54 protein-coding genes (2 of these 54 only partly in view) are annotated in these 57,671 nt (G+C 55.2%); 19 read left to right on the top strand and 35 right to left on the bottom strand.

Translation table 11 applies throughout. The features are described from left to right. Positions 1-87, top strand: the final stretch of a protein-coding gene (locus tag M9H61_RS10365) for a branched-chain amino acid ABC transporter ATP-binding protein/permease (RefSeq protein WP_250284956.1). Its footprint begins 2,463 nt before the window's first position; the window shows 87 of its 2,550 coding nt (coding positions 2,464-2,550); the start codon falls outside the window, past its left edge; it ends in the stop codon at positions 85-87. Then, on the top strand, positions 80-1,300 hold the full coding sequence (locus M9H61_RS10360) for an amidohydrolase family protein (protein ID WP_250284954.1): 1,221 nt from the start codon (positions 80-82) through the stop codon (positions 1,298-1,300). The genes M9H61_RS10365 and M9H61_RS10360 overlap by 8 nt, the downstream gene beginning before the upstream one ends. A 63-nt stretch (positions 1,301-1,363) precedes the next feature. Here M9H61_RS10360 and M9H61_RS10355 read toward each other — a convergent pair whose 3' ends face one another. The 13 genes from M9H61_RS10355 to M9H61_RS10295 form a co-directional block, all read right to left on the bottom strand. Further along, entirely contained in the window at positions 1,364-2,791 is a 1,428-nt protein-coding gene (locus tag M9H61_RS10355; RefSeq protein WP_068516963.1) for a gamma-aminobutyraldehyde dehydrogenase, read from the bottom strand. Between the two features lie 34 nt (positions 2,792-2,825). Continuing rightward, positions 2,826-3,641: an ABC transporter permease gene (locus M9H61_RS10350; protein ID WP_228194455.1), complete on the bottom strand. Its 816-nt coding sequence runs from the start codon at positions 3,639-3,641 to the stop codon at positions 2,826-2,828. Next, positions 3,631-4,602 (bottom strand): ABC transporter permease, encoded by a 972-nt coding sequence (locus tag M9H61_RS10345; RefSeq protein WP_068516961.1) that lies wholly within the window; start codon positions 4,600-4,602, stop codon positions 3,631-3,633. The genes M9H61_RS10350 and M9H61_RS10345 overlap by 11 nt, the downstream gene beginning before the upstream one ends. Continuing rightward, complete coding sequence (locus tag M9H61_RS10340; protein ID WP_250284952.1) at positions 4,599-5,588, bottom strand: ABC transporter ATP-binding protein; 990 nt, start codon at positions 5,586-5,588, stop codon at positions 4,599-4,601. The genes M9H61_RS10345 and M9H61_RS10340 overlap by 4 nt, the downstream gene beginning before the upstream one ends. A gap of 220 nt (positions 5,589-5,808) precedes the next feature. Beyond that, positions 5,809-6,969, bottom strand: coding sequence for an ABC transporter substrate-binding protein (locus tag M9H61_RS10335; protein ID WP_250284950.1), 1,161 nt, complete (start codon positions 6,967-6,969; stop codon positions 5,809-5,811). Positions 6,970-7,130: 161 nt separating this feature from the next. Continuing rightward, on the bottom strand, positions 7,131-8,039 hold the full coding sequence (locus M9H61_RS10330) for a LysR substrate-binding domain-containing protein (protein ID WP_068517017.1): 909 nt from the start codon (positions 8,037-8,039) through the stop codon (positions 7,131-7,133). Between the two features lie 75 nt (positions 8,040-8,114). Then, positions 8,115-9,455, bottom strand: coding sequence for a histidine kinase dimerization/phospho-acceptor domain-containing protein (locus tag M9H61_RS10325; RefSeq protein WP_250284948.1), 1,341 nt, complete (start codon positions 9,453-9,455; stop codon positions 8,115-8,117). Positions 9,456-9,460: 5 nt separating this feature from the next. Beyond that, complete coding sequence (locus M9H61_RS10320; protein WP_068516957.1) at positions 9,461-10,141, bottom strand: response regulator transcription factor; 681 nt, start codon at positions 10,139-10,141, stop codon at positions 9,461-9,463. Between the two features lie 56 nt (positions 10,142-10,197). Beyond that, the gene (locus M9H61_RS10315) at positions 10,198-10,842 is read right to left on the bottom strand and encodes an NTP transferase domain-containing protein (protein WP_250284947.1); all 645 of its coding nucleotides are present in this window, start codon (positions 10,840-10,842) and stop codon (positions 10,198-10,200) included. A 13-nt stretch (positions 10,843-10,855) separates the two neighbouring features. After that, positions 10,856-11,851, bottom strand: coding sequence for an XdhC family protein (locus M9H61_RS10310; RefSeq protein ID WP_250284942.1), 996 nt, complete (start codon positions 11,849-11,851; stop codon positions 10,856-10,858). Between the two features lie 102 nt (positions 11,852-11,953). Next, complete coding sequence (locus tag M9H61_RS10305) at positions 11,954-14,122, bottom strand: xanthine dehydrogenase family protein molybdopterin-binding subunit (protein WP_250284939.1); 2,169 nt, start codon at positions 14,120-14,122, stop codon at positions 11,954-11,956. A gap of 3 nt (positions 14,123-14,125) precedes the next feature. Beyond that, positions 14,126-14,587 (bottom strand): (2Fe-2S)-binding protein, encoded by a 462-nt coding sequence (locus M9H61_RS10300; protein WP_114113029.1) that lies wholly within the window; start codon positions 14,585-14,587, stop codon positions 14,126-14,128. 332 nt (positions 14,588-14,919) lie between these two features. Next, a complete protein-coding gene (locus M9H61_RS10295) occupies positions 14,920-15,153 on the bottom strand; it encodes a hypothetical protein (RefSeq protein WP_068516953.1) in 234 nt (77 codons plus the stop codon). 245 nt (positions 15,154-15,398) lie between these two features. Here M9H61_RS10295 and M9H61_RS10290 point away from each other — a divergent pair, with 245 nt between their 5' ends. After that, positions 15,399-15,836: an Lrp/AsnC family transcriptional regulator gene (locus tag M9H61_RS10290; RefSeq protein ID WP_068516952.1), complete on the top strand. Its 438-nt coding sequence runs from the start codon at positions 15,399-15,401 to the stop codon at positions 15,834-15,836. A 54-nt stretch (positions 15,837-15,890) separates the two neighbouring features. Here M9H61_RS10290 and M9H61_RS10285 read toward each other — a convergent pair whose 3' ends face one another. Both M9H61_RS10285 and nspC read right to left on the bottom strand, forming a co-directional pair. Then, the gene (locus M9H61_RS10285; RefSeq protein ID WP_068516951.1) at positions 15,891-17,132 is read right to left on the bottom strand and encodes a saccharopine dehydrogenase family protein; all 1,242 of its coding nucleotides are present in this window, start codon (positions 17,130-17,132) and stop codon (positions 15,891-15,893) included. A 76-nt stretch (positions 17,133-17,208) separates the two neighbouring features. Further along, the gene (nspC, locus tag M9H61_RS10280) at positions 17,209-18,306 is read right to left on the bottom strand and encodes a carboxynorspermidine decarboxylase (protein WP_068516950.1); all 1,098 of its coding nucleotides are present in this window, start codon (positions 18,304-18,306) and stop codon (positions 17,209-17,211) included. A gap of 811 nt (positions 18,307-19,117) precedes the next feature. Here nspC and M9H61_RS10275 point away from each other — a divergent pair. After that, positions 19,118-19,606 carry a VOC family protein gene (locus M9H61_RS10275; protein ID WP_068516949.1) on the top strand — a complete coding sequence of 163 codons (489 nt, stop codon included), beginning with the start codon at positions 19,118-19,120 and terminating at the stop codon, positions 19,604-19,606. A 60-nt stretch (positions 19,607-19,666) separates the two neighbouring features. Here M9H61_RS10275 and M9H61_RS10270 read toward each other — a convergent pair whose 3' ends face one another. Next, the gene (locus M9H61_RS10270; RefSeq protein WP_068517016.1) at positions 19,667-20,701 is read right to left on the bottom strand and encodes a LacI family DNA-binding transcriptional regulator; all 1,035 of its coding nucleotides are present in this window, start codon (positions 20,699-20,701) and stop codon (positions 19,667-19,669) included. A gap of 253 nt (positions 20,702-20,954) precedes the next feature. On the opposite strand from M9H61_RS10270, the gene M9H61_RS10265 reads away from it, so the two are divergent. The 11 genes from M9H61_RS10265 (at position 20,955) to M9H61_RS10215 (ending at position 33,452) form a co-directional block, all read left to right on the top strand. Beyond that, positions 20,955-22,508, top strand: a complete 1,554-nt coding sequence (locus M9H61_RS10265; RefSeq protein ID WP_250284938.1) for a sugar ABC transporter ATP-binding protein — start codon at positions 20,955-20,957, stop codon at positions 22,506-22,508. After that, positions 22,501-23,514, top strand: a complete 1,014-nt coding sequence (locus M9H61_RS10260) for an ABC transporter permease (protein ID WP_068516947.1) — start codon at positions 22,501-22,503, stop codon at positions 23,512-23,514. Before M9H61_RS10265 ends, M9H61_RS10260 begins: the two co-directional genes overlap by 8 nt. A gap of 63 nt (positions 23,515-23,577) precedes the next feature. Beyond that, on the top strand, positions 23,578-24,534 hold the full coding sequence (locus M9H61_RS10255; RefSeq protein WP_068516946.1) for an ABC transporter substrate-binding protein: 957 nt from the start codon (positions 23,578-23,580) through the stop codon (positions 24,532-24,534). A 104-nt stretch (positions 24,535-24,638) separates the two neighbouring features. After that, a complete protein-coding gene (locus M9H61_RS10250; protein ID WP_250284936.1) occupies positions 24,639-25,694 on the top strand; it encodes a sugar phosphate isomerase/epimerase in 1,056 nt (351 codons plus the stop codon). A 56-nt stretch (positions 25,695-25,750) separates the two neighbouring features. Further along, positions 25,751-26,914: a Gfo/Idh/MocA family protein gene (locus M9H61_RS10245; protein ID WP_250284934.1), complete on the top strand. Its 1,164-nt coding sequence runs from the start codon at positions 25,751-25,753 to the stop codon at positions 26,912-26,914. 505 nt (positions 26,915-27,419) lie between these two features. Next, a complete protein-coding gene (locus M9H61_RS10240) occupies positions 27,420-28,385 on the top strand; it encodes a D-glycerate dehydrogenase (protein ID WP_250284932.1) in 966 nt (321 codons plus the stop codon). A 208-nt stretch (positions 28,386-28,593) separates the two neighbouring features. Further along, positions 28,594-29,751 (top strand): TRAP transporter substrate-binding protein, encoded by a 1,158-nt coding sequence (locus M9H61_RS10235; RefSeq protein WP_068517015.1) that lies wholly within the window; start codon positions 28,594-28,596, stop codon positions 29,749-29,751. 98 nt (positions 29,752-29,849) lie between these two features. Continuing rightward, the gene (locus M9H61_RS10230; RefSeq protein ID WP_068517014.1) at positions 29,850-30,422 is read left to right on the top strand and encodes a TRAP transporter small permease subunit; all 573 of its coding nucleotides are present in this window, start codon (positions 29,850-29,852) and stop codon (positions 30,420-30,422) included. Positions 30,423-30,479: 57 nt separating this feature from the next. Beyond that, on the top strand, positions 30,480-31,901 hold the full coding sequence (locus M9H61_RS10225; protein WP_114113022.1) for a TRAP transporter large permease subunit: 1,422 nt from the start codon (positions 30,480-30,482) through the stop codon (positions 31,899-31,901). 13 nt (positions 31,902-31,914) lie between these two features. Next, the gene (locus M9H61_RS10220) at positions 31,915-33,267 is read left to right on the top strand and encodes an amidase (protein WP_250284930.1); all 1,353 of its coding nucleotides are present in this window, start codon (positions 31,915-31,917) and stop codon (positions 33,265-33,267) included. Beyond that, positions 33,267-33,452: a hypothetical protein gene (locus M9H61_RS10215; RefSeq protein WP_068516941.1), complete on the top strand. Its 186-nt coding sequence runs from the start codon at positions 33,267-33,269 to the stop codon at positions 33,450-33,452. The genes M9H61_RS10220 and M9H61_RS10215 overlap by 1 nt, the downstream gene beginning before the upstream one ends. Before the next feature lie 136 nt (positions 33,453-33,588). On the opposite strand, the gene M9H61_RS10210 is transcribed toward M9H61_RS10215, so the two are convergent. From M9H61_RS10210 to M9H61_RS10165, 10 genes are all read right to left on the bottom strand, one after another. Continuing rightward, positions 33,589-34,026: an EamA family transporter gene (locus M9H61_RS10210; RefSeq protein WP_250284927.1), complete on the bottom strand. Its 438-nt coding sequence runs from the start codon at positions 34,024-34,026 to the stop codon at positions 33,589-33,591. Between the two features lie 117 nt (positions 34,027-34,143). Beyond that, positions 34,144-34,635, bottom strand: a complete 492-nt coding sequence (locus M9H61_RS10205; protein WP_250284925.1) for an Lrp/AsnC family transcriptional regulator — start codon at positions 34,633-34,635, stop codon at positions 34,144-34,146. 1 nt (position 34,636) lies between these two features. Then, complete coding sequence (gene doeB / locus M9H61_RS10200) at positions 34,637-35,635, bottom strand: N(2)-acetyl-L-2,4-diaminobutanoate deacetylase DoeB (protein WP_250284923.1); 999 nt, start codon at positions 35,633-35,635, stop codon at positions 34,637-34,639. Positions 35,636-35,736: 101 nt separating this feature from the next. Continuing rightward, positions 35,737-36,918, bottom strand: a complete 1,182-nt coding sequence (doeA, locus tag M9H61_RS10195; protein ID WP_068516937.1) for an ectoine hydrolase DoeA — start codon at positions 36,916-36,918, stop codon at positions 35,737-35,739. A 57-nt stretch (positions 36,919-36,975) separates the two neighbouring features. Beyond that, a complete protein-coding gene (locus M9H61_RS10190; protein ID WP_250284917.1) occupies positions 36,976-37,968 on the bottom strand; it encodes a cyclodeaminase in 993 nt (330 codons plus the stop codon). A 5-nt stretch (positions 37,969-37,973) separates the two neighbouring features. Beyond that, positions 37,974-38,963 (bottom strand): hydroxyectoine utilization dehydratase EutB, encoded by a 990-nt coding sequence (eutB, locus tag M9H61_RS10185; protein WP_250284915.1) that lies wholly within the window; start codon positions 38,961-38,963, stop codon positions 37,974-37,976. Positions 38,964-38,975: 12 nt separating this feature from the next. Next, positions 38,976-39,761: an Asp/Glu racemase gene (locus M9H61_RS10180; RefSeq protein WP_250284913.1), complete on the bottom strand. Its 786-nt coding sequence runs from the start codon at positions 39,759-39,761 to the stop codon at positions 38,976-38,978. 117 nt (positions 39,762-39,878) lie between these two features. Further along, positions 39,879-41,162 carry a TRAP transporter large permease gene (locus M9H61_RS10175; protein ID WP_068516934.1) on the bottom strand — a complete coding sequence of 428 codons (1,284 nt, stop codon included), beginning with the start codon at positions 41,160-41,162 and terminating at the stop codon, positions 39,879-39,881. A 13-nt stretch (positions 41,163-41,175) separates the two neighbouring features. After that, positions 41,176-41,757: a TRAP transporter small permease gene (locus tag M9H61_RS10170; RefSeq protein WP_228194436.1), complete on the bottom strand. Its 582-nt coding sequence runs from the start codon at positions 41,755-41,757 to the stop codon at positions 41,176-41,178. Positions 41,758-41,913: 156 nt separating this feature from the next. Beyond that, on the bottom strand, positions 41,914-43,311 hold the full coding sequence (locus M9H61_RS10165; RefSeq protein ID WP_068516932.1) for a PLP-dependent aminotransferase family protein: 1,398 nt from the start codon (positions 43,309-43,311) through the stop codon (positions 41,914-41,916). Between the two features lie 219 nt (positions 43,312-43,530). Between M9H61_RS10165 and dctP the strand changes: the two genes are divergently transcribed. Together dctP and M9H61_RS10155 are read left to right on the top strand one after the other, a co-directional pair. Continuing rightward, positions 43,531-44,550, top strand: a complete 1,020-nt coding sequence (dctP, locus tag M9H61_RS10160; RefSeq protein WP_068516931.1) for a TRAP transporter substrate-binding protein DctP — start codon at positions 43,531-43,533, stop codon at positions 44,548-44,550. Between the two features lie 320 nt (positions 44,551-44,870). Next, positions 44,871-45,296 (top strand): hypothetical protein, encoded by a 426-nt coding sequence (locus tag M9H61_RS10155; protein ID WP_250284911.1) that lies wholly within the window; start codon positions 44,871-44,873, stop codon positions 45,294-45,296. A gap of 135 nt (positions 45,297-45,431) precedes the next feature. On the opposite strand, the gene M9H61_RS10150 is transcribed toward M9H61_RS10155, so the two are convergent. From M9H61_RS10150 to M9H61_RS10120, 7 genes are all read right to left on the bottom strand, one after another. After that, a complete protein-coding gene (locus tag M9H61_RS10150) occupies positions 45,432-46,832 on the bottom strand; it encodes an aspartate aminotransferase family protein (protein ID WP_250284909.1) in 1,401 nt (466 codons plus the stop codon). Positions 46,833-46,872: 40 nt separating this feature from the next. Beyond that, positions 46,873-48,360 (bottom strand): NAD-dependent succinate-semialdehyde dehydrogenase, encoded by a 1,488-nt coding sequence (locus tag M9H61_RS10145; RefSeq protein ID WP_250284907.1) that lies wholly within the window; start codon positions 48,358-48,360, stop codon positions 46,873-46,875. 179 nt (positions 48,361-48,539) lie between these two features. Further along, positions 48,540-48,785 carry a hypothetical protein gene (locus M9H61_RS10140; protein WP_250284906.1) on the bottom strand — a complete coding sequence of 82 codons (246 nt, stop codon included), beginning with the start codon at positions 48,783-48,785 and terminating at the stop codon, positions 48,540-48,542. A gap of 30 nt (positions 48,786-48,815) precedes the next feature. After that, positions 48,816-52,052, bottom strand: coding sequence for an ABC transporter transmembrane domain-containing protein (locus M9H61_RS10135; protein ID WP_250284904.1), 3,237 nt, complete (start codon positions 52,050-52,052; stop codon positions 48,816-48,818). Positions 52,053-52,140: 88 nt separating this feature from the next. Next, positions 52,141-52,920 (bottom strand): MBL fold metallo-hydrolase, encoded by a 780-nt coding sequence (locus M9H61_RS10130; RefSeq protein ID WP_250284901.1) that lies wholly within the window; start codon positions 52,918-52,920, stop codon positions 52,141-52,143. Positions 52,921-53,037: 117 nt separating this feature from the next. Continuing rightward, positions 53,038-53,871, bottom strand: coding sequence for an ion transporter (locus M9H61_RS10125; protein ID WP_068516924.1), 834 nt, complete (start codon positions 53,869-53,871; stop codon positions 53,038-53,040). A 159-nt stretch (positions 53,872-54,030) separates the two neighbouring features. Next, entirely contained in the window at positions 54,031-54,987 is a 957-nt protein-coding gene (locus M9H61_RS10120; protein WP_068517011.1) for an acetyl-CoA carboxylase carboxyltransferase subunit alpha, read from the bottom strand. Between the two features lie 148 nt (positions 54,988-55,135). Here M9H61_RS10120 and M9H61_RS10115 point away from each other — a divergent pair, with 148 nt between their 5' ends. Next, positions 55,136-55,627, top strand: coding sequence for an N-acetyltransferase (locus tag M9H61_RS10115; RefSeq protein WP_250284899.1), 492 nt, complete (start codon positions 55,136-55,138; stop codon positions 55,625-55,627). Here the strand turns inward: M9H61_RS10115 and M9H61_RS10110 are convergent. After that, positions 55,624-55,992, bottom strand: coding sequence for a helix-turn-helix domain-containing protein (locus M9H61_RS10110; protein ID WP_068516922.1), 369 nt, complete (start codon positions 55,990-55,992; stop codon positions 55,624-55,626). The two genes, M9H61_RS10115 and M9H61_RS10110, sit on opposite strands and share 4 nt — an antisense overlap. Before the next feature lie 178 nt (positions 55,993-56,170). Here M9H61_RS10110 and M9H61_RS10105 point away from each other — a divergent pair, with 178 nt between their 5' ends. Continuing rightward, the gene (locus M9H61_RS10105; protein WP_250284897.1) at positions 56,171-57,193 is read left to right on the top strand and encodes a zinc-binding alcohol dehydrogenase family protein; all 1,023 of its coding nucleotides are present in this window, start codon (positions 56,171-56,173) and stop codon (positions 57,191-57,193) included. Between the two features lie 87 nt (positions 57,194-57,280). Here M9H61_RS10105 and M9H61_RS10100 read toward each other — a convergent pair whose 3' ends face one another. Further along, a protein-coding gene (locus M9H61_RS10100) for a CoA ester lyase (protein WP_250284895.1) crosses the window boundary here: on the bottom strand, positions 57,281-57,671 show its end. The gene runs 596 nt beyond the window's last position; only the last 391 of its 987 coding nucleotides appear in the window; its start codon lies off the right edge, out of view; its stop codon occupies positions 57,281-57,283.

Below are 57,671 nucleotides of genomic sequence, written 5' to 3'. Positions count from 1 at the left end.
CAGGATGAACGTCTGATTGCCGCCTATCTTGGCGGCAGTGAACAGGGCGATAAAAATCAAGAAAAGGTGGCGGTAGGAGATGTTTGATTATCTGGTAAAGAATGCCTGTCTGCATGGCGAAAAGGCGCTTCTTGATCTTGGGATTGCAAATGGCAGGATCGTTGAAATCGCTCAGTCGATAACCGGGGATGGGCCGGTTTTTGATGCGGCCGGGCAACTGGTAACGGCGGGCTTTGTTGAAAGCCACCTGCATCTTGATAAGGCCTGCATTCTCGATCGTGCCAAGAATGAAACCGGCACACTTGCCGGTGCGATCAGTGCGGTTGCCAATGCCAAAAGCGGCTTTACCGAAGATGACGTCTATGCCCGCGGGGCCAAGGTGATTGAAAAGGCAATCACCCAGGGCACCAATGCCATTCGCACCCATGTGGAAATTGATCCGGGCATCGGGCTTGCGGGCTTTGACGCCATCAAGCGGCTTAAGGCCGATTACGCATGGGCGATGGATATCGAAATTTGCGTCTTCCCGCAGGAAGGGTTGCTGAATTATCCGGGGACCGAGGAATTGCTGCGCGAGGCCCTTGAAAACGGCGCGGATCTTTTGGGGGGCTGCCCCTATATGGATACCGATCCCGACGGTCAGATCCTGCGCCTGTTTGAAATGGCGCAGGAATATGATGTCGATCTTGATTTCCATCTGGATTTTGATCTGGACGGTTCATGGCGTCATCTTGATGAAGTGGCCCGCCAATCCATTGCCTTTGGCTGGCAGGGTCGGGTGATGATTGGCCATGTCACCAAACTGTCGGTCCTGCCCAAACCGCAACTTGAAGACACGATTGCGATTATGCGTGATGCCGGGATCGGATTGACCGTCTTGCCCGCAACCGACCTTTTCCTGACCGGGCGCGATCATGAACATTCAGTCCCGCGGGGTGTGGCCCCGGCGCATAAACTTGCCGCGCACGGGGTTTGCTGCACGATTGCGACCAACAATGTGCTTAATCCGTTTACGCCTTATGGCGATTGTTCACTGTCACGCATGGCCAACCTTTATGCCAATGTCAGTCAGCTTTCGACAGAAGCCGAACTTGAAAACTGCTTTGCCATGATCGCTGATGCCCCGGCCAAACTTCTGAGGCGATCCAACCGGATTGCGGTAGGCGAAGCTGCAAGCTTCATCATCCTGCCGGCCCAAAGTCGCGCACAGGTGGTTTCCGAAATCAGCCGCCCGGTATGGGGCATGAAAGACGGGCGGGTCACGTTCGAACATCCCGCCGCCAGGCTGTTTCACCCATAAGTCATACAAATGAAAAAAGGGCAGCGGATCGGCTGCCCTTTTGTCTGATGATTGGGTTTGGGGTTAGCCGTGCGCGATCATGATGTGACGGGCAGCGGTGTAATCTTCGAGTGCGTAATGTGACATGTCCTTGCCATAGCCGGACTGTTTCAAACCACCATGGGGCATTTCATTGACCAGCATGAAGTGGGTGTTGATCCAGGTACAGCCATAACGCAGCCGCGCACTTGTTTGCATGGCGCGCGAGATATCCTTGGTCCAGATTGACGATGCCAGACCGTAATCGGAATCATTGGCCCATGCGACGGCCTCGTCCACATCGGTAAAGCGGGTGATGGAGGCCACGGGGCCAAAGACCTCGCGACGGACGATTTCATCGCTTTGCAGGGCACCTGCAATCACGGTCGGCTGATAGAAGAAGCCCGGCCCGTCATGCAGTTTGCCACCCGTGGTGATTTCGATGTGCTTTTGTTCTGAGGCCCGGGCGACAAAGCTTGCCACCCGGTCGCGCTGACGTTCGGAAATCAGCGGGCCGATTTCGTTTTCAGCATCATCGGGGCGGGCATAAGCAATGCTTGAAACCGCCGATGAAAGATCCGCCACCAGCTTGTCATGGATTTTCGGACCGGCATAGATGCGACATGCCGCCGTGCAATCCTGTCCGGCGTTATAGTAGCTGAAGGCGCGAAGGCCTTCGACGACGGCATCGACATCCGCGTCATCAAATACAATCACCGGCGCCTTGCCACCGAGTTCAAGATGGGTGCGCTTGACCGATTTGGCGGCGGCCTGAAGGACCTTTTTGCCGGTCGCAACATCGCCGGTGATCGAAACCATATCGACCTTGGGATGGTTGATCAGGGCATTGCCAACAGTGGCCCCACGGCCCAGAACGATGTTGACCACGCCTTCGGGCAGGATATCGGCCAGAATGGTCGCAAGCTTAAGCGCGGTCAGCGGGGTTTGTTCAGACGGCTTGAAAACAACCGTGTTGCCCCCGGCAATGGCGGGGGCCAGTTTCCAGGCCATCATCATCATCGGATAGTTCCACGGCGCGATGGAACCAACAACCCCGATCGGATCGCGGCGGATCATTGATGTATGACCGGGCATATATTCACCGGCAAGCGATCCCTGCATGCAGCGTACAGCACCGGCAAAGAAGCGATAGCAATCGACAATGGCCGGGATTTCGTCATCGCGTACCGCATTGATCGGTTTGCCACAATTAAGCGATTCCAGTTTGACGAATTCTTCGGCCTCGGCCTCGATCCGGTCGGCAATTTTCAGAAGGTAATTCGACCGTTCTGCCGGTGTGGTGCGCGACCATGACTGGAATGCATGTTCGGCGGCATTTACGGCCCGGTCGATCTGTTCCATCGATGCTTCGGGCAGCATCATGATGGTTTCGCCGGTTTTGGGATTGATGATGTTTTCTTCGGCTTCGACGCCTGTTTCAAGGCTGCTGCCGATCAGCATCTTGGTGTCCATGATAAGCTCTCCCGTTTCTATCGTTATTACGTTGTTACTTCCCGGATCCGGCCACCTGATCGCCATCACGGGTCAGGTAATAGGCCGCAAGGATCGGCAGGACCGTGACCAGAACCACAACCATCGCCACTACATTGGTGACCGGTCGCTGGCGCGGTCGGACAAGTTCTTCGAGCATCCAGATCGGCAATGTTGATTGCTGACCGGCGGTAAAGGTCGTGACAATCACCTCGTCAAAGGACAGGGCAAAGGCCAGCATGCCGCCCGCCAGCAAGGCGGTTCCGATATTGGGCAGGATGACATGGCGGAATGTCTGGAAACTGTTGGCCCCCAGATCCATCGATGCTTCGACAAGCGACCCCGATGTCCGCCGGAACCGTGCGACGGCGTTGTTATAGACAACGACAACACAGAACGTCGCGTGACCCAGAATGATCGTCCAGATCGAGAACGGGATGTCAGCAATGCTGAAGGCGGATCGAAGCGCGATACCGGTGATAATGCCGGGCAAGGCAATCGGCAGGATCACCAGAAGCGATATGGTTTCCCGGCCAAAGAACTTGGTGCGTGATACCGCCGCAGCACACAGCGTTCCCAAAACCATGGCAATCACGGTCGAAATGGTTGCGACCTGAAGCGACAATTTCAGCGCATCCCAGACGTCCGGGCGGTTCCAGGTAACTTCCAGCCACTTCAGGGTGAAACCGGGGGGCGGCCACTGATAGGATTTATCCTCGGTCGTGAAGGCATAGACAAAAATCAGGGCAATGGGCAGATGCATGAAGGCAAGACCAAGCCCGGCAGCTGCCTTAAGCGCAAAGGGTGCGCGTTGCTTTCCATCAGATCGCATCGAAAGCCCCCATGCGTTTGGCACCCCAAAGATAGAAGCCCATGATGACAATCGGCACGACCGTAAAGGCCGCGGCCAGCGGAATGTTGCCCGCCGTGCCCTGCTGGGCATAAACGGCCTGACCGATAAACAGGCGCGATGACCCGACAATTTGCGGAATGATGTAATCGCCAAGGGTCAGCGAGAAGGTAAAGATCGACCCCGCGACAATACCGGGCAAGGCCAGCGGGAAAATCACATGGCGGAATGTCTGGCCCGGCGTGGCACCAAGATCACCCGATGCCTCGATATAGCTTCCCGGGACACGTTCAAGGGCAGCCTGAACCGGCAAAACCATGAAGGGCAACCAGACATAAAGGAACACAAGGAAAGTCCCGGTATAGCTGACCGACAGGGAATAACCGCCAATGATCGGGATCGCCAGCCACGCTTCAAGCAGCCAGGTCAGATGCAGCTTGGCAAAAATCCATGTCAGGATGCCTTCCTTGGCAAGGATCAGTTTCCAGGCATAGACCTTGACCAGATAGCTTGACCAAAGCGGCAGCATCACACCGATGTAAAACAGTGCCTTCCATTTGCCGCGTGCATAACGCGCGGCGAAATAGGCAATCGGAAAGGCCACACAGGCCGCGGCAACCGTGACGATGGCTGCCATGGAAACGGTGCGGATGATGATATCAAGATTGGCCGGACGGAACAGTTCGCCATAGGTTTTAAGCGTCAGTTCGTACTGAACCATCCCGGAAAATTCATCGATGGAAAAGAAACTTTGCGCCAGCAACGCAAACAGCGATCCAAGATAGATGATGCCAAGCCACAGAACCGGCGGGGTCAGCATCAGGATCAAAAGCAGTTTGGGATTGCGCCAGAACCGGTCTGACAGCGATCCGGTCCATCCGCCCTGACCGGGCAGAATGGCCGTACCTTGCGCGGGTTCTGTGACGGGGGATGCGGCCGTCATTGGGCATCCTCCATCAAATGCAATTCGCTTTCCTGCCAACTTATCTGAACAGCGGCACCATTTTGCGGCACGACCTGATCGGCAGCGATCAGGGCATTAATGCGCATATCGCCAAGCGCCAACCCGACCCGGGTGGTGCCGCCCAAATAGCTGCTTCCGGTCACGGTTGCTGCGTGGCCATCAGACTGAACAAAGCGGATGGCTTCGGGGCGCAGGCTGGCATAGGCGGCCTTGCCGGTCAGTTGTTTGACAAAGGCCGGTTCAAGTACGTTTGATGATCCGACAAAATCGGCGACAAAGCGGCTTTGCGGACGTTGATAGATATCCTGCGGACTTCCGATCTGCTGGATTTTACCGTCATTGAAAACAGCAACCCGATCGGCCATCGACAGGGCTTCGCCCTGATCATGGGTGACAAAGACGAACGTGATGCCAAGTTTGCGTTGCAGGGTTTTAAGTTCGTCCTGCATCTGTTCACGCAATTTCAGATCAAGCGCGCCCAGCGGTTCATCCAGAAGCAAGACCCTGGGTTTGTTGACCAAGGCACGGGCAAGCGCAACGCGCTGACGCTGCCCACCGGAAAGCTGCCCCGGGCGACGGTCGCCATAACCGGGCAAAGCGACAAGTTCGAGGGCCTCGTTGGCGGCCTTATGACGTTCGGCCTTTCCCATTCCCTGGATCATCAGGCCATAGGCCACATTGTCGATGATGTTCATATGCGGGAACAGGGCATAATCCTGAAACACGGTATTTACGTTGCGCCGATAGGGCGGCACGTTTTCGACCTTGGTGCCGAAAATTTCAATATGGCCGCTTGTCGGTTGCTCAAAGCCGGCAATCAGACGCAGGCAGGTGGTTTTGCCCGATCCTGACGGGCCGAGCATGGCGAAAAATTCGCCTTCGGCAATTGACAGATCCACATCATCAACGGCGCGAACCGCGCCGAAATGGCGTGAAACTCTGGAAAAGGAAACTGCAGTCGTCATTGGTAAACCAGTTGTTTGAAGCCCGCCCGCGCAGGGCGGGCTTCGGGTCGCAAGGGAGGTGGCGGGTGGCGCCCAATCGGGTGATGTGTGACCGTGGCCGATGCCCATCGCACGGCCAAGCCCCCCGGATTGGCAGCGATTGCACATTTCAGCAGGCAGGCATCAGATGCCGGGTGTACGAGACACCTGACGCCCTACCATGTCTGGTCACAAGGAGGTCTTAGCGACCGCCAATCACACCGATATAGTCAGATACCCAACGGTAATAGGGGACGCATTCACCCTGACTTTCACATTTCGAAACCGGGGTCTGCCAGAAGCTTACGCGGTCGAAATCATCAAAGCCGTTGGTTGCACAACCCTCGTCACCCAAAAGAGTATTGCCCTTACAAGCAGCCGGAACTGCCGGGTTTGAACCGAACCATGCGGCAAGGTCGCCCTGAACTTTCGGGGACAGGGAATGTTCCATCCACAGATAGGCACAGGTCGGGTTTTCGGCATCGGCATGCAGCATGGTGGTATCGGCCCAGCCGGTCACACCTTCTTCGGGGATGGTCGATGCAATCGGAAGGCCTTCGGATTTCAGAAGGTTGACCTGGAACGGCCATGAACCCGATGCAACAACGCCTTCGTTTTTGAAGTCATCCATCTGGATGAAGGCATCATGCCAGTACCGCGAAACCAGTTCGCGCTGTCCGCGCAAAAGATCAAGGGCGGCGGCATATTGATCGGCATTGAGCTCATACGGGCTTTTGATGCCGAGTTCCGGGTTATGCGCCATCAGATATTGCGCCGCATCGGCAATATGGATCGGGCCGTCATAGGCCTGAACGCGGCCCTTGTTGGATTTGCCGTCGGCCAGCGTCATTTCCTTGAAAACAACATCCCAGCTTTTCGGCGCTTCCTTGAAGGCTTCGGTATTATACATCAAAACGTTCGGCCCCCACTGATAGGGCGTGCCGTAATGTTTGCCGTCAACCGTGTGCCAGGGGGCACTTTTCAGACGGTCATCAACCGTGTTCCAGCTTGGAATAAGGTCGGTATTGATTGGCTGAACGCGTTTGCCGGCAATCATGCGAAGCGATGCATCGCCCGATGCGGTGACAAGATCAAAGCCGCCCTCGTTCATCAGGGCGACCATTTCATCGGATGTGTTGGCGGTTTTGACATTCACCTTGCATCCGGTTTCTTTTTCAAACGATGTCACCCAGTCAAAATTGGCATCGGTTTCACCGCGTTCGATATAGCCCGGCCAGGCAACGATATTCACGTTGCCTTCGGGGGTGCCAAGTTCGGTCATCATGTCGGCGGCTGCGGCCTGGCTGGCCGCAAAGGCAAGCACGACCATGACGGACGTGCCCGATTTCAGTAACGATTTCATTGTGATGTCTCCCAGTTGCAGGGCGTCAATTCGTGTGACTTTTATTTCCCGCAGCCAAGGGTACGCCGATCCTGAGCATTCACAATTTCATTTATCAGAAATACGTTATCGGTTTTTCCGATATCATACTGAAGCGTATGGTGGCAAAGCGATTGGTAGATTTAACGCAGACGTGTCGCGCGGTGGGCCTGGGCCAATCCGATGAAATCGCGCGCGGCTTGTGAAAGCGGTGACCCTTTGCGCCAGACTACGCCGACCTGAACCATCGGAAGGGTGCCCGATACATCGCGGCTTTCAATCCGGTCACCTTCCAGCGACCAGGGGCGATAAACCAGATCGGGCAGCAACGACAATCCCGCCCCGGTGGCGACCAGACTGCGTACTGCCTCGACCGATCTGGTGCGAAATGCCACCCGCGGACGGGTGCCAAGCGCGCCGAGAAGCTTGCCGGTGGCTTCTTCGATTTCATCAACGGTCAGCATGATCAGGGGTTCGGATGTCACATCATCAAGGGTGATGCTTTGCGCGGTGGCCAACCGATGACCAAGTGGCAGCCACAGGCGATAGGGGGAAACTTCAAGAATTTCCGATTGCAGGGCAAGGCGATCGCGCAGGTTGGAAATCACCATGACCGCGGCATCAATTTCCCCGCCAATCAGAAGATGTTCCAGATAATCACCGTTATCTTCAATCGCACTGACCGTCACATGCGGATAGGCGCGGCGATAACGGGCCAGAATGTCAGACAGAACATAACCGGCAACAAGCGATGTAACGCCCAGATGCAATTCGCCCTGTTCGGCCTTGGCGGTGTCTTCGAAGGCCTGTTTGGCGTCCGATACGCTGGCGAGGATCGTGGTGGCATGGCGCAGGAACTGATGCCCGTTATGGGTGATGTTAAGGCCCCGCGAATGCCGGTCAAACAGGGTGACGCCAAGATCGGCTTCGAGTTCCTTGATTGCCTCGGTCACGGCAGATTGCGAAATCGACAGAATATGGGCCGCCCCCGATACAGTTCCCTGTTCGGCAACGGCGACGAAATATTGAAGCTGTCGAATGGTAAATGCCATGATGACATCACGATAGGCGATGGCAGTTACCTTGTCGCGGTTTTTTCGATACCGTGACAAGGAATGCAGATGGACTTAGCTTTCCAACAGTTCGGGCGTCGGTTTGACCAGTGTTCTGGCACCGGGATCGAAGCTGACCGACATGCCGCCATTGGGCAGATGTGTCGATGTGCAATGCCAGTCCAGCCGTTGGCAAATGCGCCGGACAAGCTGCAAGCCGATGCCTTCGCCCTGCGGGGTGGTGCATTGGCCGTTACAGGTCGAAATGGTGTTTTCAACGGTCAGTTCGGTGCCGGTCAGGGTGATGGTGACCTGGCCTTTTGGGGTGTGCTGGAACGCATTGCGGATCAGGTTGGACACCACAATCATCAGGGCCGCACGCGATGTCGCAATTTCGGTTTCCCGGCTATCGGGGACGAAGTGGCATGTGACGTGTTTGCCCTCGGTCAGATAGGAAAGATCGCTGATTTCCTGTTCGATAAAGCTTGAAAAATGGATATGTTCGGTTTCGCCCAGCGGCGCGTTTTCCCGACCCAGCCACAAAAGCGTTTCAAGCAATTGCTGCATGTTGCGGTTTGCGCGTTTGATGCGTGCCATCACCCGTGACTGGGTAGTGTTCAGCGGGCTTTTTTCCAGAAGTTCGACATTGCCCGAAACGATGGTGACAGGCGTGCGCAATTCGTGGCTGGCCTGACGCAGGAATTCGCGTTCGCGGGCAACGAATTTGTCGATCTGGTCAACGGACCGATGCAGTTCGTGGGCAACGTCATTCAGTTCCTCGAACCCGAAATCGGGGATCGGCGCACCAAGGTTGTCAGCGGTCAGGTTATTGGCCCAGCTTTGCAAATCTTCGGACGGTTTGGTCAGGCGTTTGCCAATGATCCACAGGAACCAGGCAAAGATGCAGATCACGATCAGGGCAAAGGGAACAGACAGCCATGCCAGATTATGCAGGCGTTCGAAAAACACACTGTCACCGTCACCCACGTGATAGGTCTGCAAAATCAGGATGTTGCGCCCATCGACAAGCTGATGGGGAAAGACCAGAAAGATCGGATTTTCCGGGGTTTTCTGATCGGTATATTGATCGGTATTGATGTAGAAAAGCTCGCCGGTTTCCAGATCGTCGGGTGTGACATGGGCGCGCAATTCCGCGGGCAACTGATCAAAATTTTCAAAGGATTCAATATTGAACCCCTTGGGCAGGGGCGCATTCGGGTCACGAAGAAGCTGATCGTCATATTGTTCGGCAATCAGCTGAAGCTGAAAGGCTGCGACCATCCACTTGCCATAGAGCATGTAGAAATTAAGCACGGCGGTATACAGAACCAGCGTGATGATCAGACCCAGCAACACGTAATTGCGCACAAAGCGCGAAAAGGAGCGGGTCTTGGGGGCACAGCAGGGTGACGACATAACAGTTACTCGCGCAGGGCCACGCCCTGGCCCGGAATGGTGTGAATAAGATTTTGCTCGAACGGTTTGTCGATCCGATGGCGCAATTTGTAAAGATGCGTTTTCAGCGCATTGGTATCAGGCGGATCGCCCTGCCACAATGCCATTGAAAGGCGCGACCGGGTGACAACGCGCGGGCTGTTTTGCGCAAGAACTTCCAATATCGTCCAACCGGTTGGCGATACGTTGATATTTTGCCCGGCCCGCACGACCGAACGGTTTTCAAAATCAATCCGAAGGTCCCCAAGCGAGAAACGCTTTACCTCGCCACTGCGCCGACGTGACAAAACGCGGGTCCGCAGCAAAAGTTCTTCAAGCGCAAACGGTTTGACCAGATAGTCATCGGCACCGGCGTGGAAACCTTCGATCTTGTCATCAAGGGTATCGCGCGCGGTCAGCATCAAGACCGGGGTATCAACCCCTTCATCGCGCAGCGCCTTGCAAATGCTGATGCCGTCGCGAAATGGCAACATCAGATCAAGCAAGATAACGTCATATTCCCCGGTCAGGGCCATTTTGAACGCGGTTTCGCCATCATAGGCATGGTCGCATTCGACCCCCTCAATCGTCAGATAGTCACTGACGGTTGCGGCGATATCCATATTGTCCTCGACCAGAAGGACCATGATGTTGGCGGTTGCTTTCATTCACGTCATCTCGTTAACAGCGCGCAGGGTTACCATGGCGCATTTCCACCCGCAGGTCAGCCGGAAATACCCGGCTTGCCAGATACGGTCGAGCCAGCGGGCATGCTTAGAACGGCGTTCAGATCGTCACGGGTATCGATATCAAAACGCGCGGCTTCAAGTTCAAGACCGATCACGTCATGATCCGCCCCGTTCAGGGTTGCGCGCGCCCCCGATGGCCCGGACAGGGTGGCAAGTTCGGAAAACAGACGCGCCGGAAACAGGGCCGGAACACCAAAGCCGCCGGAATAGCGCGTGGCAATGATGTGTTCGCCGTCAAAGAATCCGATCAGTTTTCGATAATCGCCATGGCCTAACCTGACCTGATCACACAGCGCGATCAGAACGGCGTCATAATCCCCGTTTTTTGCAATGGCCTTAATGCCAGCAGCGATCGAGCTTCCCATCCCCGATGCCCAGTCCGGATTGTCAACGATATGGCAATCTGTACCAATGACCGGGCGAATTTCATCGGCAAAAGCACCCAGTACGACAAAGCGATCAAGCCCTGGCAAACTGGCAAGCGCATCGATTGTGTGGCGGATCATCGGAACGCCATGAATGTCAGCCAACTGTTTGCGGCCGCCAAAACGCGCACTTTCGCCCGCAGCCAGAATAAGGCCAGCGCATTTGGGCACGGGATGATTTGTCTGCGGGGTCATGAATGCATCAGTCTTATTCCGCAGCCTGCGCCATGGCCGGTGCGGCGCGTTGCTTGAACAGGGCGTGATGGATGCCCGACAACATCGAAAGCGCAATGCTTTCGGGCAATTGGCCACCAATATCAAGGCCCGCCGGGCTTGAAATGTCAAAACCCAGATCACGGCGTTCAAGTCCGGCCCGTTCAAGCACATCGGCAAAACGATGGCGCGGGCCAAGGGCCGAAAGATGCCGGATCGGGGTGTCGCACAAAACGCCAAGTGCATTGGCATCAATGCCGACACTATGCGCCATCAGGATAACGGCATCGACCCGCTGATCGCGGACATAGGCCGTAAGGTCCCGGTCAATAGTGCGCAGGATCATATCGGCCTGCGGGAAATGCTCGGGCCGCGCATTGGCGGGGCGCGGGTCAACCAGTGTGGTTTTCCAGCCCATGGTACGGGCAATCCCGATCACCGGGCGGGCATCAATGCCGCCCCCCACCACAAGGATGTGGGGTTCGGGCGAAATCGGCGTAACCAGCCAGTCGCCATCGATACGATTTTCGATATGGGCGGGCGGGTTGGCGTGAATTTCACCGGTCTGGAAATAGCCTTCGACTGCGTTGATTTTCTGAAAATAAAGGCCGCCTTGGCGTCGGGTCAGGGCGCGGTGCAAATCCGACAGGCCAAGATCGTTTTCGGCACTGACCGGTTGCAGCATGATATGGACCGTGCCACCACATCCAACACCAAGCTTGAAGGACAGGTCGTCTTCGTCATTGCCGTCATAGGTCAGCATGACCGGGCGACCGGTCAGCATGGCCTTGCGGGCATTGCGGATAATGTCGGCCTCAAGACAACCGCCACTCAGCAGGCCGAACTGCTGTCCGTGCCCGTTAATCAGCATCATGGCCCCGGCCTTGCGATAGGCCGATCCTTCGGTGCGGTAAACCGTGCCCAGCACCCATTCGGTGCTGTTGCGGTTTTCCTGCCAGGCCGACAGCATGGCGGAAAGTTGGTTATTCATCAGTCACACGCCCTTTCAATAAAAGGGGAGCTGCCCGGAGAGCCGGGGAAGGGGAAGAAATTTGGTCCCCCGGGCAGCGATGCCGGCAATGCCGACGATACCTTAGACGAAATCGAAACCGGCCTTGGTCATGGGAAGATCAAGGATCCGTTTGCCGGTTTGGGCAAAGATGGCGTTGGCAACAGCCGGACCGGTCGGGGGAACGCCCGGTTCGCCAACACCGGTTGGTGCATTGTTCGATGAAACAATGGCGACTTCGATTTCCGGCATTTCCGGATTGCGCAGCAATTCATAGTCCGGGAAGTTGTACTGATCGACTTCGCCGTCGGTCAGGGTGACTTCGTTGCGGAAGATGGCTGAAAGGGCATAGCCCGCCCCGCCTTCCATCTGGGCACGGATGACATCGGGATTGATGGCAACCCCGCATTCGACCGCCATGAACAGCTTGTTGACGTGAACAGTGGTGTCTTCGACCGTGACATCGGCAACCACTGCCACACAGGTATTGAACGAGAAGTGGGCCGCAAAGCCGCGCTTGTCGCCTTTTTGCCAACCGGAAATCTCGCGGACCAGTTTGATCGCCTCGATCATGCGGGCCTGATTGGCACCCGCCGGATCAAGCATGGCAAGACGCATGTCAATCGGGTCCTGACCGGTTTCGGTCGCGACCATATCCATCAGGCTTTCCATGACAAAGCCGGTATGGGTATGACCGACTGACCGCCACCAGTTGATCGGAACCGCGGTGGTAAAGTCACTTAGGCCGATCCCCATATTGGGAAGGGTATAAAGACTTTCGGCGACCCCTTCGACCGAGGTCGGGTCAACGCCGTTCTGAACCATCATTTCGAACGGGCCACCCTTGGCGATCGATTTGGTTGCCAGACGATGATCCCAGCCGACAATCTTGCCATCGGCATCAAGGCCGATTTTGGCACGATGGGCCGACATTGGTCGGTAATAGCCGCCCTTGATATCGTCTTCGCGGCTCCAGATCAGTTTGACCGGAACCTTGCGTCCGGAAACGGCAAAGGCCATGGCGGCTTCGACATTGTAATCCGACGCCGCATTGGCACGACGGCCAAATGATCCGCCAGCATAAAGCGTTCTGATCTCGACCTTGGACGGATCAATGCCAAGGGTTGCGGCGACCATCGGACGGGTCAGGGTCGGGAACTGGCAGCCGTCATGGACGCGTACACCATCCCCAACCGGCTCAATCGTGCAGTTTTCCGGTTCCAGCGGCGCATGGGCCAGGAACGGGAAAGTGAATTGTGCATCAATCGTTTTGGCAGCCCCTTCAAGGATCGGCGTAACCGAGGCCAGCGGCACTTCGTGATTGGCATCAAATTGCGGGGCGTCAAGCAATGCCACATGATCGGCAATCATGGCATCGGTGCTGCGTGTTTCCGCCGCACTGAAATCCCATTCGACCGACAGGGCATCACGGGCCTGAAACGCCGCCCAGGTATTTTTGCCAAAGGCAACCACGCCGGCCTTGTTGGGCAGAACCTGTGCAGCGATAAAACCACCGACATCCTTGGCCGCACTGTCATCAAATGACACCACCGTGCCCCCGAATTTCGGGCTGCGCATGATGGCGGCATAGATCATGCCAGGCAGATTGACATCCATGGCAAACATCGCGGTGCCATTGGTTTTGCCGGTATTGTCCTTGCGGTGCAGTTTGTCACTGCCGATCAGCTTGAACTGATCAGGGGTTTTGACCGCGGGCTTTTCGACAGGGGAAAGCGTTGCGGCGATGGCAACGAATTCGCCGAAATGACCGGATTTTCCACCCGATGACAGCATGCCGTTTTCAACCGTGATGGTTGCTGCATCCACCCCCCAGCTTTGGGCGGCAGCACGTACCAGAAGGTCGCGGGCAGCCGCACCGGCTTCGCGATACTGCATGAAGGAGTTGGCGATCGAGGTCGATCCACCCGTGCCCTGCGCACCAAAGAACAGGTTCTTGTAGCGTTCAACATCGGCCGGGGCGAATTCGGGAACAACCGTATCCCAATTGGCATCGAGTTCTTCGGCGACCAGTGTGGTCAGGCCGGTTGTCGTGCCTTGGCCCATTTCGAAATGCTTGATGATGACGGTAACGGTGCCATCGGCATCGATTTTGACAAACGGGTTGAGATCGGTTGCGGCAGCCGCTGTTGAACCGGCGGCCAGAACACCCTTGGCATTGATCCCGACCAGAAGTGCGGTGGTGCCCGCAGCAGATGCCTTAAGGAAACCGCGACGTGAAACATTGATGTTCATGACTTAGGCCTCCAGCTTTTGGGATGCGAGCTTGATGGCTTCATTGATGCGGACATAGGTTACGCAACGACACGCATTGCCATTCATGTAATCCTTGATGTCCTCATCGGTTGGTTTCGGGTTTTCGGTCAAAAGACCGATGGCCGACATGATCTGACCGGACTGACACCAGCCACACTGCACGACGTCTTTTTCACGCCATGCTTCCTGGACGGCTTGGGCAACCTTGTCGGTTGCGCCTTCGATGGTGGTGATTTCGCTATCTACCGCGTCTTCGACAAAGGTCTGGCAGGAACGGGTCGGGTAACCGTCCACATGCACGGTGCAGGCACCGCAATAGGCAACGCCGCAACCGAACTTGGTCCCGGTCAGTTGAAGTTCATCGCGCAAAACCCAAAGCAACGGTGTGCCGGGTTCGGCATCAACGGTGCGGGTCTCGCCATTGATTTTAAGCTGATATTGCATGACCGCCTCATCTCTCTCTTTTGGCTTGTTATGGGCGATCATCACGCAGGCGCAGGTAACCAAGCGGTAAACGGGTATTTGACCTATTTCCCGTCGGCTGCGAACAGGGTGATCAACTTCTCCAAATGGCCAAAAACAGGCTGGTCGCGACGGGTGTTTCGGGCAGGAATTTCCGCGTTCCGACAGCAAGGAGAGCGGCGGTTTTACTGTTTTGGCAGTTCGCGCATTGCCAGAAAAAAAAAGCCTGTCGATGCTGTGTGCATGGACAGGCTTTTTTAGTTGGTCAGACTGTGTGGGGCACGTGTCTGCCATCTTTTTTGGGGGGATGTGAATTACCGCGGGGCGTGGCCGTGTTCGCAGGCAAAGTCAATGTCGCTGCGGGCAATGCCGATATCTTCAAGGCGTTCACGCGGGGCATGGCGAAGCATTTCGGTGTCGCGCGCGACCTTGTGGGCATGGGCCCATTTGCGGGGCAAAAGGACGAGCCAGCGCCAGATGGATGCGCCCGAAACCGGCGCTACATTGGTGGTGGCGACGAGGGAGTCATTCGTAAACTGTGCTGGCATGATGCTGGCTCGCTAGTTTGTTTGCTAATAAGGGGCAGAGTTTCCTCTGAACCCGAAAACAATTTACGCCTGACTTATGTGAATTGGCGCGCAAACTTCGCAAATTCGTGCGAGATTTTCGCAAAAATTCTGTAAAAACGATTTTCTTTCGTTTGCGGCCTGCGCCATGTTTGGTTACAGGGTGTTAGGGGCCGAACCCGATTGATGGGTTAACATGGCATCATCACGAGCCGGGAATTCGAAACGTGGCGGAACTCGATAAATTCGACTATCGCCTGCTGGAGCTGTTGCAGGAAAACAGCCGCATGACAGGCAATGAACTGGCGGGGAAAGTTGGGCTTTCGTCGGCGGCATGCCTGCGCCGTGTTCAGCGTTTGCGTGAAACCGGCGTGATTGAACGTGATGTTGCGGTGGTATCGCCCAAGGTATTTGGCAAGCGCATGACCGTGATCGTGCTGCTGACCATGGAACGTGATCGCCCGGACCGGTACATGCTGATGCGCGAAGAATTCGCCAAAATGCCCGAAGTCGTGCAGTGCCATCACGTCACCGGTGCCCATGACTTTGTGCTGCGCATTCAGGTCGGTGACATGGAAGAATACAGTGCCTTTGTCGATCGGGTGTTTCATGAACCCTATATCAAGCGATATGAAAGTCTTGCGGTTCTCGGATCGCTGAAATGAAAAATGGCGGGCCAAAACCCGCCATTTTCTTTGTATTTCTGATGTCACCCGGACTTAGGAAAAGTCGAGTGCCCGGTCGCCATTGGCGTCCTTGATGCGGGTCGGAAGACCCATGCCATTAAGCAAGTTGAGGAACGGCTTGGCCGGAAGTTCTTCGACATTGGCCATTTTCTTCACATCCCATTCGCCCGTTGCGATCAGCATCGCGGCAGCAACCGGCGGAACACCGGCGGTATAGGAAATGCCCTGGCTTCCGACTTCGTTATAGGCGTCCTTGTGATCGGCCACGTTATAGATCAGGACCTCGGTTTCCTTGCCATCCTTGGTACCCTTGACCAGATCACCGATGCAGGTTTTACCGGTGTAATCAGGTGCAAGCGAGCTCGGGTCCGGCAGGCAGGCCTTTACGACCTTAAGCGGTACAACTTCAAGGCCCTCGGCGGTTTTGACCGGCTGTTCGGACAGAAGGCCGATATTTTTCAGAACCGTGAACACATTGACGTAGTGATCGCCAAAGCCCATCCAGAAACGAACGTTCGGAACGTCAAGATTCTGGGACAGGGAATGGACTTCGTCATGGCCGGTCATGAAGGTCTGGCTTTCGCCAACCACCGGCATGTCCCAGATCTTTTTGATCTCGAACATCTTATTCGATTTCCACTCGTTATCCTGCCAGGAATAGACCGTGCCGGTGAATTCGCGGAAGTTGATTTCCGGGTCGAAGTTGGTGGCAAAATATTTGCCGTGGCTGCCGGCATTGATGTCGATGATGTCAATCGAGTCAATTTTGTCGAAATAGTCTTCGACGGCCAGTTTGGCATAGGCATTCACAACGCCCGGATCAAAGCCGACACCGAGGATCGCGGTGGTACCGGCCTTTTCGCATTCTTCGCGGCGCTTCCATTCATAGTTGGCATACCATGGCGGGGTTTCGCAGATTTTGTCCTGCTCTTCATGGATGGCGGTATCGAGATAGGCGACACCGGTTTTGATGCAGGCCGACATGACCGGCATATTGATGAAAGCAGACCCGACATTGATGACGATCTGGCTGCCGGTTTTTTCGATCAGGGCGGCGGTTGCATCGACATCCGTGGCATCAAGTGCATGACCTTCAAGAACGCCAGGGTTCTTGAGGTTTTTCTTTTCATGGATGCTGTCGATGATTGCCTGGCACTTCGCAGCAGTACGCGAAGCGATATGAATATCGCCAAGCACGTCATTATGCTGCGCACATTTATGTGCTACGACCTGTGCGACGCCACCTGCGCCGATAATCAGAACATTCTTTTTCATGTCGGGCCAAAAACTCCCTTGTTTTGAGAGGTGGAGCACCCGTGCTCCGGTTCGCTATGAAAAGTGCGCTTTCGATTTACGAAAGGCTCGATACGTAGTCATCAAAAGTGAACTCGCGAATAACGCGTTCAGTTCCGTCCAGTTCCCGGATCACGATGGACGGCATGCCGACCCCGTTGAACCAGTTCTTTTTGACCATGGTGTAACCGGCCGCATCCTGAATGGAGATACGGTCGCCTACCTTGATCTCGTTTTCAAAATCAAATTCGCCAAAGACATCACCGGCAAGGCAGGACTTGCCGCAGATCATGTAATGATGGTCGCCCTTGTTGGGCAGGACCTTTGCACTTTCGCGATAGATCAGAAGATCGAGCATATGGGCCTCGATCGAGCTGTCGACGATGGCCAGGTTCTTGCCGTTAAACAGGGTATCAAGCACGGTGACTTCAAGGGTCGTGCTTTTGGTGATCGATGCTTCGCCCGGCTCCAGATAGACCTGCACGCCGAATTTTTCGGAAAAGGCCTTAAGACGCGCACAGAATTTATCGAGCGGGTAGTCATCACCGGTGAAATGAATGCCGCCACCAAGACTGACCCATTCAACACGCGACAGAAGGGATCCGAATTTTTCCTCGATATTGCCAAGCATCCGGTCAAACAGATCAAAGTCGGCATTTTCACAGTTATTGTGAATCATGAAGCCGGAAATCTGATCCATCACCGCTTCGACCTTGGTGACATCCCATTCGCCCAGGCGCGAAAACGGGCGCGCCGGATCGGCCAGATCAAAGCTTGATGTCGATACCTGCGGATTAAGGCGAAGGCCGCGCACAATGCCCGATGCCTGAGCACTGAACCGGGTCAGCTGACTGATCGAATTGAAAATGATCTTGTCGGCATTTTCGATGACTTCGGCGATTTCGCTGTCGGAATAGGCCACGCTATAGGCATGGGTTTCCTTGCCGAATTTCTGACGACCCAGTTTGACTTCATGAAGCGACGAAGACGTCGTGCCATCCATATAATCGGACATGAAATCAAAAACCGACCAGGTCGCAAAACATTTGAGCGCCAAAAGCGCCTTTGCACCGGAATGTTCGCGCACATAGGCGATCTTTTCCATGTTGCGCAGCAGCTTGGATTTGTCGATCAGATAATAGGGCGTTGCGGGCATAGGCGGCTCTCTACAACTATGTCACGGGAAAATGCGGATGAAACGCGATACGTGGCGGTTTGCGCCAGTTTCCGGGTTTCGGGCAGTCACCAATCTGGTGGAAAACAACCGGATCAACTAGTGATCAGCAAGACGATGCGTGATCCAATAGACAGAGACAGATAAACTGTATTCATTCATCACTTCGTCCCCGTCATTTGAGTTGTTGCCAAAGTCAGCCGATAAGGGCTGCGCGTGTTTCTGCGTATCTGCCGCGACCCAATAGCAGCGGGGGGCAGGGTGGTCAATACCGCATTCCAAAGTCCGAACTGTTTAACATGATTGTAACGGCACTGCCGGGATTTGCAAAACACCCCGGACCGATGTGTATTCGCCAAAATAACCAAGTGCTTAGCCGTGATGCGATGCGGTGATCCTGGGGGCGATGTTATTGTTTTGATGTGCATTTCGTTGGCGGCCCCACCGGACTTTCGCGATGCAGGGCGGCTTTGCGCGGGGTATCGCGCATCGGGATATGTCATGCGTGCGCGCGGGCATCTGGTATTTGGTCGCATTGATTTCGGTTTGCCATTGCCTATCTGATAGTTATGGGCGGTGCGCATGGGTTGATCGATCATGACCCGCCCGCCAACGGAGCGGCCCCGCAATGTGACGCCGGTAAAGGTGATGGTGGAATAATGTTCGTGGACGGGTGTGCCTGCACCCCCGCCAGACCGGAACCCGATGCACCGGCAAAACGCAAACCCCGTGACGGATCATTTTCCGATCACGGGCGTTGGGGCGGTAGGGACCCACAAAGACGGAGGAAACCATGCAACCTGCAGCAGTCAGTGTAGACCATCTTGCGTTTCCAACCCGCGACCTTGAAGCAACCGACCACTTTTATTCCAAGGTGCTGGCGGCCAAGCTTGTCCATGCCGAAAGCGGTTACAGCCCGTCCTGGAAAAGCGATTATCTGCTGATTACCTATGCGCTGCCTGACGGGACCAGATTGTCCTTTTATGACTGGCCGGCTGATACCGGGCCTTATCCCGATGATCCGCATATGCCAGATGACGTTTTTCATATCGGGTTGCGCTGTGCCGCACCACGCGATGTGATTGCCTGGCAAAACCATCTGTTCCAGCACAAGGTCGTCTATCACAACGAAGATGACGGACAGTCGCGGCGTCTTTTCATTCGCGATCCCAATGGCATCCGGTTCGAGATTTTTGCATCCGAAAGTGCCAAGTCCGGACATGATCACGAAGGCAATGCCCGTGCGGTCATTGGTGAATGGAAAAAGATTTCCGGTGACTGATCGGGCGTTCTGCCGATGAAAGATCGCTGACCGGTTCGGGCAGTGATCCGTTTTGATATGTCAGGATGCCGGGCAAGGGCCGCTGCTTTGGCGGATGATCAGTTCGGTCGGGATAATGACCGGACCGGGTTCGCGATGTTCAAACATCCCCTTTGATCCCAGACGGTCAAGAAGCAGGCTGATTGCCTGTTCGCCAAGGCGGCGGCGCGGCTGGCGAACGGTGGTGATGGGCGGATCATAGGCCGCGGCATGGGGAATGTCGTCAAAGCCGACCACCGATACATCTTCGGGGATTCTAAGGCCATATTCCTTGGCAGCAACAATCACGCCGATGGCCATGCCATCACTGGCACAAGAAACGGCGGTCGGCCGGGTTTCAGGATCGGCCAGAAGCGCCCGACCTGCTGCAATACCCGAATCAATCGAGAAATCCCCGCGATAAATCAGGGCCGGGTCATGGGCAATGCCGGCGGTTTCGAGCGCGCGGCGATATCCGGCAACGCGGTCCGTGGTCAGGATATTGGTGGATGGGCCGCTGACATGGGCGATGCGGGTATGGCCAAGCTCTGTCAGGTGACGGTTGGCGATAAAGGATGCCTCGTCATTGTCAATGATCACGGTTGGCAAGGCGCAGCCCGGAATCCGTTCGCAGGCAACCACCACCGGCGGCGTGGCATTGGCCGGTGCATTGGCAAGCGATGCCGGAAGACGCCCGTTCAGCAGGATCATGGCATCGGCCTGATTGCTGCGCAGATAGGCGGCATAGGTGGCTTCGCGTTCGGGATCGTTTTGTGTATCACCGATCAGGACATTATAGCCCGCCTGGCTTGCACCTTTTTCGATCCCGGACAGAATCGCCGAAAAGAACGGATTTCCGATGTCAGGCACCAGCAAAAGGATCATGCCCGAACGGTTCAGGCGCAGGTTTCTGGCCATGACATTGGCGGTATAGCCGGTCGCGGCGATCGCAGTTTGCACTTTTTCACGTGTGGTTTCGGAAACCACATCAGGTTTGTGCAAGGCCCGGCTGACAGTGGCAATAGATACCCCTGCATGGCGGGCAACATCTTCAATCGTCGCGATTTTTTCACTCATGCTTCTTCCTACTCCGCCCGATAAAACCTGTCCAGCGGCATTCGATACATCGTTGTCGGTGGTGATTTTGGTCACAATCATGAAAATGTAAAGGTTTACATTTAAAATGAAAACGTTTACACAGTGATAAATACCGCCAGTTCAGGTGAATGGCCGGTCTGTTGGCGCCCAATGCGCCCGGCCGGGGCATTTATCGCGGCACGCGGTGCCAAAAGCTGATCGCAAAAAATGCGACGCCAGGGAGGATACATTCATGACGGATGCGGCCGTTCACGCCGTTAATCCCGATCAACAGGTGCGCACACGCCTGTCCGGTCGGCAGATTTGCAAGTCATTTGGATCGGCACAGGTCCTTTTTGATGTTTCCATCGACCTGATGGCCGGTGAAGTTCATGCGCTGTTGGGGGAAAACGGTGCTGGCAAATCGACACTTGTGAAAATCCTGTCCGGTTATCATCAGCCCAGCAGCGGCGAACTTGTTCTTGATGGGGCGCCAGTCACCTTTCATGACAGCGAGGCCGGTGAAAATCATGGTGTGATCCTGATCCATCAGGAACTCAATCTTGCCGAACAGCTGACCGTTGAAGAAAACATCTTTCTGGGGCGCGAGATCAAGCGTGGCTGGTTCCTGGATAAAGCCACGATGCGACAGGAAGCGGCAAAGCTTCTGAGCCAGTTGCAATGTGATGTTGATCCCAAAACCCGTATCCGCGATCTGTCGGTTTCTGATCGCCAGATGGTCGAAATCGCCAAGGCGCTTTCGAAAAAGGCCGATATCCTGATCCTCGATGAACCGACCGCGGTTCTGACCGGGCGCGAGGTCGATATCCTGTTTGACCAGATCAGGCGCCTGCGCGATCAGGGTGTCGCGATCCTGTATATTTCCCACAAACTTGATGAAATCAAAGCCATTGCTGACCGGGTAACGGTCCTGCGCGATGGCCGCCATATCACGACCGAACCGGTCGCTGGTCTTGAGAAGGATGATATGGCGCGCCTGATGGTCGGTCGTGACATCAAACAGATGTTCCCCGATCGCACGCCCGGACATGCGGGCGATGTTGCGCTTTCGGTGCGCAATCTGTCGGTGGACGGGCAAGTCCGTGACGCCAGTTTTGATCTTAGACGTGGTGAGGTTCTTGGTTTTGCCGGGATCGTCGGTGCCGGGCGTACCGCCCTTATGGAAGCGATCATCGGGCTTCGCGAACGCAGTTCAGGCCAAATCGAACGCAATGGCAATCGGGTCGCGATCAACAGTCTTCAGGATGCCAAGACGTGCGGGATTGCCTATCTGACCAAGGATCGAAAAGGCAGCGGACTTCTTTTGAATATGGAAATGCGCCCGAACCTGACCCTTTTGGCGTTGGAGAAATTCGGGCGGGTGATCATTGACCGCAAGGCCGAGGAAGCCGCCCTTGAAACCGCGATTGAAGCATTCGACATCCGGGCCGCCGATCGCAAATCCAAGGTCGGTGATTTTTCCGGCGGTAATCAGCAAAAGCTGTTGCTGGCCAAGGTCATGGAAACCGACCCGGAAATCGTGATTATCGACGAGCCGACGCGCGGCATCGATATCGGCACCAAAAGCCAGATTTATCATTTCATCGGCGATCTGACCAATCGCGGAAAATCCGTCATCCTCCTGTCGTCTGAAATGCCCGAGATGCTTGGCCTGTCTGACCGTATTGCGGTGATGGCAGCCGGATGCATTACCGGCATTCTTGAAGGAAGCGACCGCAACGAACATGAAATCATGCGGCATGCGACAGGAATTTCAGGCAAGCAGGGAGTGTCTGTTCATGAATAGCCTTGAGCGAACCGAAAGATCGGCTTCAAGCGGGTTCACTATTGATTTCAAGGCATTGGGGCCGTTTCTGGCCCTTGTCGGCCTGTTCATTCTGGGAACCGCGATCAACGAGGCGTTCCTGAGTGGTGGCAACCTTGCCAATATCTTTACCCGTGCGGCCTTTATCGGGATCATCGCGGTCGGGGCGACCTTTGTGATTACCGCTGGTGGAATTGATCTTTCGGTCGGGTCGATGGCGGCCTTTATATCGGGTGCGATGATTGTTGTGATGAACACGCTGGTCGCAACCCTTGGCGCCGGGATTGAAACGGTTCTGATCGGTGTTGTGCTCAGCATTGTTCTGGGTGTCGGGGCCGGTGCGATCAACGGGCTTGTCAGTACCAAGGGCAAGATCGAAGCTTTCATCGTCACCCTTGGCACCATGGGGATTTACCGGTCGCTTGTGACCTATATGGCTGATGGCGGGACGCTGTCGCTTGATTTCGAAGTACGCGGTGTCTATCGCCCGGTCTATTACGGCGATGTTCTGGGCATTCCTGTGCCGGTTCTGGTGTTCTTTGCAGTCGCGGTTGCCGGCTATGTGTTGCTGAACATGACGCCGTTTGGCCGCAAATGCTTTGCCATCGGATCAAACGAGCAGGTCGCACGGTATTCGGCAATCCATGTCGACCGGGTCAAGACCATGACCTATGTGATCCAGGGGCTTTGCGTGTCGCTTGCCACCATCATCTATGTGCCGCGCTTGGGATCGGCATCCAGTTCCACGGGCGTTCTTTGGGAACTCGAAGCGATTGCCGCAGTGATCATTGGTGGCACGATGCTTAAGGGTGGCTATGGCCGGATCTGGGGCACGGTTGTTGGTGCAATCATGCTGACCACCATTGGCAATATCCTGAATTTGACGGATGCGATCAGTAACTATCTGAACGGAGCGGTTCAGGGGCTGATCATTATCGTGGCTGTGTTCCTGCAACGCGGGGACTGGCGACGCAAAAAGAGCAAATAACCGGCGATCAACGTCCGGGAAGAATGTGAAAACGCATCATTTTTTGATCAGGAGGAAGCGTTGATGAAAACGTTTACAAAATATCTGGGGGCTGCTTGTGTGCTGGGTCTTGGCCTTGCATCCACGACGGCCTTGGCGGCTGATAAAATCAAGATCGGGGTTTCCATTCCTGCGGCAACCCATGGCTGGGCCGGTGGTCTGAACTGGCATGCCGAACAGGCTGAAAAGCGGATCGAGGCAACCTATCCGAATATCGACATCATCGTGGTCAGCGCGAATGGCGCATCCGAACAGGCCAACGATCTTGAAGATCTGGTATCGGTTCAGAATATCGACGCGCTTGTGGTTCTGCCCTTTGAATCCGATCCGCTGACCGTTCCGGTCCAGCAGGTCAAACAGGCCGGCAAGTTTGTCACGGTGGTTGACCGTGGTCTTTCGCTTCCGGGGATCGAGGATGTCTATGTTGCGGGCAACAACCCGGAACTGGGCCGTGTATCGGGTGAATATATTCGTGAACGTCTGAATGACGAAGGCAAGATCGTTGTTTTGCGCGGCATTCCGACCACGGTTGATACCGAACGTGTTGATGCGTTTGTCGAAACGCTTGATGGGTCAAAGATCGAAATCCTTGATATGAAACATGCCAACTGGAATCGCGATGACGGCTATGAAGTGATGCAGGACTTCCTGTCGCGCTTCCCGAAAATCGATGCGGTGTGGGCACAGGATGACGACATTGCCCTTGGCGTGATCGAAGCGGTCAAACAGGCCGATCGTACCGACGAGATGTTCATCGTTGGCGGTGCGGGCATGAAAGACATCATCAAACGCGTGATGGATGGCGACAAGCTGACGCCGATTGATGTGCTTTATCCGCCGGCAATGATCGCAACCGCGATTGATATCACGGTGATGAAGTTTACCTCGAACGCGCCGGTCGAAGGCCGTTACATCCTTGGCGCCACGGTTGTCACCCAGGACAATGCCGAGAACTTCTATTTCCCGGACAGCCCGTTCTAAGCGGGTTTGGTTGAGACGAGCACACTTGCGTGTCGGGCGGTTGTCCGCCCGACACATCCATCTTTCCCCGATATCCCGTCAGGACGCAGTTAAAGAGGCCAGCAATGAAAACACTTAAGGGACCGGCAATCTTTCTTGCACAGTTTGCAGGCGATGAAGCCCCGTTCGATAGCCTTGATTCCATTGGTCGCTGGGCTGCGTCGCTTGGATATAAGGGGGTGCAAATCCCCAGTTGGGACAAGCGCCTGTTTGATGTTGAAAAGGCCGCATCAAGCAAGGATTACTGCGACGAAATTACCGGAACACTTGCGCAGCATGGCGTGCAGGTAACGGAACTTTCGACCCATTTGCAGGGACAGCTTGTTGCCGTTCATCCGGCCTATGATGAAATGTTTGACGGATTTGCCGCACCCGAAGTCCGTGGCAATCCAAAGGCCCGTCAGGAATGGGCCGTCAATCAGGTCAAGGCCGCGATCAAGGCATCAAACCATATGGGTATTTCGGCCCATGCGACATTCTCGGGCGCGCTTGCCTGGCCCTATGTTTATCCGTGGCCGCAACGCCCGGCCGGTCTGATCGAAACCGCGTTTGATGAACTTGCCAGACGCTGGAGCCCGATCCTTGATGCTGCCGAGGATGCCGGGGTTGATATCTGCTATGAAATTCATCCGGGCGAGGATTTGTTTGACGGGGTGACATTCGAGATGTTCCTGGAACGCGTCAGGAACCATCCGCGTGCCAACATCCTTTATGATCCAAGCCACTTTGTCTTGCAGCAGCTTGATTATCTTGATTTTATCGATATTTACGCTGATCGTATCCGCATGTTCCACGTCAAGGATGCCGAGTTTAATCCGACCGGACGCCAGGGTGTCTATTCCGGGTATCAAAGCTGGGTCGGGCGGGCAGGCCGGTTCAGGTCGCTTGGCGACGGACAGGTCGATTTCGGTGCGATTTTCTCGAAATTGGCGGCCATTGATTTTGATGGCTGGGCCGTGCTGGAATGGGAATGCGCCCTTAAACATCCCGAAGACGGTGCCCGCGAAGGGGCCGAATTCATCAAGAATCACATCATTCGCGTAACCGAAAAGGCCTTTGACGATTTTGCCGATGGCGGCACCGACGAGGCGGCCAATCGCCGCATCCTTGGCCTTGGATAGGCCGTCGTAAAAGACTTTCGCGGTTCGAAAACAGTCAACGACATCTGGAGACAGACATGAGCAATTCTTCCAATCCCGGTCGTCGCATCCGCCTTGGCATGGTTGGCGGTGGTCAGGGGGCTTTTATCGGTGCGGTCCATCGCATCGCCGCCCGTCTTGATGATCGTTATGAACTGGTTGCCGGTGCATTGTCATCCAAGCCCGATGTGGCGGCGGCATCCGCGGCCGAACTGTTCATCGCCCCGGATCGCAGCTATGACAGTTTTGAAACCATGGCAAAGGCCGAGGCCGCCCGCGAGGACGGCATTGATGTCTGTGCGATTGTCACGCCGAACCATCTGCATTTTCCCATCACCATGGCGATGCTCGATGCCGGAATTCACGTGATCTGTGACAAGCCGCTTTGCCTGACAGTGGAAGAAGCCGAAAAGATCGCCGCCAAGGTCAAGGAAACCGGACTTCTGTTTGCCCTGACCCATAATTACACCGCCTATCCGATGGTCCGCGAGGCCCGCAAAATGGTGGCGGATGGCAAGCTTGGCGATATTCGTCTGGTGCAGGTCGAATATCCGCAAGGCTGGATGGCGACCCGGGTTGAAGATACCGACAACAAACAGGCCCATTGGCGCGCCGACCCGGCCAAGGCCGGTATGGGCGGTGCGCTTGGCGATATCGGAACCCACGCCCATAACCTTGCCGAGTTCGTGACCGGGCTTGAGATCAGCGAGCTTTGTGCCGATGTCGATGCGATCGTTCCGGGCCGCAAGCTTGATGACAATGTGCAAATCCTGTTGCGCTATGCCAATGGTGCGCGTGGCATGTTATGGGCAAGCCAGATTGCGGTCGGACATGAAAACGGTCTGCGTCTTCGTGTTTATGGCGACAAGGGCGGCATCGAATGGGCCCAGGAACATCCCAATCAATTGCATTTCCGTCCCCTTGATGGTCGCCCGGAACTGATGACCCGCGGTGGTGCGGGGATCGGTGCCGAGGGGCTTCGTGGTGTACGCGTCCCGCCGGGACACCCGGAGGGATATCTTGAGGGCTTTGCCAACCTTTACACCGATTTTGCCGATCAACTGACGGCCCATATCAACGGCACCAAGCCCGATGACGGCGCGCTTCTGGTGCCCGGTGTGGTCGAAGGCCTTAAGGGCATGAAATTTGTCGAGGCCGTCGTGCGGTCCGGGCGGGACGGGGCCGTTTGGGTCAAAATGTGAGAATGTCTCATATTCGTTGACATCGTTTGGTGTTTCTGGGGATCGCCAAACCATGGCGAAACATCCTTGAAACGGATTCTTCCCGACCGACAGCCATGTCGGCATATAGCCGCTGCCATCTGGCAGCGGCTTTTTTATTGGTCAATTTTGACCACGATTTCCCGCGAATCAGAGTCTTGCAGTGCGGTAAATGACCAATGTTGATGTAACGATTCCCGATCGGGGATCTGTTGATTTTATACTTCTGGATGGTGGAAGAGGTCCGGATTTCGATGGCCGCAACATTGGCCGTACAGGAACCTGAAATCGGTATTTAATATATTAAAATCAATGTGATAGTTAAATTTACGCATATGCGGCGCGATGGGCGTCAACCTGATGGTTTTCCACGAAGTGAAAAAGAGTTACCGGTTGGTTGATCGCCTATTGATGGTTTTTTCGTATAGGTGTTTCCTTGAAGCATAATAAATAAATCTACCTATCAGGGAAAACCGGGAGCGTCCGCATGCCCGAGAAACCAAAGCTTCTGATTACCCGACGTCTTCGCGATGCCGTACAGGCACGCGCGGCGCGCGACTATCAGGTGCTTACCAATGCCGAAGACCGGGTATTTACCCGGGATGAGCTTATTGAAAAATGTCAGCAGGTTGACGCGGTTCTGCCGTGTCATTCCGAACATTTTTCTGCCGATGTGATTGCGGCATTGCCCGATCGTCTCAAAATCATCGCCAACCATTCGGTCGGGGTTGATCATGTTGATCTGGCGGCTGCCAAGACGGCCGGCATCGTCGTGACCAATACGCCGGACGTATTGTCCGATGCCACGGCCGAAATCGCCATGTTGTGCATGCTTGGTGCTGCGCGCCGCGGGGCCGAGGGTGACGCCATGATCCGTGCAGGAAACTGGGATTTCTGGTCGCCGGCCTTTATGGTCGGGCGTCAGGTGACCGGCAAGCGTTTCGGTGTGCTTGGCATGGGCCGTGTCGGTCAGGTTGCCGCCGAACGTGCGCGCGGTTTTGGAATGACTGTTCATTACCATAATCGTCAGCCGGTTGCCGAACATCTGGCAAAGGGGGCAATTTATCACGACACGATTGAAGGCCTGTTTGCCAATTCCGACGTGTTGTCATTGCATTGTCCGTCAACGCCCGAGACGACCGGCATCATCAATGCCGAAACGATCGGCTGGCTGCCGGACCGGGCCATTCTGGTCAATACAGCACGTGGTAATCTTGTCGATGAGGACGCATTGGTGGATGCGCTTGAAAGTGGTAAGTTGTTTGCTGCCGGTCTGGACGTTTTTCGGAACGAACCCGGTGGAAATCAACGAATTAACGCGTTGAAAAACGTGTTTCTGTTGCCACATATAGGCTCCGCCACCGAAGAAACGCGCGATGCGATGGGCTTTCGCGCACTTGATAATCTTGATGCCTATTTTGCAGGCCGCGAACCGGGTGACCGGGTGGCATAACAAGACGGGAAAACCGTCGTAATTCAGTTAGTTCGTAATTCTAATAATAACAAAATGCGTGCCGTTTTTCAGGTCCCGAAACGGGATAAGCGCATGATCTACGATCTTCAATACTGAAGTCAGGGGCTTTTGAAGGCTGACAGTTATCGTTCTTTTTCCGGCAATGGTTGTTGGTCAAAGACGGTAAATCTGGGAGGAAATAATGGATATGAAGACCAAGTCTGAAGACGTGAAGTCCAAGGAAGTATCCCGTCGTTCGTTCCTTACCAAAGGTGCGACCGGGGTGGTTGCCGGCGGTGCAGCAGCATCAGGGCTGTTTGCCGCACCGGCAGTTCATGCGCAGCCGGCACCGATGGTGCTGAAAATGCAGACTTCCTGGCCGTCGTCCGATATCTGGATGACGTTTGCCCAGCAATATGTTGACCGCGTAGAAGCAATGTCGGGTGGTCGTCTTAAAATCGACCTTCTGCCGGCTGGTGCGGTTGTCGCAGCCTTCCAGGTTCTGGACGGTGTCAATGATGGCGTGATCGACATCGCCCATTCCGTGCCGGTTTACTGGTACGGCAAGAACAAGGCAGCATCGCTGTTCGGTACCGGTCCGGTCTTTGGCGGTTCTGCAACCACCATGCTGAGCTGGTTCTATGCCGGTGGCGGTGAAGAATTCTATCGCGAACTGATCCAGGACGTGATGGGTCTTGATATTGTCGGTCTTCTTGGTTTCCCGATGCCTGCTCAGCCGTTCGGCTGGTTCAAGGGCCAGGTAAACTCCGTTGCCGACATCCAGGGCTTCAAATACCGTACTGTCGGTCTGGCTGCAGACCTTCTGCAGTCGATGGGCATGTCTGTTGCACAGCTTCCGGGCGGCGAGATCGTACCGGCAATGGAACGTGGCGTGATTGACGCGTTCGAATTCAACAACCCGTCTTCGGATATGCGTTTCGGCGCACAGGACGTTGCGAAGAACTACTATCTGTCTTCGTACCATCAGGCTTCCGAAAGCTTTGAATTCCTGTTCAACAAGTCGCTGATGGAAGATCTGGAACCGGATCTGCAGGCGATCCTGCGTCACGCGGTTGAAGCAGCTTCGACCTCGAACACCGCACTTGCGATGGACAACTATTCCTCTGACTTGCAGAAACTGCAGGCCGAAGGTGTCGAAGTACATCGTACGTCCAAGGAAATCCTGAGTGCACAGCTTGATGCGTGGGACAAACTGATCCCGACGCTTGAAGAAGATCCGTTCATGAAAAAGGTTCTCGACAGCCAGCGCGCCTGGGTCGAGCGTGTAACCTATTATGAACTGATGAACTCGCCTGATTATCAGCTTGCTTATAATCACTACTTCCCGGGCAAGCTGAAACTCTGATCAACCATTAACGGTTGTTCAGTGTTGCGATGAATCTGACTGCCCCGTCTGGTGCCCGTGCATCAGGCGGGGCGGTCAATGCTAACGGACAGGGTTTCATGATTGGATTTATTGAATTCGCGGACAAGCTTTCGGGCTGGTTTGGCAAGGCTTTTGGCTGGCTGATCATTTTGATGACACTGGGCATGAGCTATGAGGTTGCTGCGCGATATATTTTTAACGCGCCGACGACCTGGTCACTTGATGTTTCATTCATCATGTATGGCACGCTCTTTATGATGGGTGGGGCTTATACCCTGTCACGCGGCGGACATGTCCGTGGGGATTTCCTGTATCGTCTCTGGAAACCCAAAACACAGGCCATGGTCGACCTGGTACTTTATATCTTCTTCTTCTTCCCCGGGGTGACGGCGCTCATTCTGGTTGGCAGCAAATATGCCATCCGGTCGTGGGGATATGGCGAAGTCAGTGTGAACAGCCCGGCGGGTGTTCCGATTTTCCAATTCAAGGCGGTGATGGTCGCGGCCGGAATTCTTCTTTTCATTCAGGGCATTGCACAGGTGATGCGCTGCATTCTGTGTATCCGTGAAGGGTACTGGCGCAATGCAGAGGATGATGTTGAAGAAACCGAAGAACTGCTGATCAAACAGCGTGTGACCAAAGAAGACTGATGATGATCAGCCTTTGTCATACACGCGCAAGACACGCCCCCGAACGGAGCTTCCAAAGTGATTGACGCACATGTCGCCCTTATGATGTTGGGCATCTTTATTATACTGGTATTTCTGGGTTTCCCGGTTGCCTTTACCCTGATGGCGCTGGGGATCGGATTTGGCTACTACGCCTATTTTGATGCCGGTCGTATGTGGCGGGCCTTTAACCGGCTTGCCGAAGACAGCGATACCCTTACCTCTGCGCTGACCTGGTTTGAGGGGGCGTTCAATAACCGAATTTTCGATCTGTTTATCAACCAGACATACACGGTGATGTCCAACGAGGTGCTGACCGCAGTACCGCTGTTCCTGTTCATGGGCTATATCGTTGAGCGTGCCAATATCGTCAACCGGTTGTTCTCGACCCTGAATATCGCGGCCCGCAATATCCCCGGATCACTCGGTGTTGCAGCCCTGATCACCTGTGCATTGTTTGCAACGGCCACCGGTATTGTCGGTGCGGTTGTGACCCTTATGGGGATGCTGGCACTGCCTGCGATGCTCAAGGCACGCTATGACAAAAGCTTTGCTGCGGGCATTATTTGTGCCGGTGGTACGCTTGGCATTCTGATCCCGCCTTCGATCATGCTGATTGTTTATGCCGCCGCATCGGGTGTGTCGATCGTGCGCCTTTATGCCGGTGCGCTGTTGCCGGGTCTGACCCTTGTCGGTTTGTATCTGCTTTATGTGATGGGCCGTGCAATGTTGCAGCCCAAAGCCGCACCGCGTCCGACCAGCGACGAAATCCCGGAAGTTCCGTTGCCACAGGTTCTGTGGATGCTGGCGACATCGTTCTTCCCGCTGGCGTTTCTTATTCTGGCGGTTCTGGGCTCGATCCTGTTTGGTCTGGCTACCCCGACCGAAGCAGCATCGATCGGTGCACTTGGCGGGATGATCCTTGCTGCGGCTTATCGTGCGCTGACCTTTGATCGCCTGCGTGAGTCGGTTTATCTGACGGTGCGGACATCGGCGATGGTGTGCTGGCTGTTTGTCGGCTCCTACACTTTCTCGTCTGTGTTCTCCTATCTTGGCGGCGAACATGTGATTGCGGAATTTGTCGGTGGACTGGACCTGACACCGCTTCAGTTCCTGCTGCTGGCACAGCTGATCATCTTCCTGCTTGGCTGGCCGCTGGAATGGTCGGAGATCATCATCATCTTCGTGCCGATCTTCCTGCCGCTGCTGCCGCTGTTTGATATCGATCCGCTGTTCTTTGGTATCCTTGTTGCCCTGAACCTTCAGACATCCTTCCTGACCCCGCCAATGGCGATGTCGGCCTATTATCTGAAGGGGGTTGCACCAAGCGGCATCCTGTTGACCGATATCTTCAAGGGCATCATGCCGTTCCTGTTCATGGTTATCGTCAGCATGGTTCTGATGTACGCGTTCCCGCAGATCGTGTTCCATCTGCCTGACCTGTTCTATGGCGCACGGTAACGGGGGCATTCAGATGACTGAAATCAACCCGTTACTGACACTTGATGTTATTGAACTGCGCGACCGCCTTGCCAGCGGGGCGGTCCGTGCAGTCGAATATGTCGAGGCCTGTCTTGCCCGCATCGCCGAGGTCGAACCCCAGGTTCAGGCCTGGGCGTGGCTGGATGGGGATCATGCCCTTGCCCAGGCGCGGGCGCTTGATATCCGGCGGCAATCCGGTGCACCGATCGGACCGTTGCACGGGCTTCCGGTCGGTCTCAAGGATGTGATTGATACGGCCAAAATCCCGACGTCAAACGGCACGGTTCTTGATGAGGGACGCGTGCCCGAAGAAGATGCCGTGCTGGTTTCGCGCCTTAAGGCTGCCGGTGCGATCATTATGGGCAAAACGGTTTCGACCGAACTTGCCTTTATGCATCCGTCAAAAACCCGCAACCCCCATAACCCGGAACATACCCCGGGCGGGTCATCTGCCGGGTCGGCCGCAGCAGTTGCCGCGGCCATGGTGCCACTTGCCGTGGGAACCCAAACCGGGGGATCGGTGATCCGTCCGGCATCGTTTTGCGGTGTCGTCGGGTTCAAGCCGACCTTCGGGGCCATTGCCCGGACCGGCGTTCTAAGCCAAAGCCCGACCCTTGATACGATCGGAGTGTTTTCCAATTCGGTCAATGGTGCGGCGCTGGTGGCCGAAAGCCTGTTTGGCTATGATCCAAAGGATCCTGCAACGACGCCAAGTCCGGCGCCAAGATTGCTTGAAATCGCAAAAAGCGATCCGCTGGTGACCCCGATGTTTGCGTTTGTTCGTCCGCCGCAATTTGAAGAAGTTGCAGACGAAGAAACCGTCATGGCATTTCAGGAAATCACCGGGATGCTGGGGGATCAATGTTTCGAGGCCCCGCTGCCAAAGGCGTTTGATGATGCCAATGCGTTGCGCGCACGCATCAACTTTGCCGAAATGGCCAAGGATTACTACGATTATGAAAAGCGCGGTCGCGCACAATTGTCGCCCGAAATCCTTGAGGCGATCGACAAGGGCAACGACATCAAGACGCGCGATTATCTTGCGGCACTTGACTGGCGCACGGTGCTTAATGCCGGGCTTGAGGAAGTCTTTAACCGGTGTGACGTGATCATCACGCCGGCGGCAACAGGACCGGCACCGAAAAATCTTCAGACAACCGGTAATCCGATCTTTAACGGGCTCTGGACGTTTTGTGGCACCCCGGCGGTTACCATCCCGCTGTTATGGTCACAGAACGGCATGCCGATGGGCATTCAGCTTGTTGGCCGGGTTGGCGATGATGCGCGTTTGATGCGCACGGCAAACTGGTTGAAAAAATTCCTCAAAAATCAGGAGGACGCGTAATGCAAAGCGGTCTTTTAAATCGTGTCATGGCGCTGTTGGCGTTTGTCATTCTGGTCGGGTTTGTCGGCATTCTGGTGGCCTATGTGCCGCGCTGGGATCTTGCCATCATGGTTTCGATCTGTATCGGCCTTGCCGGTTGGGACATCTGGCGTGTCGCCATGGGCCATTCCGAAGACAAACACTGATTTGTTCAGGGGAATACCAACACCCTGAAGATCACAGATAGATGTGAGCAAACTGACGAGGCAGGAAGGTGTTCCTGCCTCTCTTTTTGTGGGTAGCGCTTTGTGGTTGAAGCTTTTTGGTTGGGGGGGCGGGACGCTATCCCCGCCAGGCGATCAGGGCGGCACCACTACCGATCATGGCGACACCCAGCCAACTGACCATGGTCAGTCTTTCACCCAGGAAGATCGCGCCAAACACCGCAACCAGCACGACGCTGAGCTTGTCAATCGGGGCCACCTTGGCGGCTTCACCGATTTTAAGAGCGCGGAAATAGCACAGCCATGACGCACCGGTCGCCAATCCCGACAGGATCAGGAAATACCAGGTTTTCGCCGATATGGTGGCCGGATTTTCCCAAGCCCCCTTGGTCAGCATGATCACCCAGACCATGATCAATATGATGATGGTACGGACGAAGGTTGCGAAATCGGAATTGATATTGGCCACCCCGACCTTGGCAAAGATTGCTGTTAATGCGGCAAAACACGCCGCAAGCCCGGCCCAGAGTTGCCAGCTGTCGATTACTTCTTTCATCGGTTTATCCTGCCAAATGCGTGTATGCGGGCAATCCGGTTGGGGGATTGCCCGCGATATCATAATCCCTGACTGTTAAGACGTTTCAAACGCCCATAACCAGGAATATTCACGCACTTATCGCCGTTCGGGGGGCTCGACCAGATTTTCGACCGGGATGATGGTGGTGGTTTTGACCTTTTTGGTCACAATATAGGTGAAATACCGGTCAATCCCGATATCGGACACCAGCAACCGGTCGATCAGACGTTGATAGGCATCAACGTCATGACAAAGCACCTTGAGCATGTAATCAACCCCGCCACCAAGTGCATAGCATTCGATGATTTCGGGGATGTCCTGCACGGCCTTTTCGAAAATTTCGAAATCGGCATGCTGATGATGACGCAGGGTGACTTCGGTCATCACCAGTGTCGGTTTGACCAGCTTTTCAAGGTTGAGATGGGCGTGATACCCCGAAATAACGCCAAGGTCTTCAAGGCGTTTCAAACGTTCCCAGCACGGGCTGGGCGAAAGGTTCACCGCCTCGGCCAGTTTGACCTTGGTGATGCGCCCTTCGCGTTGCAGGGTTTTAAGGATTTTCAGATCCAGCTCATCCAGCCTGATCATGTCAGAGTACCTTTGCAATCACAGCCAGGCAGTCGCCAGTCTTGATAAGTCCGGGGAAATGGCGACATGACAGAATGCCGTCTCGGGCCGCGTGATAGTCGCGCGGTGGCGTGCCGGTGCGTTCAACATCATAAATGCGCGCAATCAGATCGCCCTTTTTGACCATTGCACCCAGATCGACACAGGGTTCGAAAAGCCCGGTGGCCTCGGATGCGACAAAGCAGCTGTCATCGGGCATATCGAGCATGGTGGTCCCCGACGGGGCCGGTTCAATATCACCGGTCATGATCCCGGCATGGATCAGAAGATTGCGCACCCCGCGATCGGCAATCGCCACCCGTTCAGCCGTGGTCGAACCACCCCCACCGAGTTCAGTGGTGACAAAGGTTTTACCGGCTTCCTCGACCACAGTGTCAAACATGCCAACCGCATCAAGTTCAAGCATCATCATGGCATAGGGGGCACCAAATGCCTTCATCGCGGCAACACACCGGGCTTCCTGTTCCTTGTCAGGCAGGACGTGGGCGGCTGCAAACGGAATGAAATCAAGCGTCTTGCCACCGGAATGGATATCAAGAACGATATCGGCCATCGGCACCAGATGGCGGAAAACGTAGTCGGCGATCTTTTGGGTCACGGTTCCGTCGGGTTTGCCCGGGAAGCTGCGATTGAGATTGCCGGCATCAATGGGCGACGTGCGCGATGCATTGCGAAAGGCCGGATAATTCATAGCCGGCAGGATAATGACGCGACCGGTAATGTCGGATGGTTGAAGCGATCCTGCCAGTTTGAACAGCGAAACCAGCCCTTCATATTCGTCACCATGGTTGCCGCCGGTCAAAAGGGCGGTCGGGCCATCGCCGTTCTGGATAACGGTAATCGGGATCATCACAGCGCCCCAGGCGGAATCATCGCGCGAATAGGGCAGTTTTAAAAAGCCGTGATGCACGCCATCCTGATCAAGGGGGATCGTCGGGCTGATGGGGGATGGTTTTGTCATGGTCGTGTCCTTGGTCTTGCGACCGTCTTGTACGGGCTTTGATATCGGGCAACCGGGCCCCGCATCGTATGTCGATGACGCGGCCCGGTGCGGCTTTTGGCTTAGTTCTTTACAAACAGCTGACGCGGATAGCTGGTCAGTGTTTTGCTGCCGGTTTCCGTGATCATCATGCTTTCGGTGATCTCGATCCCCCAGTCATCAAACCAGAGACCCGGCATGAAGTGGAATGTCATGCCCGGTTCAAGGACCGTGCGATCGCCGGGGCGCAGGCTCATGGTGCGTTCGCCCCAGTCCGGCGGATAGGACAGCCCGATCGGATAGCCACAGCGGCTGTCTTTTTCGATGCCGAATTTCTGAAGCACCCCAAAGAAGGCAAGGGCGATGTCTTCGCAAACATTTCCTGGTTTGGCGGCTTCGAGCCCGGCCTGAAGGCCTTCGATCAGTGCACTTTCGGCATCAAGGAACCGTTGATCCGGATCGCCAAGGAAGATCGTGCGTGACAAGGGCGCGTGATAGCGTTTGTAGCAGCCCGCGATCTCGAAAAAGGTTCCGGCATCGCCGGGGATGGGTTTTTCATCCCAGGTCAGATGCGGCGCACTGGCATCCTGCCCGGATGGCAGCAACGGCACGATCGCCGGATAATCGCCGCCAATACCGTCAATCCCGGCAATCCCGGTACGGAAGATTTCGGCAACCAGTTCGTTCTTGCGCATGCCCGGTTCGACAATTTCGAAAATGCGTTCATGCATGTTTTCAACAATGCGGGCAGCCTGACGCATATAGAAAATTTCGGTCTCGGATTTTACCGCGCGCTGCCAGTTTACCAGTGCGGTGGCATCGGAAAACTTGGCATTGGGCAGATGGGTCTGAAGTTGAAGGAACGCCTTGGCCGAGAAATAGTAGTTATCCATTTCCACGCCGATACGGCGACTTGCCCAGCCGCGATGTTCGATGACCTCCGACAGATAATCCATCGGGTGATGGGTCGTCGATTGCACGTAGTAATCGGCATAGGGGATGATGCGATCATGGGTCATATAGACCGTGCGCTTTGCCCCGTTGGCATCCTGGGATCGCCCGAACCAGATCGGATCATCTTCAATCGGGACAAGCACACATTGATGGACATAAAAGGACCAGCCGTCATAGCCGGTCAGCCAGGCCATGTTTGACGGATCGGTGACGATCAAAAGATCGATGCCCCTTTCCACCATGGCGTTTTTGGTTTTCTCCAGACGCTCGGCATATTCCTCGCGCGTGAAATTCAATTCAACCTGGCTCATCGCAGGCCTCCAAAAAAGGCGGGTTTCAGTTTTTCCTGACCCATTGTCCTTGTGTTATTAAGACGAAATCTCGACGCCAGCAGCGACCAAGTCGCAGCGTTGACGGGCGAGGGTGGCGATTGCGGTGTCCTGGACACCGGTTCCGGTCAGGTCACAGACCGTAATCTGCGCGGCAGATGTCCTGCCGGTTGCCGATTTGGCGATGATCTGACCGAGTTCGGGGAATGCGGCATCAGGGGCAACAATCCCGGCAGCCAAGGCGTGATGAAGTTCGCCAAGGATGCTGGTCTGTGCCTGACTGTCGCAGACATAAAGATCCGCCCTGCCGATCAGGGCCGGATCAATTTCGTTTTTATGTTCGGCATCCGATCCCATGGCCGTGACATGGGTGCCCGGTGCAACCCAGTCGGCCATCAAAACCGGTTCACGGGCCGGGGTTGTGGTGACGATGATATCGGCGTTCGATGCGGCGTCCTTGCCATCATCGCTGGCCGATACCGGGATGCCCAGTTCAAGCGATGCCTTTTTGGCACATGCTTCGGCCTTGGCGATGTCACGGGCCCAAATGGTGGCAGAGGTGATATCACGCACCAGTGTCAGTGCCTTGAGTTGCAGGCGGGCCTGCACACCGGCCCCAAAGATGGCGGCATGTTTGGCATCCTTGCGCGCAAGATGGTTCGCGGCAACGCCGCCCGCGGCTGCTGTTCGCACATCGGTCAGATAGCCGTTATCAAGCAGGACGGCCTCAAGCATGCCGATTTTTGATGAAAACAGGTTCATCATGCCATTAACCGACGGCAGGCCCAGTTTGGGATTGTCAAAGAAGCCCGGGCTGATCTTGATGGCAAAGCTGTCAAGGCCCGGCACATAGGCAGTTTTGACATCGACCTCGCCATTATGATCTTCGATATCAAGGCGCAGGATCGGTGGCATGCGCACATCCTTGGTCGCCAGTGCGTCAAAGGCATCTTCAACGCATTTGATCGCATCACGATCAAGATCGATGACGTTGCGAAGATCGCTTTCGGTCAGAATTCTGATTTTGGGCATATCGGTTACTCCGCCATCAGGTCGACGTTTTCGCCGCCGGCAATGCGTTTGTGCAATTCCATATCGATGTTGCAGCCCGTGGTCAGGACAACCGTCCGTCCGGGGTTATCCACCAGACCGGCGCGCAGTGCGGCGATGCCAACGGCGCCTGAACCTTCGATCACCTGTTGATCATCGTGATAGGCCGCACGAATGCCGTCTGCGATCTGGGCTTCGTTGACCAGAACAAAGTCATCGGTCAGATCGGCGCACATATCGAAGGTGTACTGGTTGTTTTCGCCAATGCCGCCGCCAAGACTGTCGGCCAATGTCGGCAATTCCCGAACAGCGGTTGGTTTGCCTTCCTGAAGGCTCGTGATCATCGCACAGCCGCGTTCCATCGAAATGCCAACCACCCGGATGGCCGGATTGATCGATTTCGCCACCAACGCAACCCCGGCCAGAAGCCCGCCGCCAGACAACGGCACCAGAAGGGTATCGACATCCGGAAGGGCTTCGATGACTTCAAGTCCAAGCGTGCCCTGACCGGCAATGATGTCGGCATGATCAAAGGGCGGCAGCATGGTCATGCCGTCTTCCTTGACCAGACGGTCGACTTCAAGCTGGGCTTCATCTTGGGACTGTCCGGTAATGCGGACTTCGGCCCCTTGGGCGCGAATGCCATCGACCTTGTTCTTTGGCACCAGTTCGGACATGCAGATGACCGACCGCACCCCGGCATTGCGCGCGGCATAGGCAAGGGCACGACCGTAATTGCCGGTCGAAACGCCAACCACGCCTTTGGCCTTCTGATCATCGTTGAGGCGCAAGACAGCGTTGGCAGCACCGCGCAGCTTGAAGCTTCCGGTATATTGTTGGTGTTCGCATTTCAGCCAGACGGGGCTCCCGACACGCTCGGACAGGGCGGTAGAGGGACGCAATGGCGTATGGATCACATGACCCGCAATGGTTTTGCGGGCAGAAAGAACATCAGCAAATGTGATGGGGTCTTTCATGGCGACCTCGACTTATTCTTCGGGTTGCGGGGCATGGTCAAACAGGGTTCCGAACCCCGTGACCGGTTTGTCATAGCCAAGCAGATGCAGCGCATGCCAGATCAGGGCCTGATTGCTGGTGATCACCGGCTTGCCGAGCTTCTTTTCCGCCTCGGCGGCGATTTCGGCTGACCGAATGGCCGTGCAGGAAATGAAAACCGCATCGGCATCGGGTGTGTCGGCCTTAAGGGCTGCTTCAAGCAGAATGCCCGGGGGCAGAGCGGTCATGTCCTGATCGCTATCAAGGCCAAACCCCATCAGACGGGTGGCCTCGAAACCCTGTGCGGCAAAGCCGTCGGCGACCGAACGGGTAACGTCGGCAACATAGGGGGTCAGGATGGCAATTTTTTGCGCCTTTACCGCGCGCAGGGCCAATTCACCGGCAAGAAGCGGGTTGGTGACCTTTACACCGGGCATCCCCTGATGGATCAGGGATGCAATCCGTTCCGAACCGGTGACAGCCGTGCCCGACGTACAGCCAAATATCGCGACATCCACCCCGTATCCCGGCAGCAAGGTGCGGGCCGCGCGTGGCAGGTCATCGGCCATCGCACGCAGGTTTTCGACCGTGACCGGATTGGCATTTTCAATCCGGGTGGTGAACAGACGAATATCGGCTGGCAGGATGCCGCGCAGGTCATCCTCGCTGTTGAAGTCAGTCGCCAGTGTGATCAGCCCGATCTTGCCCGCCGGTCCGACCGGATCAGGAAAATAGGGCAGGTCTACCGGCTCTGGCGTGACCGCTGGGGATACGGACATCGTCCTGAACTCCATGGATGGGGCTGTCTTTATGTTTTGATCGGGACCGCCCCGGGTTTCACATGCTGTCGAATTTGTTTCCGGGGCAGTGCCCGGTTTCTGCCAGACTGGTGTCGGTTAACGGAACGCCAGTTCAGGCAGGAACAACGCGATCTGCGGAACGAAAATCAGAATCACCGCTGCCAGCAGCAGCATGAAAATGAACGGTGGCGTCCCGCGAATGACCTCGGCATAGGGTCGCCTGAAGATCGCGATGGCCGTAAAGATATCGCACCCGAATGGTGGTGTGGCCGATCCGATCGCGACCTGAAGCGTGACCAGTGTGCCGACCAGAACCGGATCAAGACCGGCCTGATTGACCAGCGGCATGAAGATCGGTGTCAGAACCAGAATGACGACAATCGGGTCGACAAACATGCAACCGATAAAGAACGCGATGCAGATGGCGGCCAGAATGATGTAGGGGTTGGCACCTTCAAGACCCAGCGCACCAATGACATGCTGCGGGATCTGGGCAAAGGAAATGACAAACGAGAATGTCGTTCCAGCGCCAACCAGAATAAACACAACCGCGGTAATCAGGCCGGTAGAGCGCGCAATTTCAAGCAATTCGGACCATTTGACCGATTTGAAGATCAGAACTTCAAGAATGATTGCATAAACCACGGCGACGGCTGCGACCTCGGTCGGGCTGACCCAACCCAGATAGATGCCCCCGACAATCAGAACCGGGAACATGATCGCCGGACCGGCATTGATCACGGCCCGTCCGCGTTCCGCCCAGGTCATGCGCGGGATGGTCGGGATATTGTTCTTTTTGGCGTAATACATGCAGTAAAGCGAGAACATGATCAGGATCAGAATGCCCGGACCAATCCCCGCGAGGAACAGCTCGCCAATCGAAACCTTGCCAACCACACCAAACACTATCATGCCGATTGATGGCGGGATCAAAAAGGCAATGTCACTGGCATTGATGATCAGGGCCATGGCGAATTTGTCTTCGTAGCCGGCCTTGAGCATCTTGGGACGCAACGGTCCCCCCATGGCAACCACCGTTGCCTGGGTCGAGCCCGATACCGCGCCAAACAGCGTACAGCCAAGGGCGGTGGTCACAGCAAGACCGCCACGCACATGGCCGACAAATGTCATGGCAAGGTCAATCAGCCGGTTGGCTGTATGGCCCTTTGTCACGATATCGGCGGCAAAGATAAACATCGGCACCGCGATCAGGGCCACGGGCGAAATGCCGGTGACCATTTGCTGAATCAGGATGCGTTCCGGGATCGGCATGTAAAAGGCAAATGCAACGACGCTGGCGGTTGCCAGCGGTACCATCATCGGGAAGCCAAGTACCAGCAGGACCAGCATCACCAGAAGGATTGAGGTTCCAAGATCCATTTTTCCGTCCTCCTTACAGGTGATGATCTTCGGCTTCGAACGTGTCTTCGACCCGATAGGACAGATGGGTCCCCGGTTTGAAGATGTTCGTTGCAGCGGCAAACAGGAACTGGATGCCGGTAACGGTCAGACCGAACGGAACCCAGAGGACGGTGAAGTAATACGGTATGCGCAAGGCCGGGGTCAGGCGGTTCGACTTGATCAGGGACATCACATAATCGACGGAATACCAGGCCAGAAGAAACAGAAGGCAGGCGGTCCCGGTGGTGATGATGATCATCATGATCTTGCTGGTCGTCGGGCCGAGCATGTCGGTAAAGGCGGACATGCGAATATGGCGCCCCATGCGGGCGGCCTCGCTGATGCCGACGAATGTGACAAGAATGATCAGAAACTGATTGAGTTCTTCGGAAAAGAAGATGCTCGAACTGAAGACAAGACGCATGATCACGTTGGCGACGGTATTGACCGCCATGATCACGATGCTCCACCCCAGAAGCTGACGCTCGATCACGGATAACCCGTCATCAAGACGTTTCAGAATGCCCAACACCCCACCACTCGGGGCGGGGGTCTCCCCGTTTGAACCTGACATACGACCTCCTTGATGCGCGTGCGAGACATTGTTGCAGAACGTGATGTGCGGTGAATGGTTCCCTCCCACACAGTATTGCCGTTCGCTTCGCGCCGGTCTGGTCAGAATAAAAACGCTTTGTGACGGTTCAATCAGATTTTTGTCATGGTACAAAAATCAATACATAACGTCGAAGGCATGAACGCCGGGCATCTGTTCCATGGTATGGCGGATTTGCATCAGCCCGTGATGCAATGTCGGGGTGTCGGGTGCCCCGCCAAGGCAGATGCGAATGGCATTGGGGCGGGGGACCTTTACGGTCATGAAGGGGTCGGAAATCGTAACCGCAATGCCGTTTTTACGCAGTTCGGAGGCAAACCATTCTTCCTGCCAATGGGCGGGAATACGGACCCAGGCGCTTAGGGATGTCGGGTGATGGCGCACGACCGCACTGCCCAGAATATCGGCGACAAGGGCCTGGCGTTCGCGCATCAGGGCGCGTTGCACGGTAACGGCCTGTTCGACCGTACCATCGACAATCCAGCGTGCGCCGATCTCTGCCATCATCGGAGTCCCCATCCAGCCGGTGACGCGCAACACGCTGCTGGCGCGAATCGACAAGTGCTGGGGAACTGTCAGGAAACCGGTGCGCAGGCCCGGCATGACAATCTTGGTCAGGCTTGAAACATGGAAGCCGAGCTTGGGCAAAAAGCTTGTGATCGGGGGCAGGTTTTGTTCAAGCAGCGGGCGATAGACGTCATCTTCAATGACATACACACCGTAATGTTCGGCGATTTCAGCGATCTTCTTGCGCCGTTCCAGCCCCATCAGACAGTTGGTCGGGTTGGTGAATATCGGGGTGACGACAAGGGCGCGGATCTGCCGGTTGCGGCATTCGCGTTCAAAGGCATCGGGCAGGATGCCTTCGTCATCGGTGGGCAGGGCGCCGAGTTTAAAGCGCAGGATACTCGCCGTTCCGATGACCCCATGGTCGGTCAGACTTTCGGTCAGAACCACGTCGTCGGGCTGAACAACGGTGGCAAGGGCCGTGAAAACCCCCTGTGCCGCGCCATTGGTGATCAAAAGATTGGGGATGGCAACATCAACACCATGTCCGGCAAGCCAGGTGCGGCCGATGTCACGGTGATATTCAAACCCGGCGACCGGACGGCAGCTTTCCATCCAACTGTGATGCGGTTCTTCGGACAGGCGGGTATTGATCTGACGCGACAGATCATTGTGAAAATCGGTATAGGCGGCACGCACGATTGACAGGTCGATCAGGTCGGGTTGCCGACTGTCGAGGATAAAGGTCGATGCCCGGTCGGTCAGGCGCGCCTGGACAAAGGTGCCGCGGCGGCGTTCGGATCTGAGATAGCCCTGACGTTCGACTTCCTTATAGGCCGCACTGACGGTTTGCACGCTGACTTTCAGGCGATAGGCCAGTTCGCGATGGGTTGGCATGCGAACGTCGTGGCGCAATCTGCCCGACTCGATATCGGTGATGATTGCTTCGACCAGTGCCTTGTATTTCGGACCTGTTTCGCCGCTGAGATTGATGTCTGGCAGCCACATTGTTCGATTTCCACCCTCGTTGTTTTGTCGAACCCTAACATGAGCTGCGGGTTAATGTGTAGACGTCAATGTTATTTTGTCATGAAACAAAACTAGCATTGACCTGATGCAGGAACATTTCAACACTTTGCGCGTTCATGACATTGATGTGCCAACCAAACGCCCCTGAATCCGGGTCAAAACTCGGTCGTTGCGCGTAACAATAAGGGAGACTTCGATATGAGTTTGAACAAACTCTTCAAGGCAACCCTGTCTGCTGCCGCCCTGTTCGCAGTAGCCGGGACCGCCGTCCATGCCGAAGAATGGAAATTCGCCCACGAGGAAAGCCCGGGTGATGTTCAGGATCTTTATGCCAAGGAATTCAAACGCCTTGTTGAAGAAAAGACCAATGGCGATGTGACGGTTACCATTTACACCTATGGTCAGCTCGGCACGGAAAACGACATTACCGAATTGACGGCGGCAGGTGCTGTTCAGTTCTCGAACGCGTCACCGGGTCACCTTGGTACCTTTGTTCCGGAAATCCAGGTCTTTGGTGTTCCGTATCTGTTGTCGCAGGACAACGATGTGAACAAAAAGGTCCTGTCGAGCAGCCCGACCATCTATGAAGGTCTTTCCAAGGATTTCGAGTCCAAGGGGCTTAAGCTTTATACCATGTACCCGGAAGGCGAAATGGTCTGGACCACCAAGAAAGAAGTCAAAAAACCGGCTGATTTCGATGGTGTGAAATTCCGTGTGATGACTTCGCCGATCCTGATCGAGACCTATAAATCGTTCGGTTCCGATCCGGTCGCACTGCCGTGGGGTGAAGTTTATTCGGGCCTTCAGACCAGCGTGATCGACGCACAGGTCAACCCTATCTTCTTCATCGAAAGTGCCAAGTTCTATGAAGTTACCGACTATCTGATTTATGCCGGTCAGCAGCAATACACCACCACGGTGGTCTCGAATGCCGACTTCTATGCAGGTCTGTCTGACGAGCGCAAGGCAATGCTGGCAGAGGTGAAATCCGAACTCGACGACTTCATCTATGAAGCCCAGAAAAAAGCCAACGACGCAGCACTTGATCGCATCAAGAAAGCCAAGCCGGACATCCAGGTGATCCGTCTTGACGATGCACAGCGCGCAGCGTTCAAAGACGCTTCCAAAGGCATTGGCGCAAGCCTGGTCGAGGAAGTCGGTGGCGACACCAAAGAAGTTCTGGACTCACTTCGCAAGGAATTCGGCACCGAGATGTAATAACGTCTCGCCGTCTTCAACGGTGATCTGACAAAACCCCGCAGCACTTTGCTGCGGGGTTTTTTGTATTTTGAGATTTAATACCAAAAGTTGTATTCTTTGATAGTTGATATCTTGGCGTGCATTTCAAACCTGTGCCGCAAATGACGTATGCATCGCGGATGCCCGGTCTGTTTTCGATGCGCGGGTGCTTGATCGATGTGTTGACGGGCGGGGCGGACGATGTTGCAAACCTCACAATAACGGGGGTCAGCCGTCTAATACGTGCCCATTCCGATAACCGGTCTGTGGTGTTGAAACTGACGTGAAAGGAACTGGCCGTGAATATATTCAACCTGCTTCAATGTGCCCGTGATGCTATTTTTCCGGTGCTGATGTTTGCGTTGATGGCGCTTGGAACATTTGTGACCTCGCCCAAGGCAGAGGTCCTCAACCCCAATGGTGTGCCCGTGTCGCCGGCTGAATGGTCGGAAAAGTCGCCTGATTCTGCGGCGGTGACTGTCCGTGATGCGCTTAGCAATTCCGCAAACAGCACTGTCGTTTCAGGGGTGACCAACAGCAATGCTGCGCCTTATCTGAACCTGTCAGGTTCTGACAGTGCCGGTTCGATCTGGTGGCCGGCGGAAAATGGCGGCAATGCCGAAATCAAACTTCAAATCATCAATGCATCCGGCAGTGTGACCGGCAGTTGCGCTGTGTCGTCAAAAAAAGGGGCGTCTGGCAAGTTTGAAACGGTTTGTCAGTAATCCGGATCCCCGGATCAGCGGTGCCGTGACCATCAATGACAAAAATTAAAACAGGGGCCGGTCATGGGCCCGGCCCCTGTTCGTGCACCGCGTCGGGAAGAAGGTTGGACGCGGCGGGGATTATGTTCCGCCGGATTATTTACCCGCGGCGACTTCGTCGGCAACGGCATCGACCGCCTGTTTGGCGATATCGACAACCTTGTCGATTTCCGCCTTGTTGATGCAAAGCGGCGGGGCAAAGCCAAGGATGTCACCGTGCGGCATTGCGCGTGCAATCATGCCGCGTTCAAGACAGGCGGCTGACACACGCGGGCCGATTTTTGCGTTCGGATCGAAACGTTCCTTTTTGGTTTTGTCGGCAACAAATTCCAGGGCCGCCATCAGGCCAACACCGCGGGCTTCGCCCACCAGCGGATGATCCTTGAAGGTTTCACGCAGCAGATGCTGGAAATAGCCACCGGTCTCGGCCGCATTGCCCGTCAGGTTTTCACCATCGACAATATCAAGGTTGGCATTGGCAGCAGCCGCACATACCGGATGGGCGGAATAGGTCCAGCCATGGCCGATCGGACCCATCTGATCGGATCCCTGTTCCAGGACCTTCCAGACGCGTTCACCGATAATCACACCCGAAAGCGGCAGATAGCCCGATGACACACCTTTGGCAATCGTGATCAGGTCGGGTTTCATGCCGTAATGCTGGGACCCGAAATAGGATCCGGTACGACCAAACGCGGTGACAACCTCGTCGGCAACCAGCAGAACGTCATATCTGTTCAGAACCGCCTGAATGGCATCCCAGTAGCCTTCTGGCGGGGTGATGATGCCGCCCGTACCCATGACCGGTTCGCCGATAAAGGCGGCCACGGTTTCCGGACCTTCGCGTAGGATCATTTTTTCAAGATCATCGGCACAACGTTTGGCAAATTCGGCCTCGGTTTCGCCGGCCTCGGCGTTCCAGTAATGGTGCGGGCAGGTGGTGTGCAAAACTGGTGCCCGCGGAAGGTCAAACGCATTGTGGAAGGCCGCAAGACCGGTCAGGCTGCCGGTCATGATCCCGGAACCATGATAGCCGCGCCAGCGCGAGATGATCTTTTTCTTCTGCGGCAGGCCACGGATATTGTTGTAGTACCAGATCAGCTTGATGTTGGTTTCGTTCGCATCCGACCCCGACATGCCGTAATAGACGCGCTGCATGCCTTCGGGGGCGCTTTTGACAATGCGGTCCGACAGACGAATGATCGGCTCGTTACTGTGCCCGACATAGGTGTGGTAGTAGGCCAGTTCCTTGGCCTGGGCGTAAATCGCATCGGCGACCTCGGTGCGGCCATAACCGATATTCACGCAATAAAGACCGGCAAAGGCATCAAGGGTTTCTTTGCCTTCGGTGTCATGGATATAGATGCCCTTGCCGCCATTGATGATGCGGTTCGGGGTTTCCCCGGCGGCGTGCTGGCGCATATGGGTGGATGGATGCATGAAATGCGCCCGATCCATCTCCTGCAAGTCGGCGGTGGTGTTTTTGATGACATTCATTTTGCTTCTCCCATGTGAATGCGGTGGTCGTTCTGGCGCATCAGGCCTTGTAGGCGGCGCAGACATATTTGAGTTCGGTGAATTCTTCGAGACCGTGACGCGATCCCTCGCGACCAAGGCCTGACTGTTTGATCCCGCCAAACGGAATGGGGGCGCCGGTGATCTTGACGCAGTTAAGCGCGACCATGCCGTATTCCAGGGCGTTGGAAACCCTTGCTGCACGGTCATGATCATTGGTCAGCAGATAGGCGGCCAGACCATATTCGCTGTCATTGGCCTGTTGGACGACATCATCTTCATGGTCAAAGGCCATGACCGGTGCGACCGGGCCAAATGTTTCTTCGCGATAGATTTGCATATCGCTTGTGACATCGGCCAGAAGTGTCGGGGCATAGAACAAGCCACCCATCTTTTTGCCGCCGGTCAGAACGCGCGCACCTTTGGCACGGGCATCCGCCACATGCTGTTCGCATTTGGCAATGGCGCGATCATGCATCAAAGGTCCGATCTCGACATGTTCCTCGATGCCGTTTCCAACCCGAAGGGCAGCAATCGCCTTGGCATATTTGTCGAGGAACGCTTCATAAATGCCGTGCTGGACAAAGATGCGGTTGGCTGCAAGGCAATCCTGTCCGCTGGTGGCGAATTTGGCATTGATTGCATGTGCAACTGCCTCGTCGACATCAACATCATCAAACACGATGAACGGGGCATGACCGCCAAGTTCCATCGACATTTTCTTGATGGTCTGTGCCCCTTGTGACAGCAACAAACGCCCAACTTCGGTCGAACCGGTAAAGGACAATGCCCGCACCAGCGGATTGCCGCACAGCTCACCCACCACCGGGTTGGGATCACCGGTAACGATATTGAACACACCCGCCGGGATACCGGCCCGTTCGGCCAGTTCGGCAAGGGCGGTGGCGGAAAACGGCGTTTCGGTTGCCGGGCGGACGATCATGGTGCAACCGGCTGCCAATGCGGCAGCGGCCTTGCGCGTGATCATTGCGCACGGGAAGTTCCATGGTGTGACTGCTGCGGTAACGCCGATCGGTTCGCGTTTGACGCTCATATTGCGGCCGGGAAGGTGGGACGTGATGTTTTCAACATTCACGCGTTTGGCTTCTTCGGCGTAAAATTCGACAAAGCTTGCCGCGTAATCGATTTCGCCACGCGCTTCGTTGATCGGCTTGCCCTGTTCAAGGGTCATCAGCAAAGCCAGATCTTCCTTGTTCTCGATCAGAAGATCATGCCAGCGGCGCAGTGCCGATGCACGTTCCTGGGGCAGCAACCCGGCCCATGCCGGAAAGGCCGCGCGGGCCGCGGCAATGGCCTTGCGGGTTTCAAAGATTCCCATATTCGGGACTGTGCCGATAAAACTTCCGTCGAACGGGTTGGTGACTTCGATAACCTGAAGATTATCGGCCGAGCACCAGCGTCCATCGATATAGGCGTGTTCGCGCAGCAGCCGCAAATCGGCAAGCTGGCTTAACGACACACAACGCTGTTCTTTTGACTGTGCCGTCATTTTGACCTCCTTGAGAACCAGCCGACACTTCCGGTCGAGCCTGTTTGTTGAACTGCAAGGAAGCTATCAGCAGTTTCTCAGAGGAGGTTTCCGAACTCGAACCCAAATGATGCGTTTTTTTTGGTCCGCCATGGTCAAATCCGGATGTTTTTTCTGCGCGGGCACAAAACGCCCGGTTTTCAGTCGTCAGGCGATGTCAGGTATTTCTGCATTTCGCGTTTCTGGCGGCGCTTTTCGATCACGGTACGGATGATAATCACCAAAAAGAACAGAACAACCACACTGCTCGACATCGGAAAGGCAAAGGGAATGCCAAGGATGAAAACCAGCGCCCCGACGATGCTGCCGCCCAGCAGGGCCATAAACCCGCCAAGCATGACAATGGCCATCACGGCAGCAAGCAATATGGAAACAACTTTGTTCATGATCGGCTATTTCAGCAATTCAGGGCACATTTAGTCGCTTGTCCGACTGCTGAGTTGTTTGGTGGTTTGATCCAGTCTGTCTGCAAGGACACGGATCAGCTGTACCGCGACGGCCTGGTCCTGTCGGACAAGGCCAAGGAATTCGGTTTTGTCGAGTTTGAGAACCGTCATGTCCTCGACAGCGCGGATGGTTGCCGAACGCGGTGCATCGACCAGAAGGGCGATTTCGCCGATGACTTCCTTGGGATGGACATCGCGCAGTTTCAGGGTTTGTTGTTCCTCGGTGGTCAGCCAGATTTCACCGCGACCGGAAATCACGATAAAGGCGGCATCGCCCGGGTCGCCCTGTTTGACAAGGACCTCGCCATGTTTGAAGGTCAGGCGCGGGCTGGTAAAGGCCAGCAGCTTGACGACACTGGGGTCAAGGCCGGCAAACAGCGGAATGGTGCGCAGCAGCCGGACTTCCTGTTCGATATTGCCATCGGCAAGAATGGCGGCATCGTCTTCGGTTTCGGTGGTGTCGCTGCTGTCATCGTCGGTATGGCTGCGGCGTTTGACCAGTTTGCCGTTCGACATATGCAGTAATGTATCGAACTTGTCATTGTCCTGATCATCGCCATCAACCCAGACCAGGCTGGTATTGTCGTTTTCCCCGGTCAGATAATTGATGACGCTTTCACGGGTTTCACGATCAAGTGCCGACAATCCTTCGTCGACAACCAGAAGATCGGGATTTTTGATCAGGGCGCGGACAAGGGCGATTTTCTGACGCAGGTTCTGTGACATGCGACTGCCACCGACACCGACCTGACTTTCAAGGCCGAGTGCAACCAGCCCTTCATACAGGCGGCCTTCATGGGCGATTTCGAACAGGACTTCGCCAACGCGTTCTTCTGAGTGCGCGCGGCCATAGGCAAAGCGACCAAACAGAAGGTTGTCAATGATCGGGGCAGCCGGGGCGTAACCGTCTGCTTCGAAGAAGTCGATATGTTGTGACAGTTCTTCTGGCAGGTTGGCGCGAATTTTCGGGCGCGCCTTGAGAATCAGGTCACGGAAATCATCATCAATCACCCGCAAACGATGGCGGGCCGGGGTCAGTTGCATGGCAACGTCAAGAAGACGAAGCTGGTCTTCTTCGCGCATGTCATCGACAGCAACGCCGTCTGTGCGTTTCAGGATGTTTTTGACATCGGCAATCTCATCGGCCGAGACAAAGCTGTAACGATCGAAAAATTCATGCCCGGGCGGCAATCCGGTAAACAGTTCGATCATCAGATCAAGTGTTTCACGACCCATCTTGACCATTTTGTCATAGAGGCCGTTTTCCCGCAGGCTTTCCTGAATGTAAGGATGAGAAAGGAATTCATAACGCTTGAAATCGGTACGCGATGGCGACCCGAACATCAGGTTCACGCCGACCGGCGCGTTATCATTGTATTTTTCGATGTCATAGGGTTCGACAAGATCGGACAATTGCCGTTCTTCAAGGATCGCCTTCAGGCGCGGGCGGACATCAAGGATGGCCTCGACAAGGTCAGGGCGTTCTTCGGCATTGATCCGGCGCGACAGGCCGATCCGGTAGATGTCCCGATCCAGACCCACAACTTCAAGCAGGCGCAAAAGTTCGCTGCGCAATTCATCAAGCGACTGATAGCCCGGCCCGATATAATCAATCCATTCGGCAGACGGATCATAGGGGATGTTGCCCGACATCCTGATTTCGTCATACATCTCGCGGGTCAGCTTCCAGGGCAGATCGGCCGGATCTGACAGTTCGATGGTCTCGACGAATTTCGGAAGCGGATATTTAGGATCGTCTGTTTGGTGCTTCGCGTCCTGTCTGGTGCGGGCAAGCGCGTTTTTAACGTCGGATTTTTCAGGGTCCGAATTATCGTTTTCCGCATCCTGATCAATGATGACCGGGCGGTGCTTCAATCCGTAAAACAGGTTATCGGCGATGCTGCCATTAAACAGATAGGCATCCGCCCCGACATAGGCCAGACGTTGGCCAATGACCGCGGGCGGCAACGCGGTTGCATCAAGATCATTGAACTGGATGCGTCCGCTGGTGGGATCAAGAATGCGCGCCAAAAGACGGGCAAGCTGGGACTTGCCGCTGTCGGAGGAGCCGGTCAGAAGGGCGTTGCCCGGAAGCGCCATGTTAAAGGAAACATTTTCAACAACGCGGGTGCCGTCTTCGTCGATCCATGAAAGGGCGCTGACATCAAGCGGGCCGGAAAGCGAAGGCGACAAAGGCGCACTAAGCTGATGTTCGGGTGCAAGATCAGGCAGTTCGAACTGTTCATGCAGCTGTTCATATTTGATATGGGCATCCGCCAGACGCTGGTAATAGGCCAGCAATTCTTTCCACGGTGCTGACATGTCCTTATAGGCGGCAAGGGCCGCGACCAGCGCCCCGAAGCTGAGATCACCGGTAATAACCAGATAACCGCCAATCGAATAGAAAAAGAACGGCGTGATCTGGGCAATGAAGTTATTGAGAAACTTGATAAAGAATTTGCGGTAATAGATTTCCTTGCGGATTTCAAAAATCCGGCCCAGACGCTGGGTGAAATGGGTAAGCTCAAACCCCTGGGTTTCATGGGCGCGAATATCGGTCGCACCACCAACGGTTTCGCCGATATGCTCGGACATGCGCCGCACGTTTTGCACGCGCTGTTTGCCAAGCAGGTTCACCCGGCGTTGCAGTTTGGGGATCAGATATCCCTGCAACGGATAAAATGCGACCGCCGCAAGGCCCATCAGCGGGTCCTGGATAAAGATAAAGGCCGAAATCGTGATCAGGATGCCGCCCTGATAAAGCGGAAGGGCGAATGCCTCGCCAAAGAAGCCGCCGAGCGGTTCGGCCTCGGCGGTGATCATTGAAACGATTTCACCCTGACTGGTTTTGCGAAAATGCGGCAGGGGAAAACGCAGGACACGGTCAAACAGCTCATAGCGCATCCGTCTGAGCATGCGTTCTGCCATCACGCCCTGATAGACGTTGATGAAATATTTGAACCCGCCATTCACAAACACAAGCGACAGGAAAATTGCCGACAGGGCAAACAGATATTCAATCTGGTTCAGCGGCACGCCAAGAATATCATAGGGCGCGCCGGCACCACCGATGGCTTCGTTGACGATTTGCTTTGGCAGGTCGAGCGAATAATACAGGAAGGGGAATGAAAGCAGCGTCACCACGGTCAGGATGATCTGCTGAAGGCGACTATGGCGCCAGATATAGGCAAAGACCGATTTGGGCATTCGCACGTCCCGTCTGTTGCATTGGAACTTTTTGTTCCTGTCGCTCGTTTTTATTGGGTGCAGTGCAGATTATGCGCAAGGATACCGATCAGCCAAGATCGAAACTTTGTCCTGGCTCGATAAAACCGCAAAATCCGTCTGCAATCGCATCGGGTCTGTCATAGGCCTGATAGTGATAAAGCCACATCTTGGCTTTTACCGCGTCGGGCAACGTGACCAGTTCTTTGTAATGGGCATGGACGCCGGAATGTCTGGGGCCAAGTTCACAATCCTGAAAAATGATATCTGCTTTTTGATACAGCGACATATGGTCGTCGGGATTGAAAATCGCATCTGTCGTCAGGAAAAAGGACTGCTTTTTTCCATGCCCGAACAGGGCATAGGAATACATGGTGGTTTCATTGGTCACGATATGCGGTGCGGGGATGACATCAAGATGCAGTCCCTGCCAGTCAAAGCCGTCCTTGATGCTGAGCGGGGCAACATCGAAATAGGATGACAGCTGGCTGTTGCCATGGTCGCTGGTTTCAAGGCCGCCCCGCAGGGAATGTTCCCACAATGGTTCCAGCAGTTCCTGAACCGCAAACAGCGTGGCGCGATGTCCGTCAAACACAAAATAGTTGGCAAGCGCCATCCATTCCAGACCACCAATATGGTCCGAATGCAGATGGCTGATATAGACCGCATCAAAGTCGTTGGGCATGTAGCCAAGATTGCGCAGCGAATGGCGCGCATCTGAACCACAGTCAATCAACAGGCGATGCGGTTGTGCGTTACCCGACGGGGTCGTTTCCAGAACCATGTTGCTCTGAAAATTGTCGGCTGCCATGCAAAAAGCTGAGCCCGTCCCCGCAAACGTAAGCTTCATTCCCCGTTCTCCCGATATTTTGTCGAAAGATTAGACGAGGTTCGGGGCGTTTAACCACCCCCTTTTATGAGCAAAGCTTGAATTTTTCTTGTCGACGGTGCTCTGACCACCTGTCTTTTAGGTGTCGGATGATCTGTTTTGATCGGAATTCGGGCCGGTGTTTGCCGCTGATTGGGCGGCGGAAAGTTTGCTCATTTCCTGACGTAACGCGCGGAGTTCCTGCATGATTTCCTGATGATCAAATTCGATCTCGTCGCGGGTTTTGTTTTCTTCGACATCGACATGGGTCGACATTGCATCAACCACAATTGCGATGAACAGGTTGAGCACCGCAAATGTCGTGACAAGGATGAAAGGAACGAAAAACAGCCATGCCAGCGGGTAAGACTCCATGACCGGACGGACGATCCCCATCGACCAGCTTTCGAGCGTCATGATCTGGAACAGCGAATAAAGCGACGCGCCGATTGTACCAAACCAGTCGGGGAAACCCTGACCGAACAGTTTGGTTGCCATGACCGCGGAAACATAGAAAACAAGCGACAGCAATGTCAGCACCGACACCATGCCCGGAATGGCACGCATCAGGGCTTCGACCACCTTGCGCATCGAGGGCACGGTCGAAATCAGGCGGAACGCACGCAGGATTCGCAATGCCCGCAATACTGAAATGCCCTGTCCGGCCGGAAGCAGTGTGATCGCGACAATGGTGAAGTCAAAGACGTTCCAGGCGCGCTTGAAAAAGGCCAGCCGATAAACGGCAAGTTTCATCAGCAGTTCGACGACAAAGATCGCAACAGCAATCTGGTCGAGAACATGCAAAACCGTTCCGGCCTTTGCCATGACCGTTTCAGAGGTTTCAAACCCCAGAATCACGGCATTCACAGCAATGACGATGGTGATGAAATTTTTAAAGCGACTGGATTCTACGATCCGGCGAAGAGCGTCCATTCAGGTCTAGGCTCCGTTCGATGAGTATGATGACACCGAAAAGGGGAGAAAATGGGCGCCTGTTCTTGCCGGGATGTAACCGACGGACACATTGCGCCGGAGATCAGCAAAACAGGGCGCGACACGTCAAACCATGAGTATCGCGCCCTGAATTTAAAATCAGTTCAGGCCTTTGCGGCCCATTTCAAGGAACTTGTCGCGACGGCGTGCCTTGAGAACACCACCTTCGACGTCATCCATGCTTTCAAGGGCCTTGATGATGGCATCACCGACACGTTTGCAGGCTTCCTTGGCGTTGCGCTGTGCGCCGCCAAGCGGCTCGGGCACGATATCGTCGATCACGCCAAGCTGATGAAGGTCCTGTGCGGTAAGACGAAGAGCCTCGGCAGCGGTTTTGGCTTCGTCGCCCGAACGCCACAGAATGGAGGCACAGCCTTCTGGCGAAATCACCGAATAGATCGAGTTTTCAAGCATCAGCACCGTGTTGGCAACCGCAAGCGCAATCGCACCACCAGAACCGCCTTCGCCGATGATGACCGATACCAGCGGAACCTTGATATCAAGGCAAGCTTCGATCGAACGCGCGATGGCTTCGGACTGGCCGCGTGCTTCGGCATCGGCACCCGGGAAGGCGCCGGCCGTATCAACCAGGGTCACAACCGGAATGTTGAAACGTTCAGCCATACGCATCAGACGGATGGCCTTGCGGTACCCTTCCGGACGGGCCGAACCGAAATTGTGTTTCACACGGGTTTCCGTATCACGGCCTTTTTCATGGCCGATCACCATTACGGTACGGCCCTGAAGACGACCAAAACCGCCGATGATTGCAGCGTCTTCGCCAAACTGGCGGTCGCCGGCGAGCGGGGTGAAATCGTCAAACAGGTTTGCGATATAGTCGGTAAAGTGCGGACGATCCGGGTGGCGGGCGACCTGCGTCTTCTGCCACGGAGTCAGCTTGCCATAGGTGCTTTGCAGCAACTTGGTCAGCTTGTCCTGCAGGCGCGCAACCTCGTCTGCGATGTTGACTTCGTCATTGCCCGTCAGGTGACGGAGCTCTTCGATCTTGCCTTCAAGTTCGGCGATCGGTTTTTCAAAATCGAGGAAGTTATGCATCAGGGCATCATATCCGACTGGGAAACAATGGGGCGGAACATAGTTGATCAACCCGCTACGTCAAGAGTTGACCGATAAGCTATCCATATTTTCCGTTTATGGCGTAAGGTTCGCACTTCATCCAGTGACATTTTGCACGCGGGTTGCCATGACGTCCAGTATCCAGATCACAGTCGCGCAAGTACCTGAAAAAGTTCCGTTTGATCGGCTTGTGGAAATTCTTCTGGCGGCATTCGCCTTTCAGGATGGCATCGTCGATCCGCCAAGCTCGGCAAAGTCGGTGAATGTGTCCGAGCTTCAGTGGCGATTTGCCCGCGATACCCTGATTCTGGCCCATGATCAAAACGGCACCGTGGTCGGACAGGTCTGGATCGAAGATATCGGCAAGGATGCGTATCTATATAAATTGTCGGTGGACCCCGTGATCAAGGGCGGGGGCATCGGCAGTGCGCTGGTCGAGGCGGCCTGTGCGTTCGCGGCAAAGAACGGCAAGGAGATGATGCGCCTGCATGTTCGTGTGGAACTGCGCGACAATATCGCGTTCTTTCGCGCCCGCGGATTTGACATTGCGGGCGAGGGCATTCACGACGGATATGATCGCCCGACATTCTGGAAAATGGCCAGGCGTCTTTTGGTCTAGGCGGTCTGTGTTTCCGGAAGTCCCTGTTTTGACACTGCATAATAGGGCACATGGGTTTCACCCCATGCCTTAAGGGCCAGGATAATGTCGCGAAGCGTTTCGCCCTTGGCCGTCAGGCTGTATTCGACCCGCGGAGGAACTTCGGCATAGACTTCGCGATGGACAAGACCGTCGGCCTCCAACTCGCGGAGTTGGCGGGTCAGCATGCGCTGGGTCACGCCGGGCATCATGCGGCGCAATTCGTTGAACCGTTTTGTTCCATCAAGCAGATGGAACATCACCACGCCTTTCCATTTGCCCCCAATGACATCAAGTGCGCCTTCGACCGGGCAACCGGGACTGCGATTGGGCGGACAGATGGTCATCGTGAAACTCCTTCATGGTCGAAATAACGCGAGCACTGTTGGCGAAAACCGCATAAATCCACAATAGTATACAAATTGTCACTATATGCAAAAATTGTGCGTACTTATCACTTTGGTCATTATGCGCTAACTCTTTGGCATTCACAAATCAAACCTTTGAAGAAAAGGACGACATACGATGAAAGCCATTGGCGTTTACAAATCCGCCCCGGTCGATACCGACGGGCTGTTCACCCGGATTGAAACCGAAGCACCGGTCGCGACCGGTCACGACATTCTTGTGCGGGTCAAGGGTGTTGCGGTTAACCCGGTTGATTTCAAAGTTCGCAAAGGCAAACAGGATGACGGCGCGTTCAGGGTTTTGGGTTGGGACGCGGCCGGTATTGTCGAAGCGGTCGGCGAAGATGTGACCCTGTTCCGTCCGGGCGATGAAGTCTGGTATGCGGGCGATGTCACCCGGTCCGGATCGAATGCCCAGTTGCAACTGGTGGACGAACGCATCGTCGCGCCCAAACCGAAATCACTTGATTTCGCAGCAGCGGCGGCCTTGCCATTGACCACCATCACCGCGTGGGAAGCGATGTTTGACCGTTTGCTGATTGATCGCGATGCGGTGGCAGCCAATGGCGCAAAAACCATCCTGATCATTGGCGGTGCAGGCGGTGTCGGCTCGATTGCGATCCAGTTGGCAAAACTTGCCGGTTTGAAAGTGATCACGACCGCATCGCGCCCCGAGACTGTTGCCTGGGTCAAGAAACTCGGCGCGGACAATGTCATCAATCATCGCAATCCGCTTGATGAAGAATTGGCTGCCCTTGGCATGTCGAATGTCGATTACATCTTCTGCACGTCGGAAACGGATCAGTATTTCGATGTGAAGGCATCCATGATCGCGCCACAGGGCCGGATCGTGACCATCACCGAAGCGACGCAAAATCATAATGTTGACCTTCTGAAAGCAAAGTCTGCCAGCTTCTCTTATGAATTCATGTTCACCCGCTCGATGTTCCAGACCGATGACATGATTGAACAGCATAAGTTGCTGGCAACTGTCGCACAGCTGGTCGATGACGGTGTGATTGCCAATACCGCAAATGAAAGCTTTGGCCCGCTGACACCGGAAAGCCTGCAAAAGGCCCATGCGCTTCTTGAAAGCGGAAAGGCGATTGGCAAGATCACCTTTGATGCGATCCCGGACTAGGAACGCCTGAAAAATCGCGTTTTACAACCAAAAGGGGCGCAGTGATCTGCGCCCCTTTTGCCGTTTTAACGTCGCCGGGCTTTTGGCTTAGTCCGCATCACGCGCGGCAATGGCTTCGGCCTGCTTGACCATGACTTCGGCCTGTTTGATCGATGCAATATCGATCAAGCGGCCATCAAGGGCGACAGCACCAGCACCTTCGGTCTGGGCTTTTGCCATGGCTTCGAGGATGCGTTTGGCTTTGGTCACTTCGGCCTCGGACGGTGAATAGACATCATTGGCAAGGCCGATCTGGCTTGGATGAATGGCCCATTTGCCTTCACAGCCCAGAACCATGGCGCGCGCCCCTTGGGCGCGATAGCCATCGGGATCGGAAAAGTCACCAAACGGCCCATCAATCGGGCGCAGACCATTGGCACGTGCGGCCACCACCATACGCGCAATGGCATAATGCCACATATCGCCCCAGTGATAGTCG

Origin of the sequence: Thalassospira sp. GO-4 (assembly GCF_023588965.1) — a bacterium.
Classification (GTDB): domain Bacteria; phylum Pseudomonadota; class Alphaproteobacteria; order Rhodospirillales; family Thalassospiraceae; genus Thalassospira; species Thalassospira povalilytica.
The sequence above is the reverse complement of the archived record's forward strand: the minus strand, read 5'-3'. Positions and strand labels throughout refer to the sequence as shown.

Coding starts and splice junctions, on each gene's coding strand:
- M9H61_RS10235 (WP_068517015.1), top strand. CDS start 28,594: ATGAAGACCAAGTCTGAAGACGTGAAGTCCAAGGAAGTATCCCGTCGT.
- M9H61_RS10245 (WP_250284934.1), top strand. CDS start 25,751: ATGAGCAATTCTTCCAATCCCGGTCGTCGCATCCGCCTTGGCATGGTT.
- M9H61_RS10180 (WP_250284913.1), bottom strand. CDS start 39,761: ATGTCCGTATCCCCAGCGGTCACGCCAGAGCCGGTAGACCTGCCCTAT.
- M9H61_RS10340 (WP_250284952.1), bottom strand. CDS start 5,588: ATGACGACTGCAGTTTCCTTTTCCAGAGTTTCACGCCATTTCGGCGCG.
- M9H61_RS10135 (WP_250284904.1), bottom strand. CDS start 52,052: ATGCCCAAATCGGTCTTTGCCTATATCTGGCGCCATAGTCGCCTTCAG.
- M9H61_RS10285 (WP_068516951.1), bottom strand. CDS start 17,132: ATGAAAAAGAATGTTCTGATTATCGGCGCAGGTGGCGTCGCACAGGTC.
- M9H61_RS10320 (WP_068516957.1), bottom strand. CDS start 10,141: ATGAAAGCAACCGCCAACATCATGGTCCTTCTGGTCGAGGACAATATG.
- M9H61_RS10125 (WP_068516924.1), bottom strand. CDS start 53,871: ATGGACGCTCTTCGCCGGATCGTAGAATCCAGTCGCTTTAAAAATTTC.
- M9H61_RS10345 (WP_068516961.1), bottom strand. CDS start 4,602: ATGACGGCCGCATCCCCCGTCACAGAACCCGCGCAAGGTACGGCCATT.
- M9H61_RS10315 (WP_250284947.1), bottom strand. CDS start 10,842: ATGACCCCGCAGACAAATCATCCCGTGCCCAAATGCGCTGGCCTTATT.
- M9H61_RS10145 (WP_250284907.1), bottom strand. CDS start 48,360: ATGACGGCACAGTCAAAAGAACAGCGTTGTGTGTCGTTAAGCCAGCTT.
- M9H61_RS10130 (WP_250284901.1), bottom strand. CDS start 52,920: ATGAAGCTTACGTTTGCGGGGACGGGCTCAGCTTTTTGCATGGCAGCC.
- M9H61_RS10250 (WP_250284936.1), top strand. CDS start 24,639: ATGAAAACACTTAAGGGACCGGCAATCTTTCTTGCACAGTTTGCAGGC.
- M9H61_RS10175 (WP_068516934.1), bottom strand. CDS start 41,162: ATGGATCTTGGAACCTCAATCCTTCTGGTGATGCTGGTCCTGCTGGTA.
- M9H61_RS10255 (WP_068516946.1), top strand. CDS start 23,578: ATGAAAACGTTTACAAAATATCTGGGGGCTGCTTGTGTGCTGGGTCTT.
- dctP (WP_068516931.1), top strand. CDS start 43,531: ATGAGTTTGAACAAACTCTTCAAGGCAACCCTGTCTGCTGCCGCCCTG.
- M9H61_RS10170 (WP_228194436.1), bottom strand. CDS start 41,757: ATGTCAGGTTCAAACGGGGAGACCCCCGCCCCGAGTGGTGGGGTGTTG.
- M9H61_RS10120 (WP_068517011.1), bottom strand. CDS start 54,987: ATGCATAACTTCCTCGATTTTGAAAAACCGATCGCCGAACTTGAAGGC.
- M9H61_RS10310 (WP_250284942.1), bottom strand. CDS start 11,851: ATGAATAACCAACTTTCCGCCATGCTGTCGGCCTGGCAGGAAAACCGC.
- M9H61_RS10295 (WP_068516953.1), bottom strand. CDS start 15,153: ATGCCAGCACAGTTTACGAATGACTCCCTCGTCGCCACCACCAATGTA.
- M9H61_RS10150 (WP_250284909.1), bottom strand. CDS start 46,832: ATGAATGTCATCAAAAACACCACCGCCGACTTGCAGGAGATGGATCGG.
- M9H61_RS10350 (WP_228194455.1), bottom strand. CDS start 3,641: ATGCGATCTGATGGAAAGCAACGCGCACCCTTTGCGCTTAAGGCAGCT.
- M9H61_RS10355 (WP_068516963.1), bottom strand. CDS start 2,791: ATGGACACCAAGATGCTGATCGGCAGCAGCCTTGAAACAGGCGTCGAA.
- M9H61_RS10265 (WP_250284938.1), top strand. CDS start 20,955: ATGACGGATGCGGCCGTTCACGCCGTTAATCCCGATCAACAGGTGCGC.
- M9H61_RS10110 (WP_068516922.1), bottom strand. CDS start 55,992: ATGACCATCTGTCCGCCCAATCGCAGTCCCGGTTGCCCGGTCGAAGGC.
- M9H61_RS10305 (WP_250284939.1), bottom strand. CDS start 14,122: ATGAACATCAATGTTTCACGTCGCGGTTTCCTTAAGGCATCTGCTGCG.
- M9H61_RS10330 (WP_068517017.1), bottom strand. CDS start 8,039: ATGGCATTTACCATTCGACAGCTTCAATATTTCGTCGCCGTTGCCGAA.
- M9H61_RS10335 (WP_250284950.1), bottom strand. CDS start 6,969: ATGAAATCGTTACTGAAATCGGGCACGTCCGTCATGGTCGTGCTTGCC.
- M9H61_RS10325 (WP_250284948.1), bottom strand. CDS start 9,455: ATGTCGTCACCCTGCTGTGCCCCCAAGACCCGCTCCTTTTCGCGCTTT.
- doeB (WP_250284923.1), bottom strand. CDS start 35,635: ATGACAAAACCATCCCCCATCAGCCCGACGATCCCCCTTGATCAGGAT.
- M9H61_RS10165 (WP_068516932.1), bottom strand. CDS start 43,311: ATGTGGCTGCCAGACATCAATCTCAGCGGCGAAACAGGTCCGAAATAC.
- M9H61_RS10190 (WP_250284917.1), bottom strand. CDS start 37,968: ATGCCCAAAATCAGAATTCTGACCGAAAGCGATCTTCGCAACGTCATC.
- doeA (WP_068516937.1), bottom strand. CDS start 36,918: ATGAGCCAGGTTGAATTGAATTTCACGCGCGAGGAATATGCCGAGCGT.
- M9H61_RS10230 (WP_068517014.1), top strand. CDS start 29,850: ATGATTGGATTTATTGAATTCGCGGACAAGCTTTCGGGCTGGTTTGGC.
- M9H61_RS10215 (WP_068516941.1), top strand. CDS start 33,267: ATGCAAAGCGGTCTTTTAAATCGTGTCATGGCGCTGTTGGCGTTTGTC.
- M9H61_RS10220 (WP_250284930.1), top strand. CDS start 31,915: ATGACTGAAATCAACCCGTTACTGACACTTGATGTTATTGAACTGCGC.
- M9H61_RS10105 (WP_250284897.1), top strand. CDS start 56,171: ATGAAAGCCATTGGCGTTTACAAATCCGCCCCGGTCGATACCGACGGG.
- M9H61_RS10205 (WP_250284925.1), bottom strand. CDS start 34,635: ATGATCAGGCTGGATGAGCTGGATCTGAAAATCCTTAAAACCCTGCAA.
- M9H61_RS10140 (WP_250284906.1), bottom strand. CDS start 48,785: ATGAACAAAGTTGTTTCCATATTGCTTGCTGCCGTGATGGCCATTGTC.
- M9H61_RS10260 (WP_068516947.1), top strand. CDS start 22,501: ATGAATAGCCTTGAGCGAACCGAAAGATCGGCTTCAAGCGGGTTCACT.
- M9H61_RS10240 (WP_250284932.1), top strand. CDS start 27,420: ATGCCCGAGAAACCAAAGCTTCTGATTACCCGACGTCTTCGCGATGCC.
- nspC (WP_068516950.1), bottom strand. CDS start 18,306: ATGCCCGCAACGCCCTATTATCTGATCGACAAATCCAAGCTGCTGCGC.
- eutB (WP_250284915.1), bottom strand. CDS start 38,963: ATGAAAGACCCCATCACATTTGCTGATGTTCTTTCTGCCCGCAAAACC.
- M9H61_RS10275 (WP_068516949.1), top strand. CDS start 19,118: ATGCAACCTGCAGCAGTCAGTGTAGACCATCTTGCGTTTCCAACCCGC.
- M9H61_RS10115 (WP_250284899.1), top strand. CDS start 55,136: ATGACGTCCAGTATCCAGATCACAGTCGCGCAAGTACCTGAAAAAGTT.
- M9H61_RS10270 (WP_068517016.1), bottom strand. CDS start 20,701: ATGAGTGAAAAAATCGCGACGATTGAAGATGTTGCCCGCCATGCAGGG.
- M9H61_RS10360 (WP_250284954.1), top strand. CDS start 80: ATGTTTGATTATCTGGTAAAGAATGCCTGTCTGCATGGCGAAAAGGCG.
- M9H61_RS10300 (WP_114113029.1), bottom strand. CDS start 14,587: ATGCAATATCAGCTTAAAATCAATGGCGAGACCCGCACCGTTGATGCC.
- M9H61_RS10210 (WP_250284927.1), bottom strand. CDS start 34,026: ATGAAAGAAGTAATCGACAGCTGGCAACTCTGGGCCGGGCTTGCGGCG.